General features: G+C 67.1%; 58 protein-coding genes (2 of these 58 cut by a window edge). 24 read left to right on the forward strand and 34 right to left on the reverse strand.

What is annotated here, in order from left to right; translation table 11 throughout:
• Nucleotides 1–233, reverse strand: partial view of a hypothetical protein gene (locus FZ983_RS20840; RefSeq protein ID WP_149225440.1) — the 5' portion only. Its footprint begins 280 nt before the window's first position; only the first 233 of its 513 coding nucleotides appear in the window; the start codon lies at nucleotides 231–233; the stop codon falls past the left edge of the window.
• A 322-nt stretch (nucleotides 234–555) separates the two neighbouring features.
• Here FZ983_RS20840 and FZ983_RS20845 point away from each other — a divergent pair, with 322 nt between their 5' ends.
• The 6 genes from FZ983_RS20845 (at nucleotide 556) to FZ983_RS20870 (ending at nucleotide 5,707) form a co-directional block, all read left to right on the forward strand.
• Nucleotides 556–951, forward strand: coding sequence for an iron-sulfur cluster assembly accessory protein (locus FZ983_RS20845; RefSeq protein ID WP_149225441.1), 396 nt, complete (start codon nucleotides 556–558; stop codon nucleotides 949–951).
• A 57-nt stretch (nucleotides 952–1,008) separates the two neighbouring features.
• Nucleotides 1,009–1,932: a Fe-S cluster assembly protein NifU gene (nifU, locus tag FZ983_RS20850; RefSeq protein WP_149225442.1), complete on the forward strand. Its 924-nt coding sequence runs from the start codon at nucleotides 1,009–1,011 to the stop codon at nucleotides 1,930–1,932.
• 15 nt (nucleotides 1,933–1,947) lie between these two features.
• Nucleotides 1,948–3,153 (forward strand): cysteine desulfurase NifS, encoded by a 1,206-nt coding sequence (nifS, locus tag FZ983_RS20855; protein ID WP_149225443.1) that lies wholly within the window; start codon nucleotides 1,948–1,950, stop codon nucleotides 3,151–3,153.
• A gap of 250 nt (nucleotides 3,154–3,403) precedes the next feature.
• Complete coding sequence (gene nifV, locus FZ983_RS20860) at nucleotides 3,404–4,525, forward strand: homocitrate synthase (protein ID WP_149225444.1); 1,122 nt, start codon at nucleotides 3,404–3,406, stop codon at nucleotides 4,523–4,525.
• 23 nt (nucleotides 4,526–4,548) lie between these two features.
• A complete protein-coding gene (gene cysE / locus FZ983_RS20865; protein WP_348771067.1) occupies nucleotides 4,549–5,358 on the forward strand; it encodes a serine O-acetyltransferase in 810 nt (269 codons plus the stop codon).
• Nucleotides 5,359–5,371: 13 nt separating this feature from the next.
• Nucleotides 5,372–5,707 carry a nitrogenase-stabilizing/protective protein NifW gene (locus FZ983_RS20870; RefSeq protein WP_149225446.1) on the forward strand — a complete coding sequence of 112 codons (336 nt, stop codon included), beginning with the start codon at nucleotides 5,372–5,374 and terminating at the stop codon, nucleotides 5,705–5,707.
• 132 nt (nucleotides 5,708–5,839) lie between these two features.
• Here FZ983_RS20870 and FZ983_RS20875 read toward each other — a convergent pair whose 3' ends face one another.
• A complete protein-coding gene (locus FZ983_RS20875; RefSeq protein ID WP_149225447.1) occupies nucleotides 5,840–6,142 on the reverse strand; it encodes a hypothetical protein in 303 nt (100 codons plus the stop codon).
• Between the two features lie 295 nt (nucleotides 6,143–6,437).
• Here FZ983_RS20875 and FZ983_RS20880 point away from each other — a divergent pair, with 295 nt between their 5' ends.
• Entirely contained in the window at nucleotides 6,438–6,842 is a 405-nt protein-coding gene (locus FZ983_RS20880; RefSeq protein ID WP_149225448.1) for a response regulator, read from the forward strand.
• Between the two features lie 83 nt (nucleotides 6,843–6,925).
• Here FZ983_RS20880 and FZ983_RS20885 read toward each other — a convergent pair whose 3' ends face one another.
• The 5 genes from FZ983_RS20885 to FZ983_RS20905 form a co-directional block, all read right to left on the reverse strand.
• Nucleotides 6,926–7,219 carry a ferredoxin family protein gene (locus FZ983_RS20885; protein ID WP_149225449.1) on the reverse strand — a complete coding sequence of 98 codons (294 nt, stop codon included), beginning with the start codon at nucleotides 7,217–7,219 and terminating at the stop codon, nucleotides 6,926–6,928.
• Nucleotides 7,216–8,517: an FAD-dependent monooxygenase gene (locus FZ983_RS20890; protein WP_149225450.1), complete on the reverse strand. Its 1,302-nt coding sequence runs from the start codon at nucleotides 8,515–8,517 to the stop codon at nucleotides 7,216–7,218. Before FZ983_RS20890 ends, FZ983_RS20885 begins: the two co-directional genes overlap by 4 nt.
• A 28-nt stretch (nucleotides 8,518–8,545) precedes the next feature.
• A complete protein-coding gene (locus tag FZ983_RS20895) occupies nucleotides 8,546–9,625 on the reverse strand; it encodes an electron transfer flavoprotein subunit alpha/FixB family protein (protein ID WP_149225451.1) in 1,080 nt (359 codons plus the stop codon).
• A 25-nt stretch (nucleotides 9,626–9,650) separates the two neighbouring features.
• Nucleotides 9,651–10,502 (reverse strand): electron transfer flavoprotein subunit beta/FixA family protein, encoded by an 852-nt coding sequence (locus FZ983_RS20900; RefSeq protein WP_149225452.1) that lies wholly within the window; start codon nucleotides 10,500–10,502, stop codon nucleotides 9,651–9,653.
• A gap of 226 nt (nucleotides 10,503–10,728) precedes the next feature.
• Complete coding sequence (locus tag FZ983_RS20905) at nucleotides 10,729–13,827, reverse strand: DUF3369 domain-containing protein (RefSeq protein ID WP_149225453.1); 3,099 nt, start codon at nucleotides 13,825–13,827, stop codon at nucleotides 10,729–10,731.
• A 191-nt stretch (nucleotides 13,828–14,018) separates the two neighbouring features.
• On the opposite strand from FZ983_RS20905, the gene FZ983_RS20910 reads away from it, so the two are divergent.
• Nucleotides 14,019–14,864 (forward strand): BglII/BstYI family type II restriction endonuclease, encoded by an 846-nt coding sequence (locus tag FZ983_RS20910; protein ID WP_149225454.1) that lies wholly within the window; start codon nucleotides 14,019–14,021, stop codon nucleotides 14,862–14,864.
• Between the two features lie 31 nt (nucleotides 14,865–14,895).
• On the opposite strand, the gene FZ983_RS20915 is transcribed toward FZ983_RS20910, so the two are convergent.
• The 7 genes from FZ983_RS20915 to FZ983_RS20945 all read right to left on the reverse strand — a co-directional run bounded on the left by FZ983_RS20915 (nucleotide 14,896) and on the right by FZ983_RS20945 (nucleotide 20,943).
• Complete coding sequence (locus FZ983_RS20915) at nucleotides 14,896–15,558, reverse strand: LysE family translocator (protein WP_149225455.1); 663 nt, start codon at nucleotides 15,556–15,558, stop codon at nucleotides 14,896–14,898.
• A 30-nt stretch (nucleotides 15,559–15,588) separates the two neighbouring features.
• Nucleotides 15,589–16,485, reverse strand: a complete 897-nt coding sequence (locus FZ983_RS20920) for a lauroyl acyltransferase (protein WP_149225456.1) — start codon at nucleotides 16,483–16,485, stop codon at nucleotides 15,589–15,591.
• Nucleotides 16,469–17,467, reverse strand: coding sequence for a tetraacyldisaccharide 4'-kinase (gene lpxK / locus FZ983_RS20925; protein ID WP_149225457.1), 999 nt, complete (start codon nucleotides 17,465–17,467; stop codon nucleotides 16,469–16,471). Before lpxK ends, FZ983_RS20920 begins: the two co-directional genes overlap by 17 nt.
• Nucleotides 17,468–17,495: 28 nt before the next feature.
• Nucleotides 17,496–18,782, reverse strand: a complete 1,287-nt coding sequence (locus tag FZ983_RS20930; RefSeq protein WP_149225588.1) for a 3-deoxy-D-manno-octulosonic acid transferase — start codon at nucleotides 18,780–18,782, stop codon at nucleotides 17,496–17,498.
• Nucleotides 18,783–18,947: 165 nt separating this feature from the next.
• A complete protein-coding gene (locus tag FZ983_RS20935; RefSeq protein ID WP_149225458.1) occupies nucleotides 18,948–19,151 on the reverse strand; it encodes a hypothetical protein in 204 nt (67 codons plus the stop codon).
• Nucleotides 19,152–19,201: 50 nt separating this feature from the next.
• The gene (locus tag FZ983_RS20940) at nucleotides 19,202–19,951 is read right to left on the reverse strand and encodes a hypothetical protein (RefSeq protein ID WP_149225459.1); all 750 of its coding nucleotides are present in this window, start codon (nucleotides 19,949–19,951) and stop codon (nucleotides 19,202–19,204) included.
• Between the two features lie 380 nt (nucleotides 19,952–20,331).
• On the reverse strand, nucleotides 20,332–20,943 hold the full coding sequence (locus tag FZ983_RS20945; protein ID WP_149225460.1) for a LysE family translocator: 612 nt from the start codon (nucleotides 20,941–20,943) through the stop codon (nucleotides 20,332–20,334).
• A gap of 162 nt (nucleotides 20,944–21,105) precedes the next feature.
• Here FZ983_RS20945 and FZ983_RS20950 point away from each other — a divergent pair, with 162 nt between their 5' ends.
• Nucleotides 21,106–21,924: a YoaK family protein gene (locus FZ983_RS20950; protein ID WP_149225461.1), complete on the forward strand. Its 819-nt coding sequence runs from the start codon at nucleotides 21,106–21,108 to the stop codon at nucleotides 21,922–21,924.
• Nucleotides 21,925–21,929: 5 nt separating this feature from the next.
• Here the strand turns inward: FZ983_RS20950 and FZ983_RS20955 are convergent, their stop codons facing one another.
• Both FZ983_RS20955 and FZ983_RS20960 read right to left on the reverse strand, forming a co-directional pair.
• Entirely contained in the window at nucleotides 21,930–22,928 is a 999-nt protein-coding gene (locus FZ983_RS20955) for a glycosyltransferase family 1 protein (RefSeq protein WP_149225462.1), read from the reverse strand.
• Nucleotides 22,925–23,746, reverse strand: coding sequence for a UDP-2,3-diacylglucosamine diphosphatase (locus FZ983_RS20960; protein ID WP_149225463.1), 822 nt, complete (start codon nucleotides 23,744–23,746; stop codon nucleotides 22,925–22,927). The genes FZ983_RS20955 and FZ983_RS20960 overlap by 4 nt, the downstream gene beginning before the upstream one ends.
• A 169-nt stretch (nucleotides 23,747–23,915) precedes the next feature.
• Here FZ983_RS20960 and FZ983_RS20965 point away from each other — a divergent pair, with 169 nt between their 5' ends.
• A complete protein-coding gene (locus FZ983_RS20965) occupies nucleotides 23,916–24,947 on the forward strand; it encodes a diacylglycerol kinase family protein (protein WP_247883892.1) in 1,032 nt (343 codons plus the stop codon).
• A gap of 149 nt (nucleotides 24,948–25,096) precedes the next feature.
• Here the strand turns inward: FZ983_RS20965 and FZ983_RS20970 are convergent, their stop codons facing one another.
• The 4 genes from FZ983_RS20970 to FZ983_RS20985 form a co-directional block, all read right to left on the reverse strand.
• Nucleotides 25,097–25,723, reverse strand: a complete 627-nt coding sequence (locus tag FZ983_RS20970) for a DNA-3-methyladenine glycosylase (RefSeq protein WP_149225464.1) — start codon at nucleotides 25,721–25,723, stop codon at nucleotides 25,097–25,099.
• Between the two features lie 44 nt (nucleotides 25,724–25,767).
• A complete protein-coding gene (purS, locus tag FZ983_RS20975) occupies nucleotides 25,768–26,010 on the reverse strand; it encodes a phosphoribosylformylglycinamidine synthase subunit PurS (RefSeq protein WP_014246942.1) in 243 nt (80 codons plus the stop codon).
• A 46-nt stretch (nucleotides 26,011–26,056) separates the two neighbouring features.
• Nucleotides 26,057–26,821, reverse strand: a complete 765-nt coding sequence (purC, locus tag FZ983_RS20980) for a phosphoribosylaminoimidazolesuccinocarboxamide synthase (protein ID WP_042697247.1) — start codon at nucleotides 26,819–26,821, stop codon at nucleotides 26,057–26,059.
• 344 nt (nucleotides 26,822–27,165) lie between these two features.
• A complete protein-coding gene (locus FZ983_RS20985) occupies nucleotides 27,166–27,939 on the reverse strand; it encodes an NRDE family protein (RefSeq protein WP_149225465.1) in 774 nt (257 codons plus the stop codon).
• Between the two features lie 176 nt (nucleotides 27,940–28,115).
• On the opposite strand from FZ983_RS20985, the gene FZ983_RS20990 reads away from it, so the two are divergent.
• Nucleotides 28,116–28,436: a DUF1476 domain-containing protein gene (locus FZ983_RS20990; RefSeq protein ID WP_149225466.1), complete on the forward strand. Its 321-nt coding sequence runs from the start codon at nucleotides 28,116–28,118 to the stop codon at nucleotides 28,434–28,436.
• A gap of 59 nt (nucleotides 28,437–28,495) precedes the next feature.
• Here the strand turns inward: FZ983_RS20990 and FZ983_RS20995 are convergent, their stop codons facing one another.
• A complete protein-coding gene (locus FZ983_RS20995) occupies nucleotides 28,496–29,362 on the reverse strand; it encodes an N-formylglutamate amidohydrolase (RefSeq protein WP_149225467.1) in 867 nt (288 codons plus the stop codon).
• Nucleotides 29,363–29,639: 277 nt separating this feature from the next.
• On the opposite strand from FZ983_RS20995, the gene FZ983_RS21000 reads away from it, so the two are divergent.
• Complete coding sequence (locus tag FZ983_RS21000) at nucleotides 29,640–30,608, forward strand: succinylglutamate desuccinylase/aspartoacylase family protein (RefSeq protein ID WP_149225468.1); 969 nt, start codon at nucleotides 29,640–29,642, stop codon at nucleotides 30,606–30,608.
• A 222-nt stretch (nucleotides 30,609–30,830) separates the two neighbouring features.
• On the opposite strand, the gene FZ983_RS21005 is transcribed toward FZ983_RS21000, so the two are convergent.
• Complete coding sequence (locus FZ983_RS21005; protein WP_014246935.1) at nucleotides 30,831–31,355, reverse strand: CreA family protein; 525 nt, start codon at nucleotides 31,353–31,355, stop codon at nucleotides 30,831–30,833.
• A 208-nt stretch (nucleotides 31,356–31,563) separates the two neighbouring features.
• On the opposite strand from FZ983_RS21005, the gene FZ983_RS21010 reads away from it, so the two are divergent.
• Nucleotides 31,564–32,640, forward strand: a complete 1,077-nt coding sequence (locus FZ983_RS21010) for an AI-2E family transporter (protein WP_247883893.1) — start codon at nucleotides 31,564–31,566, stop codon at nucleotides 32,638–32,640.
• 160 nt (nucleotides 32,641–32,800) lie between these two features.
• On the opposite strand, the gene FZ983_RS21015 is transcribed toward FZ983_RS21010, so the two are convergent.
• Together FZ983_RS21015 and FZ983_RS21020 are read right to left on the reverse strand one after the other, a co-directional pair.
• Nucleotides 32,801–33,814, reverse strand: a complete 1,014-nt coding sequence (locus FZ983_RS21015) for a DUF6352 family protein (RefSeq protein WP_149225470.1) — start codon at nucleotides 33,812–33,814, stop codon at nucleotides 32,801–32,803.
• A gap of 30 nt (nucleotides 33,815–33,844) precedes the next feature.
• Nucleotides 33,845–34,879, reverse strand: a complete 1,035-nt coding sequence (locus tag FZ983_RS21020) for an alpha/beta hydrolase (protein WP_149225471.1) — start codon at nucleotides 34,877–34,879, stop codon at nucleotides 33,845–33,847.
• A 169-nt stretch (nucleotides 34,880–35,048) separates the two neighbouring features.
• Here FZ983_RS21020 and FZ983_RS21025 point away from each other — a divergent pair, with 169 nt between their 5' ends.
• From FZ983_RS21025 to FZ983_RS21040, 5 genes are all read left to right on the forward strand, one after another.
• Nucleotides 35,049–35,624: a septal ring lytic transglycosylase RlpA family protein gene (locus tag FZ983_RS21025; RefSeq protein ID WP_149225472.1), complete on the forward strand. Its 576-nt coding sequence runs from the start codon at nucleotides 35,049–35,051 to the stop codon at nucleotides 35,622–35,624.
• A 466-nt stretch (nucleotides 35,625–36,090) separates the two neighbouring features.
• Nucleotides 36,091–36,540 carry a MaoC family dehydratase gene (locus tag FZ983_RS21030; RefSeq protein ID WP_012973248.1) on the forward strand — a complete coding sequence of 150 codons (450 nt, stop codon included), beginning with the start codon at nucleotides 36,091–36,093 and terminating at the stop codon, nucleotides 36,538–36,540.
• Between the two features lie 131 nt (nucleotides 36,541–36,671).
• Entirely contained in the window at nucleotides 36,672–37,613 is a 942-nt protein-coding gene (locus FZ983_RS21035; protein ID WP_149225473.1) for a bifunctional riboflavin kinase/FAD synthetase, read from the forward strand.
• A gap of 15 nt (nucleotides 37,614–37,628) precedes the next feature.
• Nucleotides 37,629–37,805 (forward strand): hypothetical protein, encoded by a 177-nt coding sequence (locus FZ983_RS34235; RefSeq protein WP_188092439.1) that lies wholly within the window; start codon nucleotides 37,629–37,631, stop codon nucleotides 37,803–37,805.
• A 102-nt stretch (nucleotides 37,806–37,907) separates the two neighbouring features.
• Nucleotides 37,908–39,110 (forward strand): multidrug effflux MFS transporter, encoded by a 1,203-nt coding sequence (locus FZ983_RS21040; protein WP_149225474.1) that lies wholly within the window; start codon nucleotides 37,908–37,910, stop codon nucleotides 39,108–39,110.
• On the opposite strand, the gene FZ983_RS21045 is transcribed toward FZ983_RS21040, so the two are convergent.
• A complete protein-coding gene (locus FZ983_RS21045; protein ID WP_149225475.1) occupies nucleotides 39,076–39,645 on the reverse strand; it encodes an MgtC/SapB family protein in 570 nt (189 codons plus the stop codon). The two genes, FZ983_RS21040 and FZ983_RS21045, sit on opposite strands and share 35 nt — an antisense overlap.
• 438 nt (nucleotides 39,646–40,083) lie before the next feature.
• Between FZ983_RS21045 and FZ983_RS21050 the strand changes: the two genes are divergently transcribed.
• Both FZ983_RS21050 and FZ983_RS21060 read left to right on the forward strand, forming a co-directional pair.
• Complete coding sequence (locus FZ983_RS21050) at nucleotides 40,084–41,220, forward strand: type III PLP-dependent enzyme (protein WP_149225476.1); 1,137 nt, start codon at nucleotides 40,084–40,086, stop codon at nucleotides 41,218–41,220.
• 1,045 nt (nucleotides 41,221–42,265) lie between these two features.
• The gene (locus tag FZ983_RS21060; RefSeq protein ID WP_149225477.1) at nucleotides 42,266–43,069 is read left to right on the forward strand and encodes a response regulator; all 804 of its coding nucleotides are present in this window, start codon (nucleotides 42,266–42,268) and stop codon (nucleotides 43,067–43,069) included.
• A 26-nt stretch (nucleotides 43,070–43,095) separates the two neighbouring features.
• On the opposite strand, the gene purU is transcribed toward FZ983_RS21060, so the two are convergent.
• Entirely contained in the window at nucleotides 43,096–43,962 is an 867-nt protein-coding gene (purU, locus tag FZ983_RS21065) for a formyltetrahydrofolate deformylase (protein WP_149225478.1), read from the reverse strand.
• Nucleotides 43,963–44,199: 237 nt separating this feature from the next.
• Between purU and FZ983_RS21070 the strand changes: the two genes are divergently transcribed.
• On the forward strand, nucleotides 44,200–44,586 hold the full coding sequence (locus tag FZ983_RS21070) for a hypothetical protein (protein WP_149225479.1): 387 nt from the start codon (nucleotides 44,200–44,202) through the stop codon (nucleotides 44,584–44,586).
• 331 nt (nucleotides 44,587–44,917) lie between these two features.
• On the opposite strand, the gene FZ983_RS21075 is transcribed toward FZ983_RS21070, so the two are convergent.
• Nucleotides 44,918–45,130 (reverse strand): DUF1127 domain-containing protein, encoded by a 213-nt coding sequence (locus tag FZ983_RS21075; RefSeq protein WP_149225480.1) that lies wholly within the window; start codon nucleotides 45,128–45,130, stop codon nucleotides 44,918–44,920.
• Between the two features lie 313 nt (nucleotides 45,131–45,443).
• Here FZ983_RS21075 and FZ983_RS21080 point away from each other — a divergent pair, with 313 nt between their 5' ends.
• On the forward strand, nucleotides 45,444–46,166 hold the full coding sequence (locus FZ983_RS21080; protein WP_149225481.1) for an HAD family hydrolase: 723 nt from the start codon (nucleotides 45,444–45,446) through the stop codon (nucleotides 46,164–46,166).
• Nucleotides 46,167–46,178: 12 nt separating this feature from the next.
• Nucleotides 46,179–46,529: a cupin domain-containing protein gene (locus FZ983_RS21085; RefSeq protein ID WP_149225482.1), complete on the forward strand. Its 351-nt coding sequence runs from the start codon at nucleotides 46,179–46,181 to the stop codon at nucleotides 46,527–46,529.
• Nucleotides 46,530–46,550: 21 nt separating this feature from the next.
• Here the strand turns inward: FZ983_RS21085 and FZ983_RS21090 are convergent, their stop codons facing one another.
• From FZ983_RS21090 to FZ983_RS21100, 3 genes are all read right to left on the reverse strand, one after another.
• Entirely contained in the window at nucleotides 46,551–46,784 is a 234-nt protein-coding gene (locus FZ983_RS21090) for a hypothetical protein (protein WP_149225483.1), read from the reverse strand.
• Nucleotides 46,785–46,903: 119 nt separating this feature from the next.
• Entirely contained in the window at nucleotides 46,904–48,406 is a 1,503-nt protein-coding gene (locus FZ983_RS21095; protein ID WP_149225484.1) for a tripartite tricarboxylate transporter permease, read from the reverse strand.
• Complete coding sequence (locus FZ983_RS21100) at nucleotides 48,403–48,879, reverse strand: tripartite tricarboxylate transporter TctB family protein (protein WP_149225485.1); 477 nt, start codon at nucleotides 48,877–48,879, stop codon at nucleotides 48,403–48,405. The genes FZ983_RS21095 and FZ983_RS21100 overlap by 4 nt, the downstream gene beginning before the upstream one ends.
• Before the next feature lie 353 nt (nucleotides 48,880–49,232).
• Between FZ983_RS21100 and FZ983_RS21105 the strand changes: the two genes are divergently transcribed.
• Complete coding sequence (locus FZ983_RS21105) at nucleotides 49,233–50,237, forward strand: tripartite tricarboxylate transporter substrate binding protein (RefSeq protein ID WP_247883894.1); 1,005 nt, start codon at nucleotides 49,233–49,235, stop codon at nucleotides 50,235–50,237.
• Nucleotides 50,238–50,278: 41 nt separating this feature from the next.
• Here FZ983_RS21105 and queC read toward each other — a convergent pair whose 3' ends face one another.
• The 4 genes from queC to FZ983_RS21125 all read right to left on the reverse strand — a co-directional run.
• Nucleotides 50,279–51,019, reverse strand: a complete 741-nt coding sequence (gene queC / locus FZ983_RS21110; RefSeq protein WP_149225486.1) for a 7-cyano-7-deazaguanine synthase QueC — start codon at nucleotides 51,017–51,019, stop codon at nucleotides 50,279–50,281.
• A gap of 100 nt (nucleotides 51,020–51,119) precedes the next feature.
• Nucleotides 51,120–52,952: a PAS domain S-box protein gene (locus FZ983_RS21115; RefSeq protein ID WP_247883895.1), complete on the reverse strand. Its 1,833-nt coding sequence runs from the start codon at nucleotides 52,950–52,952 to the stop codon at nucleotides 51,120–51,122.
• A 230-nt stretch (nucleotides 52,953–53,182) separates the two neighbouring features.
• Nucleotides 53,183–54,010, reverse strand: coding sequence for an alpha/beta hydrolase (locus tag FZ983_RS21120; RefSeq protein ID WP_149225488.1), 828 nt, complete (start codon nucleotides 54,008–54,010; stop codon nucleotides 53,183–53,185).
• A 10-nt stretch (nucleotides 54,011–54,020) separates the two neighbouring features.
• Nucleotides 54,021–54,590: the final stretch of an O-acetylhomoserine aminocarboxypropyltransferase gene (locus tag FZ983_RS21125; RefSeq protein WP_149225489.1), read on the reverse strand. 768 nt of this gene lie beyond the right edge of the window; only the last 570 of its 1,338 coding nucleotides appear in the window; the start codon falls outside the window, past its right edge; the stop codon is at nucleotides 54,021–54,023.

The following is a 54,590-nucleotide window of genomic DNA, read 5'->3' on the forward strand; positions in this document are numbered from 1 at the left end:
ACCCGCTCCGCTTCCGCCAGCTTCTTGCGGTTGAAGTAGAATTTGTAGAGCGCATAGAAGACCGGCAGCACCCGCGGCCCCTTGCGATGCGCCTCCCACAGCAGTGACTCGCAGACCTCCGGCACGTCGCGGGCCTTCACCGCCTCCTGCAAAAGTTCGTCGATCTGTTCGGGCACGTCGCCGAAGGCCATGCGGCCGTTCGACATCCTGAGTTCGATCGGTTCGTCGCTCATCGCTTCCCTCGCCTTTCCGCTGCCTGGATTTTCTGTTGAGAAAATCAACCATCCGGCGCACCGACGACGCCACATGGTAGGCGCGCGGGCAAAGGGAAAGACCACAATATTTTTGTGCGGCGAAGTGTCGCGGCTGTCGCAAAGCCGACACGCGCCAAACCCGACAAAAACGTTGGAAGGCGAAACATTGTCGGACTATCGCCACGCCCCTCCGATCTGACAATCATTGCAAATCAATGCTTTGCCTGTTTGGCACACCGCTTGCTCTATTCCCCGTAAGATCGGCCGGCACCCCCGGCTACGCGGCTTGAGGAGGCGGGACATGGTGACTCTGACGGATGCGGCGGTTTCCACCCTGGAACAGGTCCTGGCGAAGTCGGGCGGTGCGGCGGCCGGCTTGCGGATCGCCGTGACCGACGGCGGCTGCGCCGGCCTGAAATACCAGATGGGTCTGGAGGCGGCGGCCGGCGATGACGACGCGGTGCTCAGCTTCGGCCCGGTCACCATCTTCGTCGACGCCAACAGCCAGCCCCTCCTGTCCGGCGTGGTGGTCGATTTCGTCGAGGGCATCGAAGGCTCCGGCTTCAAGTTCGACAACCCGAACGCGACAAGCAGCTGCGGCTGCGGCAAGTCCTTCTCGGCCGGTGAAGGCGGGGGCGGCTCCTGCTCCACCTCCCCGTCCAGCTGCGGATCGTCGGCCCCTTACTCCACTCACTGATCCCGCTTCCGGACACTCTTCCCCTAGGCGCGCACCCCACGGAAAGGCAGCAGCGACATGTGGAACTACACCGACAAGGTCAAGGAACACTTCTTCAACCCGAAGAACTCCGGTGTCCTGGACAGCGCCAACGCGGTCGGCGAGGTCGGCTCCATCACCTGCGGCGACGCGCTGCGTCTGATGCTGAAGGTCGATTCCGACACCCAGATCATCCTCGATGCGAAGTTCCAAACCTTCGGTTGCGGCTCGGCCATCGCCTCCTCCTCGGCGCTGACCGAGATGATCATCGGCAAGACGGTGGACGAGGCGCTGACGCTGACCAACCGCGACATCGCCGAATATCTGGGCGGCCTGCCGCCGGAGAAGATGCACTGCTCCGTCATGGGCGCCGAGGCGCTGCGCGCCGCCATCGCCAACTACAAGGGCGAGGCGTGGGAAGACGATCATGAGGAAGGCGAGCTGGTCTGCAAATGCTTCGGCATCGACGCCGCCATGATCGAGCGCGCGGTGAGCGTCAACGGCCTGACCACGCTGGAGGAGGTCACCCACTACACCAAGGCCGGCGGCTCCTGCCAGACCTGCCACGAGAAGATCGAGGAGGTGCTGGAAGAGGTGCTGGCGAAGACCGGCGCCCTGACGCCCGCCAAGAAGCACACCCCCGGCACGGTCGGCCTCGACGCCATCAAGCCGCTGGAACCGAAGGCCGAACCGGCCGCGGCGCCCAAGTTGACGAACGTCCAGCGCATGCAGGCCATCATGTCCGCCATCGAGGAGATGCGTCCGCAGATCCAGCGTGACGGCGGCGACGTGGAACTGGTCGACATCGACGGCAAGGACATCTACGTCCGGCTCTCCGGCGCCTGCTCCGGCTGTTCGCAGTCGGCCGGCACGATGATGGGCGTGCAGATGAAGCTGGTCGAGAAGCTCGGCGAGTTCGTGCGGGTCAAGCCCGCGTCCCTCATGCCGGCCCACGCGGGCTAAGGGGAGCGCCAAGCCATGAGCCAGGGCATCTATCTCGACAACAACGCCACCACCCGCGTCGATCCGGAAGTTCTGCAGGAAATGCTGCCGCTCTTCACCGAGCATTTCGGCAACGCCTCCTCCATGCACGGCTTCGGCGCCGCGGTTGGCGGCAAGATCGAATGGGCGCGCAAGCAGGTCCAGGCCCTGCTGGGCGCCGCCCATGACAGCGAAATCGTCTTCACCTCCGGCGGGACGGAGAGCGACAACACCGCCATCCTGTCGGCGCTGGAGGCCTATCCGAAGAAGCGCGAGATCGTCACCAGCGTGGTCGAACACCCCGGCGTGCTGGCGCTCTGCGAGTATCTGGAGAAGAAGCGCAGCTACAAGGTCCATCGCATCCCGGTGGACGGCAAGGGCAACCTCGACATGGAGGCCTACCGCGCGGCGCTGTCCGACCAGGTCGCCATCGTCTCCATCATGTGGGCCAACAACGAGACCGGGACGATCTTCCCGGTGGAGGAACTGGCGCGCATGGCGAAGGAGGTCGGCGCCCTCTTCCACACCGACGCGGTGCAGTCGGTCGGCAAGATCCCGGTGAAGCTCGCCGACAGCGCCATCGACATGCTGTCGCTGTCCGGCCACAAGCTGCACGCCCCCAAGGGCATCGGCGCGCTCTACGTCAAGCGCGGCCTGCGCTACCGCCCGATGCTGCGCGGCGGCCATCAGGAACGCTCGCGCCGCGCCGGCACCGAGAATGCGCCGGGCATCGTCGGGCTGGGCGCCGCCGCCCAACTGGCGCTGGTCCATATGGGCGACGAGAACACGCGGGTGAAGGCGCTGCGCGATAAGCTGGAACAGGCGATCCTGGCGGCGGTGCCGAGCTGCTTCGTCACCGGCAACCCGGACAACCGCCTGCCCAACACCTGCAACATCGCCTTCGAGTATATCGAGGGCGAGGCGATCCTCCTGCTGCTGAACGAGGCCGGCATCGCCGCGTCCTCCGGCTCCGCCTGCACGTCGGGGTCGCTGGAGCCCAGCCACGTCATGCGCGCCATGGGCGTGCCCTACACCGCAGCCCATGGCGCCACCCGCTTCTCGCTGTCGCGCGAAACGACGGAGGAGGAGATCGACCGGGTGATCGCCGTGGTGCCGGGCATCATCGCCAAGCTGCGCAGCCTGTCGCCCTACTGGCAGCAGGAAGCCGGCAAGCCCAAAGAGTTCGCACCCGTTTATTCGTAACACCGGAATCGCAGGCCGGGTCGATGGCCCGTCCCGGCACCCCGCCCGACGACACCCCGTCGGGGCGGGTCCCCGGCCCGGCCTGCGACACTGACTTGGGGGCAGTGATTGCCCCCACCCTAACCCTCCCCCGCTGGGCGGGGGAGGGGACTGCCGCCGCTCTCCTGAAGATGCGCTCAATCCCCCTCCCCCGCCCAGCGGGGGAGGGTCGGGGTGGGGGCAATCGGCGACGACGATGCGAGGTGCCCCCATGCCCACCACCTTCGCCACCATCAACGACACCACGCTGCGCGATGGCGAGCAGACCGCCGGCGTCGCCTTCACGCTGGACGAGAAGATCGCCATCGCCCGCGCGCTCGACGCCGCTGGCGTGCCGGAGCAGGAGATCGGCATCCCCGCCATGGGCGAAGAGGAGCGCGAGGGCATCCGCGCCGTGGCCGCGCTGGGGCTGAAGGGCCGACTGATGGTGTGGTGCCGCATGCACGACGCCGATTTGAAGGCGGCGCTGTCCTGCAACGTCGGCTTCGTCAACCTCTCCATGCCGGTGTCCGACATCCACATCACCCGTAAGCTGAAGCGCAGCCGCGCCTGGGCGCTGGCGGAGATCGAGCGCCGGGTGAAACAGGCGCGCGACCATGGGCTGGAGGTCAGCGTCGGCGGCGAGGATTCGTCGCGCGCCGACATGGATTTCCTGATCGCCGCCGCCACCGTGGCGCAAGAGGCCGGCGCGCGCCGCTTCCGCTTCGCCGACACGCTGGGCGTGCTCGACCCCTTCCAGACGCGCGCCTGCATCGAACGGCTGCGCCGGGCCACCGACCTGGAGATCGAGATCCACGCCCATGACGATCTGGGCCTCGCCAACGCCAACTCGCTGGCCGCGGTGCTAGGCGGGGCCACCCATGTCAACACCACGGTGAACGGCCTGGGCGAGCGCGCCGGCAACGCGCCGCTGGAGGAGGTGGTGGTGTCGCTGAAACACCTCTACCACATCGACACCGGCGTCGAGACGCGCTCGCTCGGCATCATCAGCGATCTGGTGGAGCGGGCGTCCAACCGGCCGGTCGCCGTCAACAAGTCCATCGTGGGCGCCGCCGTCTTCACCCATGAGGCCGGCATCCATGTCGACGGGCTGCTGCGCGACCGCGCCACCTACCAGAATTTCGACCCGGCCGAGGTCGGGCGCGAACACCGCATCGTGCTGGGCAAGCATTCCGGCACCGCGGCGGTGAAGCTGGCCTATGAGCGGCTCGGCATCGCCTGCGACGACGCCACGGCGCAGGCAGTGCTGCCGCGCGTCCGCGCGCTGGCCACCCGCGCCAAGCGGCCGCCCACGCCCGAGGAACTGCACGCCTTCCTGGAGGCGGCGACATGACCAAGCCCAAAAGCTCTCCGGGCATTCTGGCCCTGCTGCGCGAGGACGTCGCCTGCGTGTTCGACCGCGATCCGGCTGCGCGCAACGTCTTCGACGTGCTGACCTGCTATCCCGGCATCCATGCGCTGGTGTTCCACCGCTTCGCCAACGCGGCCTGGCGGCGGGGTCTGCGCTGGCCGGCGCGCTTCCTGTCCTATGTGGCGCGCGCGGTGACCAACATCGACATCCATCCCGGCGCCGGCATCGGCCGCCGTTTCTTCATCGATCATGGCGCCGGCGTGGTGATCGGCGAGACGGCGGAGATCGGCGACGACGTGACGCTCTATCATGGGGTGACGCTGGGCGGCACCTCCTGGACCAAGGGCAAGCGACACCCGACGCTGATGGACGGCGTGCTGGTCGGGGCCGGTGCCAAGATCCTGGGGCCGATCACCGTCGGCGCCAACGCGCGGGTCGGCGCCAATTCGGTGGTGACCAAGCCGGTGCCGCCGGGCATGACCGTGGTCGGCATCCCCGGCCGGGTGGTGCGGCCGGAGACTCAACGCCGGCTATCGGATCACAACATCGACCTGGAACATCATTTGATGCCGGACCCGGTCGGCAAGGCCATCGCCTGCCTGATCGACCACATCAACCGCATCGAAGCCCGGCTGGAAGCCCACACTGCAACCGAAACGTCACAGTTTCCTGCTAAGAACATCCGCCTGTCGGAATTTCGCCTGAACGATATGCACAGCGATATACGTTTGGACGGTGTGGCCTGCAGCTCTTGTGGCAACATCTGCGACCAGGAGGGGTGCGGCCCCTCCCCTTCCACCCAGCAGCACGCGTGAGGAGCCTTCGACGATGAGCGATTTCACCGACGACCTCGACGATCTGGAAACCGCGGAAGATTTCCTGCGCTTCTTCCACGTCACCTATGACCAGCGCGTGGTCAACGTGAACCGCCTGCACATCCTGCAGCGCTTCCACGACTATTTGTCGGCGGACCATGGGATGGAGGGGCTGGACGACGAAGGCATGTCGGCGCGCTACCGCTTCCATCTGGAACGCGCCTACCAGGATTTCATGGTGTCCAACGCCATCGCGGAGAAGACCTTCAAGGTCCACAAGGAAGAGGCGCGCAAGATGGCCGACCGCTTCGTCCCGCTGGACAGCCTGCTGAGGTCGCCGGTCGGCTAGAGTGTGATCGGTTCAAGCGGAAACGCTTCAGCCGTGAATCACACGGAAACACCAAACTCCAAGCCGCCCGCACCGGTGAACCGGACCTGAGCAACGGAAGAAAGGGGGCGCCGGTCGCGCCCCCTTTTGCCGTCAGTGGATCTTGCTCTCGTTGGTGCCGTCGTCACGACGATAGACGTGGACGTGGTAGGCGGCCATCGGATTCTCGTCGATGTAACGCAGCAGTTCCTGCTCCGTCCGCACCGTGGCGTCGCGGATCAGAACCTGCCAGGCGGGCTCCATCGTCGCACGCATGGTCTCGTCGTGGGGCAGCATGATGAATCCGGCCCATTCGGGGTCGAAGTCCGCCAGATAGCTCTTGGCGTAGTGTTTCATCATCGCCGCGTCGTTGACGTTGACGTTCTCCATATTTTCGAAACAGACACGCAGGTCCATCGCCGTCCTCCTCATGGAATAGGGCGCGGCCCCGCCAATGGTCCGCAAGGGACGCGCGCAGGTCCGCGTTGTTCGGTCCTGAAAACAGCCATGCGATAGAGATGGTACGCCGACGGGGTGAAAAACAAGGGTGCGCGATCTCTCCTCGCACACCTGCGCCGACCTGCGGTCATGCCTGTCCGGCCATGCCATGCATCAGGCGCAGACCGCACCATTGGTCATAATCCTGCGCTTTTTGGGTTCGCCTACTGCGCGGCTCCTGTAGAATTCTTGTGACAGCACCTGCGCGAGTACGATGACAGACCTAACGCCTGCCTCCGACCATCCCCTGCGCATCCTCATCGTCGAGGACGAAAGTCTCGCCGCCATGGCTTTGGAAGAGGTCCTGGGCATGCTGGGCTTTGCCGTCATCGGCATCGAGGACAATGCCGACGCCGCGATCGGGGCGGCCGAGCGGCTGCGCCCCGACATCGTGATGATGGACATCCGACTGCTCGGCCCCCGCGACGGGATCGATGCCGCCGCGGCCATTCGCGCCCGTACCGGCATCCGCTGCATCTTCACCTCCGCCTTCGCCGATGCGGAGACCCGGCACCGCGCCGCCGACTGCGAGCCCTTCGGCTTCGTCCGCAAGCCCTATTTCCCGGCGGAACTGCAGCGGGCGCTGGACCATGCGGCGGGGGTGTTGAAGGGTAGCTGATTGCCCCTTATTCAAGACAAATCAGCCCCCGCGCGTCGCCGCGCGGAGGCCATCCATTTCCGGGGAAGACTCCAAAAGACCGATCAGCCGAACTTGTAGCTGATGCCGTAACCGCCGCGCGGATAGTCCCAGGCGATATTGGCCTTGTCCTGGCAGACGACGCGGCAGGTGCCGCATTCCAGGCAGCCGTCGGTCACCAACGTCACGCCGCCGGTCTCGTTCTTGCTGTAGCAGGCGGCCGGGCAGCAGAAGGTGCAGGCCTGCTTGTCGCAGCTCTTGCAGGCCTCCTCGCTCTTGATCTGGATGTGGGGCCGGCTCTCGTCGACGATGTAGCGGTTTTGATAGAGCTTCTCTTCGACCTTGACCATCATGTTCATCGCACGGCCCTCACCAGCTTGATTGCGTCACCGACCAGTCCCATCACCGAGCGGCGCTTGATGAAGGACTTCATGATCTGCTTTTCCTTGGTCTTCTTGTCGACGCTGTCCACGGTGAACCAGTTGTGGACCGCGGAGGTGATCTCGTCGGGGTAGGCGCCGAAGAACTGCTTGTTGCCGTGCATGATGCCGGGCAGCTCGCGATACTTCTTCAGGTCCTTCATGATGAAGCTGTCGTCCAGCTTCTTCTTGTAGGCCGCCAAGTTTGCCGCGGTATAGCCCTTGCCGGCGGCCTTCAGCTCGATCACCGTCTCCGCCGCCATGCGGCCCGACGCCATGGCGAGGTTGGAGCCCTCGCGGTGGGCGGCGTTGTTGAAGTGGGCGGCGTCGCCGACCACCAGCCAGCCGTCGCCGTAGAGCTGCGGAACCGCCTTGTAGCCGCCCTCCGGGATCATGTGGGCGGCGTATTCCTTCATCTCCGCCCCTTCGATCAGCGGCTTGATGACGGGATGGTTCTTCAGATCCTCCAGCATCTTGTAGGGCGGGCAATCGCCGTTCTTGAAGTCGGAGATCAGGCAGCCGATGCCGATCGTCAGCGATTCCTTGTTGGTGTAGAGGAAGGCGGTGCCGACCATCCCCTTGGTCACCTTGCCCATGATCTCGATGACGACGCCCTCGTCCTCCTTGATGCCGAAGCGCTGCTGGATCAGTTCCGGATCGATGAAGAGGATTTCCTTCACCGCCAGCGCCACATTCTCCGGCGCCGCTTCGGTCTGAAGGCCCGCGCGCTTGGCCAGCAGGGCATTCACGCCGTCGGCCATGATGACGACGTCGGCATGGATTTCCCCGCCCTCGCGGTCGGTGCGCACGCCGATCACCTTGCCGGACGGGTCGCGGATCAGCTCCGTCACCGTGGTCTCGCAGATCTGCAGGCCGCCGACCTTGCGGATCTGCTCGCCCCACCATTTGTCGATGTTGGCGCGGATGATGGTGTAGCGGTTCGGCTTGTCGCTGTTGAAGGATTCCGAGCGGTAGTTGGTGCCGACATAGCTGTCGTCGCCCAGCAGCCAGACGCGCTGCTCGATGATGTGGCGTTCCGTCGGGCAATCATCCCGGAAGTCCGGAATGATCTTCTCCAGCTCGTGGGCGTACATGATGCCGCCCTGGACGTTCTTGGCGCCGGGATATTCGCCGCGCTCAAGCTGGAGCACCTTCAGCCCCTGCTTGGCCAGCGTGTAGGTCGCGGCGTTGCCGGACGGGCCGGCACCGATGACGATGGCGTCGAACTTTTCGACCATGTCGACAGGCTCCTTTCTCGTCCGGCGGTCAGCCGGCCATGCGGTTGACGGACAGGCGGCGGCCGAAGGCATCGGTCAGCGCCGGCAGGATCTTCAGCGCGTCGCCGACCAGCCCCAGATGGGCGAAGTCGAAGATCGTCGCGTTGGGATCGGTGTTGATCGCCAGGATCAGGTCCGACTTCTCCATGCCGACCCGATGCTGGATGGCGCCGGAGATGCCGGCGGCGATGTAGAGCTTCGGCCGCACCGTCTTGCCGGTCTGCCCGACCTGACGGTCGTTGGTGGCCCAACCGGCCTGGACCAGCGGGCGGGTCACCCCGACCTCGGCGCCCAGCACCCGGGCGAGGTCGAAGACCAGCTTCATGTTCTCGACCTTGCCCAGCCCCTTGCCGGCCGACACGATGATGTCGGCGAAGGCCAGCTGCGCCTCGTTCTGTTCGCGGTCGGCGATGAAGTTCAGGACCTTGGTGACGATGTCCTCTTCGCGCAGGTCCGGCTGGATTTCGATGACGCGACCGGTGCGGGCATCGTCGCGCTCCGGCATCGCCATGACGCGCGGGCGCACCGTCGCCATCTGCGGCCGGTAGGCCAGCGTCTGGATGGTGCAGAGCAGCGTGCCGCCGAAGGTCGGCCGGGTGGCGGCCAGCGATCGGTTGTCGGCGTAGATGTCCAGCTCGGTGCAGTCGGCGGTCAGGCCGGTCGCCAGCGTGGTGGCAATGGCGCCCGCCAGATCGCGGCCCAGCGTGGTGGCGCCCAGCAGCACGATCTCCGGCTTGTGGGTGTTCACCACCTCGGTCATCACACGGCAATACGGATCGGTGCGATAGTCGGCCAGCGCCGGGTCCGTCACCTTGTAGACGATGTCGGCGCCATAGCTGATGGCGTCGCCGCAGATGCGGTTCAGGTCGGGGCTTTCGGCGCCCAGAACCACGGCACCCACCTCCACCCCCAGCTTGTCGGCCAGCTTCCGGGCTTCGCCCAGCAGTTCCAGCGACACGGAATGGACGATGCCGCGCTCCTGCTCCACGATCACCCAGACGTTCTTGTAAACCTTCAGGTGTTCGGGAAGCTGGAACTTGCGGCCCTGGGGCTTGCTCGGTTCGCTCATCGTCGGGTCTCCCGCGGGTGTATCGTCAAAGCCCGGCCGCGGCGCGGGCGAGCAGGTCGTCTGCCAGCTTGGGCTGGGCGGCGAAGATGGCGTCGATGGCGGCGGCGGCCATCGCGTCGGGCGTATCGGATGCGGCCTCGATCATCTTGGCCTTCTCGGCGCGCGGCTTAGGCACGAAGACCTTCGACACCACGGTCGGCGAGCCCTTCAGGCCGACGCGGCCCTCTTCGGCCCCGGTGAAGTCCCGGCTCCAGGTCTTCAGCTCGTAGCGGGCGGCGCGGAACAGGTCGTCCATCTTGCCGAAGCGGATGGTGTTGGTGCCTTCCAGCATGGTGATCATGCAGGGAAGCTTCGTCTTCAGCACTTGCACGCCGCCTTCGGAGCGGCGCTGCACCACAATCTCCTTGGACGCGATGTTCAGGTCTTCGATCCTGGTGATGTAGGTCAGCTGCTCGAAGCCGAGGCGGGTGGCGATGCCGGGGCCGACCTGCGCGGTATCGCCATCGACCGTCTGCTTGCCGCAGAAGACGATGTCGACCGGCTCCTCCTCGGCCAGCTTCTGGATGGCGGAGGTCAGGGCGTAGGAGGTCGCCAGCGTGTCGGAGCCCGCGAACTTGCGGTCGGTCAGCAAAACCGCGTCGTCGGCCCCCAGCGACAGCGCCTTGCGCAGCGAGGTCTCCGCCATCGGCGGCCCCATGGTCAGCACGGTGACGCGGGCGCCCACCTTATCCTTCAGCCGCAGCGCCTCTTCCAGCGAGAACAGGTCGAACGGGTTGATGATGGCGGGCACGCCCTGCCGCATGATGGTGTTGGTGACGGGATGGATGCGGATCTGGGCGCTGTCGGGCACCTGTTTGATACAGACGACGATGTGCATCCCGTTCTCCTTGGCTTCCGCTCTCGCTGTGACGCGCATGTGGGTTTGGGGCCGGCACCGGGCCGGGATACACCCAGGACAGCAAGCGGCGTGCCAGCGGGCGGAGACCAGCCAAGCTACGGGAAATGTTCAGAGTTTTCCGAAGATGCGACGCAACATGACCTTGTCGCAAAGGCGACAAGGGGGCTGCCATGTCGGGTTCGTTACAGCCGGCGAGGGTAGGAGATCAGACCGCTTCGATATGGCCGACAACGCGGTCCAGCTCGATGCCGACGCGGGCGACCATGGCGGCGATGCCGTCCAGCCGGCGGTCGATCACCGCCATCTCCACCGCGTCGGCGGCGGCGGCGAGATCGCGGGCGCCGACGGTGCGCGAGGATCCCGCCAGCTTGTGGGCGGCCTGCCGCACCTCGTCCCAGATTTCGCCCGCCAACGCATCGATGAGCCAACGGTGGGAGCTGCGGTTGGAGGTGACGAACTCGCCCAGCAGATGGCGGACGAAGTCGGCGTCGCCATCGAACAGCGCGGTCAGCGCATCCATGTCGAGCGGCGGCAGGTCCGCCGCCTGCGGCGCCGGCGGTGGAGCCCCGACGGCCTCCGGCGAAGCATTGGCGGCCTCCTGTGGCAAGGTGGCCTGCTCGTCGGGCTCCTCCGCCGCCCAGCCTTCCGCGTAACCGTCCGGCGGCAGGAAGCGGTCGAGCACGCGGCGCAGGTCGGCAAGGCTGACCGGTTTGGACAGCGTGTCGTCCATGCCCGCGAGCAGGCAAAGCTGGGCCTCGTTCTCCGTCGCGTTGGCGGTGATGGCGACGATGGGCAGGCGGGGAGTTCCCCCGGCCGCTTCCGCCGCCCGGATGCTGCGGGCCAACTCGATACCGTCCAACTCCGGCATCTGGCAGTCGGTCAGCAGCAGGCCATGGCCGCCGGCCCGCCACAGGGCGAGCGCCTGGGCGCCGTCCTCCGCCGTTTCCATGACATGGCCCAGCAAGGCGAGCTGGCGCTGGATCACCTGCCGGTTGGTCGGATGATCCTCCGCCACCAGGATCAGGCGACCCTGCGCTCGCTCCTCCTCCACCGAAGGCAGCCGGCGCCGGCCGGCGGCGGGAGCGGCCGGCTCCGGTTCCGGCTGCAGATCGGCCCGTCCGCCCTCCCCTGCCGGCATGCGTCCGGCGGCGGCCAGAACGGCACGGATCAGGCTGGTCCGCCGCACCGGCCGGCCGAGGACGACGGTCCCGGCCCCTGCCCCGGATGAGCCCAGCGTGGCCGCATCGCCGGCGTTCAGCGCGTCGCCGCCGATCAGCACCCGGCCGCGCACCCGGCCACGCGGGTCGCTGTCCAGTGCAGCACTGTCGGTGCCCAAGGTCGAAACCAGCACGTCGCAGGCGGCGGTAGGCAGCAGGGTGCGCAACGCCGCGTCGGCGTCCGCCGCCTCCACCACCTGGGCGCCGTCGGCGTTCAGGTAGCGGGCGAGGAATCCGCGCTCCTCCGCATCCGCCGCCAGCAGCAGCACGGTCACGCCCTGCAACGGAGCCCGCTGAAGACAGGCGTCATCCTCCTGCGGGACCAGATCGGCGGCGAAGGTAAACCAGAAGGTGGAGCCGACATTCAGTTCGCTGGTGACGCCGATGTCGCCGCCCATCAGTTCGGTCAGACGCCGGCAGATCGACAGACCGAGCCCGGTGCCGCCGAACCGGCGGGTGGTCGACACCTCCGCCTGGGTGAAGGGGCGGAACAGGCGGATTTGGTTTTCCAGCGAGATGCCGATGCCGGTGTCGGTCACCGCCACCCGGATGATGACGCGGTCGCCGTCGAAATGCGCCAGCTCCACCCGCACCGTCACCGAACCGGACTGGGTGAACTTCACCGCATTGCCGGCGATGTTGAACAGCACCTGCCGGATGCGCACCGGATCGCCCAGCACCGCGGCCGGCAGGTCCGGATCGACATAGGTGACCAGCGACAAGCCCTTTGCCCGCGCGCCGGGGGCCAGCGTGTCGGCCACCCCCTCCACCACGCCGGCCAGTGCGACGGGCACCCGTTCCAGGTCCAGCCGGCCGGCCTCGATCTTCGAGAAATCCAGGATGTCGTTGATGATGGTCAGCAGCGCGCCGGCCGATTCCCGCACGACGCTGACCAGTTCGCGCTGGTCGCCGGTCAGGCTGGTGTGCTCCAGCAGTTCCAGCATACCCTGGATGCCGTTCATCGGCGTGCGGATCTCATGGCTCATGGTGGCCAGGAACAGCGACTTCGCCTGGTTGGCCGCCTCCGCCTCCGACCGCGCCGCCTCCGCCGCCTCGCGCGCCGCCACGAGGTCGCGCGTGCGCTCCGCCACCTGGCCTTCCAGGCTGCGGTTCAGTTCGGTCAGCTCTTCATAGAGGTGGACGTTGTCGAAGCCGATGGCGACCTTGGCGCAGAACACCTCCAGAAGCCGCCGTTCATCCACCGTCAGGGCGCGGCCATGGCCGAGATAGACCGCGGTGTCGTGCCGCCGGGTGGCGGAGCGGAAGACCAGGACGCTGTGCCCGCGCTCGAACCGGTTGCGGCCGTCGGCCAGGGCCGCCGTCACCGCCTGCACCGCCTCGTCCGGCAGGGCCAGGAACAGCGGCGTCCCTTCCATCCCGGCATGGCGGCCGGCACCACCCAGCACCAGCGGCTCCGCCGGCCCCGGACCATCGGACAGGCGGTTGACCAGTGCCACCCCGCCCACAGTCATTCCATTGGCGGGCGGACAGACGCCGACGATCTGCGCCACGGCATGGCGCACGAATTCCGCCATCGTCCGCTTGCCCAGCAGCGTGGATGACGCGTCGAGGATGCGCTCCAGCCCCTCGCGGTGATCCTCGATCGCGGTGATGTCCTGATAGCCGCGGAGCGCGGCGACGACGGAGGTGAACAGCTTCTGTGCCGTCAACTCCGTCTTCGATTTGTAGTCGTTGATGTCGTAGCTGAGGATGACGTCGCGTTCCGGCGCCTGCCCCGGCTGGCCGGTGCGCAGGATGATGCGGACCCGGCGGTTGCTCAACTCGTTGCGGATGTAGCGGACCAGCCGCAGGCCGGCATCGTCCGATTCCATCACGACGTCCAGCAGGATCACCGCGATGGCCGGGTTGTCGCGCAGCACCCCGCGGGCTTCCGCCGCGGTGGCGGCCGACAGGAACTGTGCCGGGCGCCCTTCGAAAGTGAAGCCGCGCAGCACCATCTTGGTGGTGGCATGGATGGCGGGGTCGTCGTCGACGATCAGGATCAGCCAGGGTTCGACCGGTTCGGCAGCCTCGGCCGCCACCTCGGCGGCGGGTTCCTCCTCCGCGAACAGGAATTCGTCGCTCATCACGGTCCCCCGGCGAACTTGCCGCGCTTTTTCCACCCCGGCGCGCGGGCGACCTTAGCATAGGTGCGGGAAAGGCCGCCAGTTCGGCCCCCGATCGGCACCATGAGGCGGCAACCATCAGGCGGAAAGGGTGGATTTGGCCGGCCGCAGCCGCCATGGTGGCGCCGCTCTTCCATCGCGCATGTGCCGTCATGAACCTGCTTGCCTGCATCCACGACAAGGCCCCGCTGATCGAGGCAAGGGATCCCGACCTGGGCGACCTGTTCCCGCCGGGCTTCCTCGACCTGTACGAGGTGCACAGCTACCGCAACGCCGCCCGCATCCTGGCCTATGCCTGCACGCCCGAGTTCCGCGAGATCACCGAACGGCTGATGGAGTTCCGCATCCGCACCGAGGACATCGTGGCATCCGGCGGCAACAAATCGCAGATCGCCAAGACGATGGAGCGGATGCTGAACCCCCTGGGCTGGAACGAGACGCGCATCCGCGGCGACCTGTTCATCACCAAGATGATCGTGACGCACGAGGAAAAGCGCCGCGTCGCCGGCAAGAACCGCGGCCAGACCGTGACCGAACAGCGCCAGCGCGAGGAGCTGTACAAGGTCAACGGCTTCATCGACGGGCACAAGATCGACTTCGTGAAGGGACGCGTGTCCTTCGACCTGGAATGGAACAGCAAGGACCAGACCTTCGACCGCGACCTCTACGCCGCCCGCACCTTCTACGAATGCGGCATCATCAACGCCGGCGTCCTGCTGACCCGCAGCGCCGAGTTGATCCCGCTGTTCACCGAGGTGGCGCGGCGGGTGGAGATGAAGAACTTCCAGAACAAGTACGGCGCAAGCACCACCTGGATGAAGAAGCTGCTCTACCGGCTGGATGCCGGCCGCGGCGGCGGCTGCCCGGTGCTGGCGTTGGGCATCCGCCCGGCGGTGGTGTCGGATTTCGAGGAATGGAAAGACAGCCACCCTGTCGTCCGGCAGACGGCGACCTTCGACGTCGATACGGGGGCGGAGGACGAGGACGATCTTTGGTGAGGGGGTGCTGCGCTCGCCCCCTCCCCATCCCTCACGCAAACTTCCGGTCCGTCAGCAGCAGACGCACCGCGAAGCCCAGGAACAGCACCCCGGCGATGCCGTCCAGCGCCGTGCGCACCCGCGGGCTGGACAGCACGCGCCGGGCGGCGCCGGCGCTGAGTGCGGCGACGCCGGCCAGATAGATGCCGCCCAGCACCGAGATGATGCTGCCGAGGATGAAGGTCTGCAACGCGACATGGCCCAGGGCGGGGGCGATGAACTGCGGGACGAAGGCCAGTTGGAACAGAATGACCTTCGGGTTGAGCAGGTTCGTCAGCAGCGCCTGGACGAACACACGGCCGGCGCGGGCGGAGGGCGGCGCTTCGACGGCCGGCGCGGGTTCGGCACCCCGGCTCGCCCAGACGTTCCACAGCGACCGCAGGCCGATCCACGCCAGATAGGCGCCGCCGGCATAGCGCAGCAGGTCGAACAGCGTGGTCGAGGCCGCGATCAGGGCGGAGATGCCGGCGGCGGCCAGCAGGGCATGCACCATGTTGCCGACGCAGATGCCCAGCGTCGCCACCACCCCGGCCTGCCGACCGTCGGCGATGCTGCGGGTCAGCACCAGCAGCGAATCCGGCCCCGGCGCCAGGACCAGGACACAGACGGCGATCATGTAGAGTTGCAGCAGATGGGGGTCGAGCGGCAGGGTCATGGCGGCGGGCCTTCGGGCGGTGGGGAGCGGTCAATCCGGCCAGCGGCGGTGGATCCACAGCCATTGCGCCGGCTTGTCGCGGATCCAATCCTCCAACAGACGGTTCAGCCGTTCCATCAGAATTCGCGCATCCGCGTTGCGGTCGCCGCTGGTCGGGTATTCCTCCGGAGGCAGGACGGTGACGCGGAACCGCGCGCCCTCCAGCCGTTCGGTCCGCGCGGGGCACAGCGGCAGCTGCATCTTCATGCCGAGGACGGCTGCGGCCGGTGCCGTCATGGCGTCGCGGCCGAAGAAGGGGACCGGGATGCCGTCGTTCATCTTCTGGTCGATCAGCATGCCGACATGGCCGCCCTTGGTCAGGTGGCGCAGCAGGATCCGCGCGCCGTCCGGCCCCTTGGGGATCTGGGTGCCGGTCGCCGCTCCGCGCAGCTTCACCAGCAACTCGCCGACGATCGGGTTGTTGGGCGCGCGATAGACCAGCCCCAACTCCAGCCCGTGCATGCGGGAGGCGACGGACTGCACCTCCCAGTTCGCCAGATGGCCGGAGACCAGGATGCCCGCCTTGCCGTCCTCCCGCAGCATGTCGACATGCTCGATGCCGACCAGTTCGATCCGTTCGCGGCCGATCTGCTCCAGATGTGGATACTCGGCGATGGTGCGGCCCAGATTGTCCCACATCCCCCTCAGGATCTCGTCGATCTCCGCCTTGCTCTTTTCGGGGAAGGCGCGGGTCAGGTTGCGGCGGGCACGGGCGCTGTTGGGCAGCAACGGCCCGACCGTCCGTCCGATCCAGCCGCCGAGCGCCGACGCGCGGTCGAGCGGCAGCGCCCGGAACAGTGCGCAGACGCCATGGACGAGCACCGCCTCCAGCTTGTAGCCGACATTGCGCGTCAGCCATTGCTGCAGCGGGCTACGCGGCTTGGCCATCGGGGCTTCCTTTCAACAGCATAGGGGACAGCAGCGTGGAGAGCGCCCCCCCATCCTCCCAGCGCACCGAGACGGGCAGCACGTCCACCCTGCCCCGAAGCTCCGGCGGCAGGCGTACGGCGTCCTTGGCGGTGGTGACGGGCAAGGCGCCCGTCGCCGCGGCGCGGTCGATCAGGGCCGCGACCTCGTCCGGGCGGTAGGGATGGTGGTCGGCGAAGGGCGCACGCTCCACCACGCGGGCGCCGAGGGCCTCCAGCGTGGCGAAGAACTTCTCCGGGCGGCCGATGCCGGCGAAGGCCAGGACGTCGCGGCCGGCGAGCCGGGCGGCGGCATCGGGATCGGGCTCCAGCCATGCCTTCAGCACGGGACGCCCGCCCGCCAGCGTCGCGAGGCCATGACGGTCCTCCCCCAGGATCACCAGCGCATCGGCACGGGCGAGGCCGTCGGTCACCCGTTCGCGCAGCGGCCCCGCCGGCACCAGCCGCCCGTTGCCGAAGCCGACCGCGCCATCGGCGACGATCAGCGCCAAATCCTTGTAAAGGGCCGGGTTCTGGAACCCGTCGTCCATGACGATGGCCCCCGCCCCGGCGGCGACCGCACGCTGCGCCCCCGCCACCCGGTCGCGCGCCACCCAGCAGGGAGCGGCACCGGCCAGCAGCAGAGCCTCGTCGCCGACATCGGCCGCAGTATGGCGGGCCGGATTGACCTGCAGAGGCCCGGCCTCCCGTCCGCCATGGCCGCGGGTCAGTGCATGGGCGGAAATGCCGTGGCCGCGCAATACGGCGATCAGCGCCAGCCCGACCGGCGTCTTCCCGGCACCGCCCGCCACCAGATTGCCGACGCAGACCACCGGCGCCGCGACCCGTTGCGGAACGGTCCCGGCAATGCGCCGCCGTCCGGCCAGCCCATAGAGTGCGCCCAGCGGCGCCAGCAGGGAGGATGCCACACCGGGCGGCCTGTACCAGAAGGCGGGGGTCTTCACGGGCCAGTCATCCCCTCACGCTCATCCCTCAGGCGGCGGTCGGAATGCCGGCGGTGCCCAGCACGGGGGACAGCGCCGCCAGCGCGCGGTCGATGATCCGCCGGTTGTCCGCCGTCACCCGCGCGGCACCCGCGACGATGCGGTCGCGCGCGTGGTCATCGGTCAGCAGCCGCCGGATCTCGCGGGTCAGCGCCTCGCCGTCCGCGACCGGCAGGGCGCCGCCGGCGGCCTCCAGCATGTGGGTGATCTCGCCGAAATTGAACATGTGCGGGCCATAGAGCACCGCGCATCCCAGCTGCGCCGGCTCCACCGGATTCTGTCCGCCATGGGGGATGAAGGAGCCGCCCATGCACACGACCGGGGCCGCGCGGTAGAACAGTCCCAGCTCGCCCATCGTGTCGGCGACATAGACGGCATGCTCCGGCCCCGGCAGCAGATGGCGGTCCGTCCGCCGCAGCACCGGCAGTCCGCGCGACCGCATCAGTTCGGCGACGGCCTCGCCGCGATGGGCATGGCGGGGGACGATGATCGTCAGCAGGCCGGGCAGAGCCGGAGCCAGCGACGCGTGGACCGCTGCCGCGATCTCCTCCTCCCCCGGATGGGAGCTGGCGAGCAGCCAGACCGGCCGGCCGTCCAGCGCTGCGCGCAACGGCTCCATCGCATCGGCGGCGGCGGGCGGCGGCTCGGCGGAGAATTTCAGATTGCCGACGCTGGCGACGCCCGCGGCACCCAGCCGGCGCAGCCGCTCCGCATCGCCTTCGGTCTGGGCCAGCGTGATCTGGAAGGTGGACAACAGGCCGCCGACGAAGCCCGGCGCGTTGCGCCAGCGGGCGAAGCTGCGCTCCGACATGCGGGCATTGACCAGGGCGGCGGGGATGGCGCGAGCGCGGATGCCGGCCAGCAGGTTCGGCCAGATCTCCGATTCCGTCCACAGCACCGCGTCGGGGCGCCAATGGTCGAGAAAACGGTCGACGGCATCCGGCAGATCGACCGGCACATATTGGTGGATCGCCCGCTCCGGCAGCCGCCGTCCCATCAGTTCGGCCGAGGTGACGGTGCCGGTGGTCATCAGCACGGACAGGTCGGGCGCGTCCTCCAGAAGCCGGCCGATCAGGACCAGGACCGAATTCGCCTCGCCCACGCTGGCCGCATGGATCCACACCAGCGGTCCGGCCGGCCGCGGGCGCGAGGGCGTGCCGAACCGCTCCGCCTGACGCACGGGGTCTTCCTTGCCCGCGGCGCGGCGGCGGTCGAGATAGAGGCGCACCGCCGGCCCGGCGACGGTCGTCAGGCCACGGTATAGGGATTGCAGCATCAAGGCCCGGAACAGGAGACGGACGACAACGGGCGCGTTGCCGGTCCCCCTGATACGGAACACCGGCAGCGCGCCCGGCGGCACCTTAGCACGCGGCACGCGTTCCGTAACAGGGGCCGGTGCGACGGGCAGCCGCGCGCCATCGGCCCGGCCCAAGCCGGACGGTCAGGCCCCCGGCAGCCCGTCGGCGTCCTGCTCCGTAACGTTGTCGGCAACGACAACGTCGGTTTGCCCGTCGATCCTGTAGACCACCGTCCAAAGCCCGTTCTTCTGCTTCGTCTTCGCCGTCACGGCGTCGGGATATTCGAGCTTGGTCGTTTCAATGATCTGATCGGCCTGCTCTTCGGTCAGGTCGGAATTCACCACCATGTCGGTCCCTCCAGCCGGTATTGAATCAATGGCTTTTCGTGCGTGACGCCTCAGCCCTTCCATCCGAAGCCGCGGGCTACCGCAGCGGTCTGGCTGGCGAGCGCCGGGTTACGGATCAGGCTGATGGCGGCGATGCCGCGGGTATCGACGCCCTGGGCCTTGTACTGGGCGGCGATGCGGTTCAGCCGGTCGCGCTTCTCCGCATCCGACAGCCCATCGGCGACGGCATAGCCGTAGAGGAAATTGGCGGCGTCGGTGGAGGCGAAGCCGGTAATATTGACCAGTTGCTGTTCGGCCTCATGCGCGGCGGTGGCAGCGCGTTCGGTTATGCCGATCAGGGCGCTCAATACCGTTCCGCTCGCGTAATAATCCTCGAGGTCGGTTAGAGCAACCCCTGGCGGATAGTCCTTCAGCGGCTTGGACAGGCCGGTCAGGATGCGGGCGCGCACATGGGCGCGGTTGGCGCGCATCGATGAGTGAATGGCCGGCAGCGTCTTGTCGCCAAGAACCTCCTTCTCGAAGGCAGCGCGGCTGCCGGTAATGCCGGCGCCGATGGCCGACAACACGCTCGCCGCCGCCCCACCGCTTGCTGCGCCGGCCGAGGTGACCCCGAGTGTCAGCACGTCGGTGGAGAAGCCCGCCTCGCGCATCTGCTGGAACAGCTTCTCCTCGAACTGCGAGAAGTTGACGTCGATGCCATACATCCGCGCCGCCACCTTCGTATTGCGGCAGGTCTCGTCGACACAGTTGAGGATCGCGACTGCACTCCCCTGCTCCACCAAGGCAGGCTCGGGAGGCAAGCGCTCCGGATAGCCTTTGAAAGAGGCGCAGCCGGTGACTGCAACGACCAACGGAAGCGAGGCAAGGAGACCGCGCCAAGCAAAAAGCCGCGGCGGAGCGTAATCCATAAGGGCGGAAACATCGAACGGACGAGAGCGCATGGCATATCCTCCCGGCTGCAATAGAGGACGCTGTTTCTCGCATCCATCTCTAGCATGATGGGTTGAGGATCGCAACGACGCATCAACTCTCTGCGTTTTATTCCGGAATTAGCACACCATCGAAGGGCATTAAGATAATAATAGTAATCATAGAGCGCAGAGTTCCACTGTATGACATCCTAATGGTTGCCATTCGCACGCTCGCTATGAAGGCACTTTGTTGGACCGCCAAAATCTCCTCACCGCTCCGCCAGCGCCAGCTTGGCGCCCAGCGCGGCGAAGGCGGCGGCGAAGCTGCGGCGCATCCAGGCCATCACCCGCGGGCGGGAGACCACCTGATCGCGCACCGCCGCGGCGAACAGGCCGTAGACGACGAAGACGGCGAAGGTCAGCGCCATGAACACGCCGCTGAGTTCCAGCATGCGGGCGAGCGGCTGCGGATCGGCATCGGTGACGAACTGCGGCAGGAAGGCCAGGAAGAAGATCGACAGCTTCGGGTTCAGCACATTGACCAGAACCGCCCGCAGGATCATCCGCCCGGCCGGAAGCCGCGCCGTCTCCGCCCGGACGCTCAGCGCCCCCTGCTCCTTCAGCGTCGCCCAGGCCATGTAGAGCAGATAGAGCACGCCAAGAATCTTCAGCCCCTGGAACGCCACGGCGCTGGTGTGCAGCAGCGCCGCCAGCCCCAGCACGGCCGCCGCCATGTGCGGCACGATCCCCAGCGTGCAGCCGAACGCCGTCACCACGCTGGCCCGCGCCCCCTGCGACAACCCCGCCGCCAGGGTGAGCAGCACCCCGGTGCCGGGCGAGGCGACGACGATCAGGGAGGTGATGAGGAATTCGGGGCTCATGGGCGGACACCTCGCGCCAATGTGGGAGAGCCGAATGGAACCATGCCGCGGGACCGTCGCCAAGGGGATGGTTTCAAAAGGCGGAAAGGCCCATCCCGTCGCATTGTCCCCTGCCCCATCCCTCCGCTATCCTGCACCAAATCCCCCGCTTCGCGGTGATGCATGCCGGTCTCATATCTGCGCACGCTTTCGGAGAGCAAGCGAACCAGGCGGGCCAACGTCCATCTCGGTGTGTCGCTGGCCTTCGTCGCCGGGGCGATCAATGCGGGCGGGCTGCTGGCGGTGCTGCAATACACCTCGCACATGACCGGCATCGTCTCGTCCATTGCCGACAATCTGGTGCTGGGAAACCTCGTGGCGGTGGCGGCGGGGATGGCGTCGGTGGCGGCCTTCGTGTCCGGGGCGGCCTATTCGACCATTCTCGTCAATTGGGGGCGGCACAACCGGATGCACAGCGCCTATGCCTACCCGCTGTTCTGGGAGGCACTGATGCTGCTGGGATTCGGACTGCTGGGCAACAGCCTGGACGAGCATCGGGCGCTGTTCGTGCCGGTGACGGTTCTGCTGCTGTGCTTCATCATGGGACTGCAGAACGCCATCGTCACCAAGATCTCCAATGCGGAGATCCGCACCACCCACATGACCGGCATCGTCACCGACATCGGCATCGAGCTGGGCAAGCTGGTCTACATCAATCTCGGCACCGAGTCGGCACGCTACCAGCCGGTGCGCACCAACTGGCCGCGGCTGGGTCTGCTGGTGGCGCTGCTCGCCGCCTTCTGCCTGGGCGGGGTGATCGGGGCCGCCGGGTTCAAATATGTGGGCTATGTCACGACGGTGCCGCTGGCCGCGTTCCTGGTGCTACTGGCGATCGTGCCCATGGTGGACGACGCGCGGACGCGGACGCGTCTGCTGCTGCGCCAGCGGCTCAGGACAAACGGCGGGGGACGGCACCGGGAAGCGCCGCCCCCGCTGACCTGACGCCGTTACGTGAACGGCCGCAGGTTGGACAGGAACTGTTCGGCCGAGCGGCGCCAGGAATAGCCCAGTGCATAGTCCCGGCAGGTCTGCGCCGGAATCGCCAGCGCAACTTCCACCGCCCGCTTCAGATCGACGTCCAGGCAGCCGGCGCCGGAGCCGTCGACCACGTCCAGCGGTCCCGGAACCGGATAAGCCGCCACTGGCACGCCCGACGCCAGCGCCTCCAGCAGGACCAGCCCGAAGGTGTCGGTGCGCGACGGAAAGACGAAGACGTCGGCGGCGGCGTAATGCTTCGCCAATTCCTCGCCATGCTTGGCGCCGACCCAATGGACGCCGGGGTATTTGCGCTGCAGCTCCTCCCGTGCCGGGCCGTCGCCGACCACCACCTTGGTGCCGGGCAGGTCGAGGCGCAGGAAGTCCTCGAGGTTCTTTTCCACCGCGACGCGGCCGACATACATCGACACCGGGCGCGGCAGATCGAGGAAGCCCTTGTCGCGCGGTCGGAACAGCTCGGTGTCGACCCCGCGGGTCCAGCGTCGGATGTTGGTGAAGCCGCGGCCCTTCAGCGCATCCTCGATGGTCTGGGTCGCCACCATCACCGCCGAGGACGGCTTGTGGAAGCGGCGGACCACCGCATAGGACAGCGCCAGCGGGATCGGTGCGCGGTCGCGGACGTATTCGGGAAAGCGCGTGTGGTAGGCGGTGGTGAAAGGCTTGCCATGCTTCAGGCAATAAGCCCTCGCCGCGAAGCCCAGCGGCCCTTCGGTGGCGATGTGGATGCAGTCGGGCCGCATGCCGTCGATCATCGCCCACAGCCGGCGCTTCGCCCCCAGCGCCAGCCGGATTTCCGGGTAAGTCGGCATCGGCAGGGTGCGGAAGCGGTCGGGTCCGATCACCTCGACGCTGTGGCCCATCGCCTCCAGCTCGGCGCGCACGGTGCCGATGGTGCGCACGACGCCGTTCACCTGCGGGTGCCAGGCGTCGCTGACGATCAGGATGTTCACGCGGCTTCCCGTTCCTTCGCCGGGATCTTGCCCGCACTGGGACCGGGGGCGGGAAGCCGCCGCGCCATGACCTCCGCCCAATGGATGATCTCCAGCGCGCCGCTGTCGTGCTCGACCAAGGCGGTACAGGACTCGACCCAATCGCCGTCGTTGCAATAGAGGATTCCTTCGATATCGCGCATCTCGGCGGTGTGGATGTGGCCGCAGACGACGCCGTCGACCTTGCGGCGGCGGGCTTCGTCGCCCAGCGCCTGTTCGTACTTGCCGATGAATTCGACCGCGGTCTTGGCCTTGTGCTTCAGGTAGGCCGACAGCGACCAGTAATTGAAGCCCAGCTTGCGGCGCACCCAGTTGAACAGGGTGTTGACGTGCAGCAGCGTGACGTAGGCGTGATCGCCCAGCAGGGCCAGCCACTTGGCATAGCGCACCACCGCGTCGAACTTGTCGCCATGGGTGATCAGCAGGCGCTTTCCGTCGGCGGTGGTGTGGACCCATTCGTCGACCACATGCACGCCGCCGAACTGCAGGCCGACATAGTCGCGCGCCGCCTCGTCATGGTTGCCGGGAATGTAATAGACCTGCACCCCCTTGCGGGCGCGGCGCATGATCTTCTGCACAACGTCATTGTGCGCCTGGGGCCAGTACCAGCTTTTCTTCAGCCGCCAGCCGTCGACGATGTCGCCGACCAGGAACAGGTGATCCGATTCGGTATGCTTCAGGAAATCGAGAAGCAGCTCCGCCTGACAGCCGCGCGTTCCCAGATGAACGTCGGATATCCAAATGCTGCGGTAGCGCTTGACCGCTGGGACAGCGTCCATCATCCGCTCCGTCTTTGCCATGGCCGGCGGCCATCAAGACAACTGCCGTATAAATCAAAGCAGATCACCTTGACAACGATTTGGAACACCCGCACCTATTCGTCACAGTGATTTGGGCTTTCGTCACGGCTCTGCAGTTTTACTGCAACGGAACCGCCGCCTGCCCTTCATGGTTCTGCAACAGAAGGCGCCCGGCGCGCCGGTCAGGGAGAGCGAATCGGTGCGCGACACGGTGCTGATGGACGAGAGCCCGGCGGTTGGCCCGGGCGGCGGCGATGCGGCGATCGAGGTGCGGCGGCTGCTGGTGATCCACAACCCGACGGCAGGCGGACGGCGGGCGCGGCGGCTGCGCGCGGTGGTGACCCGGCTGGAGGCGCGCGGCCTGTCGGTCACCGTCAGGCCGACGGGCAAGCGCGGCGATGCCGAGGCCTTCGCCCGCGAGGCCGATCCCAATGATGTGGATGCGGTGGTGGCGGCCGGGGGCGACGGCACCATCAACGAAGTCATCAACGGTCTGGCGATCCACGCCGCGGCCCATGCCGCGGGAGGCCGGCCGCTGCCGCTCGGCATCGTGCCGATGGGCACCGCCAACGTGCTGGCCGCCGAGCTGGGCCTGGGCATGGATGCCGAGCGGATCGCCGCGGTGATCGCCGGCGGGCGGCGGACGATGATCTGGCCGGCGCTGGCGAATGGGCGGGTGTTCTCGCTGATGGCCGGGGTCGGGCTGGACGCGCGGGTGGTGGAGCGGGTCGATCCGCGGGTGAAGCGGCTGATCGGCAAGGGTGCCTATGTGGCGGAAACGCTGGTGCAGCTGGCGACCCGGCCGGATCACCGCTATCGCGTGACGCTGGATGACGGGGAGGCTCAGGAGGTGGCGTCGGTCATCGTCGCCAAAGGGCATTTCTACGGCGGCCGCTTCATCTGCGCGCCCGATGCCCGGCTGACCGAGCCGGAGCTGCATGTCTGCCTGTTCCCGCGCGGCGGGCGGCTGAACGCGCTGCGCTATGTCTGGGGCGTCACCGCCGGGCGCCTGGCGCGCTTCCCGGAGTATCGCGTGGTGACGGCAAAGCGCGTGCGCATCGAAGGGCCGGCGGGCGACGGGCTGTTCGCCGACGCGGTGCAGGGGGATGGCGACGTGCTGGCGCGGCTGCCGGTGGAGATCGCGCTGGCGGGATGGCGGTTGCCGGTGTTGGCGGGGTGAGGCTGAGGAGGTGTTGGCTGACGATGCCCCCACCTAGCCTCCCCCGCTGGGCGGGGGAGGGACTACCGCCACTGCTCGAATAAGTACCTTTCCGAACAAGCGCTTAGCTCCCTCCCCCGCCCAGCGGGGGAGGGTTGGGGTGGGGGTATTCAGGGCCGAATTTTGCGGTCCGCCCTCGCCTGCTCCTGCAGCGCCACGTAATGGTGCCAGACCAGCCGGGCCGCCAGCGAGCGGTAGGGCCGCCAGGGCTCGGCCACCTCGATCAGCTGCTTCGCCGTCGGCTTGTCCGCCCAGCCCTTCAGCCGCTGGACGCCCAACTGGATCGCCAGATCGCCGATCGGCCAGATGTCCGGCCGGTCGAGCGTGGTCATCAGATAGACTTCCGCACTCCAGCGGCCGATGCCCTTCAGCGCGACGAGTCGGGCAATCGCCTCCTCGTCCGGCAGGTCATGAATGATGTCGAAATCGAGCCGGCCGCTTGCCACCGCCTCGGCAAGGCCGCGAGCGTAGCCGATCTTCTGGCGAGAGAAACCGCAGGCGCGCAGGGTTTCGTCGTCCAGCGCGAGAATCGCCTCGGGGGTGACGGCGCCGCCCAGCCGGTCCTGCAGCTTGGCCCACAGCGCCAGCGCCACCTTGGTGGAAAGCTGCTGCTCCATCACCATGCGCAACAGCCCGACGAAGCCGGTCGGCCGGGTGAAATCACGGATCACCGGGCCGCCGACGCGCAGGCATTCGGCGAAAATCGGGTCGAGCGCGGCCAGATGCTCAGCGTTCATGCTCGACGCTCATCGGCCGCGCTCCACATCCCGCAAGCCGTGGCTCAGGCCACCAGCTCGATGGCGTAGTCCTCGATCACGGTGTTGGCGAGCAGCTTGCTGCACATTGCCTCGACCTCCTTGCGGGCGGTCGCCTCGTCGGTGCTCTTGAGCTGCAGCTCGATCACCTTGCCGGCGCGGACGTCCTCGACGCCGTCGAAGCCCAGCGTGTGCAGCGCGTGTGCAATGGCCTTGCCCTGGGGGTCGAGAACGCCGCGCTTGAGGGTGACGTGAACCTTGGCCTTCATCGGATGTCCGCTCGCTTTACGGTGTTGGTGGAGGGGTGGTTGCTGACTACTGGATGGTCTTGGGGCCTTTGACGTCGCTCGGCCCGCCTTCCGGCAGGATGCCGAGGCGTCGCGCGACCTCCTGATAGGCTTCCTCGACACGGCCCAGATCCTGGCGGAACCGGTCCTTGTCCAGCTTCTCGTTGGTCTTGACGTCCCACAGGCGGCAATTGTCGGGGCTGATTTCGTCCGCCAGGACGATCCGCATCTCCTCGTTCTCCCACAGCCGGCCGAACTCCAGCTTGAAGTCCACCAGCTTGAGCCCGATGCCGAGGAAGAGGCCGGACAGATAGTCGTTCACGCGCAAGGACAGCGCGACCATGTCGTCGAGATCCTGCGGAGCCGCCCAGCCGAAGGCAGTGATGTGCTCCTCGGAGACCATCGGGTCGTTCAGCTCGTCCGACTTGTAGTAATACTCGATGATCGAGCGCGGCAGCGGCGTGCCTTCGGGAATACCGAAGCGGCGCGACAGGCTGCCGGCGGCGACGTTGCGCACGACGACCTCGATCGGGATGATCTCCACCTCGCGCACCAGCTGCTCGCGCATGTTCAGGCGGCGCATGAAGTGCGTGGGCACGCCGATCTCGGACAGCCGGCTCATCAGATATTCGGAGATGCGGTTGTTCAGCACCCCCTTGCCGGTGATGACGCCCTTCTTCTGGTTGTTGAAGGCGGTGGCGTCGTCCTTGAAGTACTGCACCAGGGTGCCCGGCTCCGGCCCTTCGAAGAGTACCTTGGCCTTGCCTTCGTAGATGCGCCGGCGTCGTGTCATCGCGTGTTCGTCCAAATACGTAAGGACCGGTCAAGCGAGCTTGCCGGCCCAGGAATGTGCCCCAGTGATATAGCAAGCCGGGTGCACGAACACAACGACGGGGGCGGGAGAGCAGGACTGTGTGGTCGCGGATCCCCTGGGGCGCGGCGTCGGAGGCAGGATCTCCACGGATTACACGGATTTGAACACGGATTCCACGGATGTGGCGTCCCGAATTCATGGCTTTCGGGAAAGGCCGGACTCGCGGCAAGCCTAGAAAAATCCGTGTAATTCGTGTCTAAATCCGTGACATCCGTGGAGATCTTGCCTGCCGTTACGCAACTGACCCGGCAATCGACATTCCCTCACATCTCCACCGGCGCATAGGCTACCGCGTGCGGACGGCCGGGGGCGAAGTGCCAGATGGGGTTCAGGTCCGGCCGCTCCACCCTCGGCACCGCCAGCAGCGAGCTGGACGAGGTGCCGAAGCCGCTGGGCAGCAGGAAGTCCATGGCGCCGCGCTCGTCCGGCGTGCCCTCCCAGATGCGGCTGCCCATCAGCTCCGGCCAGCCGCCCCAGGTGAAGGACTCCGCATCGGGGGCGTCGGTGGCCGGCGGCGTGGCATGCTCGAACAGCGGGCGATAGAAGGCGGTGCGCGGATCCTGCGGATCGTCCAGTTCGAAGGCGGTCAGCATATGGACGCCCGCGGGGATCGACGACACCTCCGGCCGGTGGCGCGGGTTGGCACCGCGATGGACGACCAGAAAGGCGTCGCGATTGTCGGCGATCACCAGATTGAACGGGCGGTAGGCGCGGATGTCGAGATGGGCGAAGCTGCGCGCCGCATCGGCGGCGTCGGCATGGTCGAGCGCGTCCAGCACCAGTTCTCCGCGCGACCGCTTGCCGGCCTCCGGCCCCAGGGTGCCGAAGCGGTTCAGGATGACCGCCACCACGCCTTCGTCGTTCAGCCCCATCCAGGAGCCGCCGGCCAGTTCGTCCAGCCCGGCGACCACGTTGGGCCGGTCGGGCCAATGGCGGGCCGGAGGCAGCCAGGGCCGCCCCGCCATCTCGTCACGGTTCCCGGCGACGACCAACGGCCAGGTTGCGTCGGGTCGCCGCAGGAGAATCACGCTGCACATGCCTTGCCCTGTCTGTTGTTGCGTCTTGTCGTGGACGTCCGGGGGTATCCCGCCGCCTGCAGGAAACTCTGCAGAATATCCGGGGCTGCGACGCGGCGGAACGGTGACGGCGACCGTTTCCCGGCTATATAATCCTCGTAAATGGGAGTGAAACCAATAAAGGAGCGCAGGTCATCATGACGACCTTCGACGATCGCGAAAAGGCCTTCGAGACCAAGTTCCAGCACGACGAGGACCTGCTCTTCCGCATCCGCGCACGGCGCGACCGGCTGGCCGGCGAATGGGCCGCCGACCTGATGGGGCTGACCGGGGCGGAGGCGGAGGCCTACGCCCGCGAGATCGTGGATACCGACATCGCCACGCTCGGGCCGCACGACATCCGGGACAAGCTGTGCGCCGACCTGCACGCCCGCGGGGTCGACATCTCCGACCACCGCGTGGAAAAGCAGATGGCCCAGTTCCTGGACGTCGCACGCCAGCAGGTGACGCAAGCCTGATCGGTGAGGCCGTCCCGTCCTGCGGACCCGCCGCCCGACCGGGGACGGCGGCGGACGGCCTATTCCGCTGCGCGGCGCAGAATGCGCTGGCCGGCATAGTCGGCGATGCGGCCGATCAGCAGGTCTATGTCGCCCTTCAGCCGGGCGAAGCCGTCATGGCGCTCCAGCGTCTCCTCGTTCATGTAGAGGCGCCGGTTGATCTCCAGCTGGATCGAATGGCGGCCGCGCGATGGATCGCCGTAACGTGCCAGCAGTTCCACCCCCTTGTACGGATCGTTGATCGCCACGCGATAGCCGAAGCCGCGCAGGGTCTGCGCCACCAGATGGACGAATCCCGCCTCGCTGGTGGTGCCGTCGCGGTCGCCGATCACGAAATCCGCCGCCAGCGGGTCGCGCCCGTCCGGACGCAGCGACGACGGCATGGAATGACAGTTGACGTGCCAGACCGCGCCGAACCGCTCCGCCAGCCCGTCGAGCGCCAGCCGCATCTGGGCATGGTAGGGGCGGTAATAGCGGTCGATGCGGTCGGCCACCGCCGCGGCCGGCAGTTTCCCGTCATAGAGCGGCACCCCCGGCCGCAGCATGCTGCGGATCAGCCCCATCCCCAGCGTGCTGCGCTGGGTCGGGCGCAGCGGCACCGGCCAGTCGCCGTCGATCAGCGCCGGGTCGATGTCGTCCACCGCACGGTTCACGTCGATGCAGGTGCGGGGGAACAGCGCACACAGCAGCGTGGCGCCATGGTCGGGGGCCGTGGCGAACAGCTCCTCCACATGGGTGTCCTCGCCCTGGCGCAGCAAGGGATGCGGGCAGACCACCCGGAAATCGGCGGGATAGACGCTGCCGCTGTGCGGCGAATCGAACAGGACCGGCAGGCGATGGCCCACCGGGTCGTTGCGGACAAGAACGTCATCGATCACGAAGCTCATCGACCCGCCCCGACCAGACGCCAGCACAGTGATAACCGCAAGCTCGACCGCCGATTTCATTGATCCGGAGAATCCGATGAAACGGATCCGGCGGATCCTATAACCCAAGCGTCAAGCCACAGTCGACGGCAATCTGTCACGATCCTGCCATGCCGCCGCAACATCGCGCCACCCGCATCAGCCGAAAAAACCGCGCCGTCGGCCCGCCCCGGACTGGCGCGGAGTCGCATGGTCCGCCATACTGAGCGGAGCGCCCCACCGCTGGCGAGCCTGCCGCTTGACCGATCCCCTCTTCGCTCCCGTCGAACTCTCGCCGCCGGACATCGCGCCCTACCGGCGCGGCAACACCGGCATCGACCACGTCACCAGCCTGTCGGCGGAGGAGCCCGGGCCGCATGTGGTGCTGAACGCGCTCGTCCACGGCAACGAGCTGGGCGGCGCCATCGCGCTGGATGCGCTGCTGCGGATGGGCCTGCGGCCACGGCGCGGGCGGCTGAGCTTCGTTTTCGCAAATACCGCGGCCTACGCCACCTTCGACCGCCAGAACCCCTATGCCTCGCGCTATCTGGACGAGGATTTCAACCGGCTGTGGTCGCCCGACCATCTCGACGGCCGGCGCGACAGCGTGGAACTGCGGCGCGCCCGCGCGCTTCGCCCGGTCTACGAGTCGGCGGACCTGCTGCTCGACCTCCATTCCATGACCGCGGACACGGCGCCGCTGACCCTGTGCGGCCGGACCACGCGCGGGCGCGATCTGGCGCTCGGCCTCGGCTATCCGGCCTGGGTGGTGGCTGACGGCGGGCATGCCGGGGGGAAGCGGCTGATCGACTACGGCAGCTTCGCCGAGGCGGAGGGGTCGCGCACCGCGATCCTGGTCGAATGCGGCCAGCATTGGCGGACGGAGACCGCGACGGTCGCGCTGGAAAGTTGCCTGCGCCTGCTGCTCGGCCTTGAGATGATCGATCCCGACATGATCGGCCGGGCGGCAAACGGCCCGCGCCTGCGCCCGCGCACCGATCCGCAGCGGGTGGTCGAGGTCACCGACGCCGTCACCGCCGCCAGCGAGCGCTTCCGCTTCACCGCCCCCTTCGTCGGCATGGAGGTGATCGGCCGCGCCGGCACCGTCATCGGCTGGGACGACGGCCGCGCCATCCTGACCCCCTATGACGACTGCGTCCTGATCATGCCGGCCCGCCGGGTGAAATCCGGCCAGACGGCTGTGCGTCTGGGCCGGATCGTGGGGTGAGGCGACCCGATCCTTGCCACGCACCGCACATGCGGGCAAGGTCGACACGGATGTCACGGATTGAAGCACGGATTTCACGGATGTGGCGTTGCCCGGGCGCTTGCTTTCCATGGAAGCCCGAGCCTTGCCAGGATCAGAAAAATCCGTGCAATCCGTATCTAAATCCGTGACATCCGTGTAAATCTTGCCCCCGGATCAGCACCCCGCAGGCAGCCCGCACCCTCACTTCGCCGGCGGCTTGCCCTTCGTCCAGGTGGCGTTGGCGCTGAACAGGGGCACGGTCGAGATCGACATCTTGGCGGATGCGTCCTTCACCTGCCGGCTGTACACCACATAAACCAGCGTGTCGTTCGGCCGGTCGTAGATGCGACGGATGGCGATCGACTTGAAGATCAGGCTTTTCCGTTCGGAGAAGACCTCCTCCCCCTTCTGCGACAGCTCGATGTCGCCGACGGTGACCGGCCCGGTCTGGCGGCAGGCGATGGAGGCGTTGGACGGGTCCTCGAACCAGTTGCCCTTGCTCAGCCGGTCGATCAGACTGCGGTCGAAATCGACCAGATGGCAGGTGACGCCCTTCACGCCGGGATCCTCGATCGCCTGCACCTGCAGCCCATTGCCGGTCCAGTCGTTGGAAAAGCGGCCGACCACCTCATCCGCCGCCGCGGAACGGAGCGTGAGCCCGGCTGTCAGCAGGCCCAGAACCAAAAGGCCGGCGGAAACGTTCATCAGGGGAAACGGGCTGCGCATCGCGACTGGGTCTCCGGCAAGGACGGGCGGGACCGCAGGACGCGCGGCCCGGAAAAACACTCCCCTAGATCGGAGGGTCCGGCGCCACCGTCAAGCGCCATCCTTCGGAGGTCCGGCCACCGCGATGACAGACCGCAGCCCGCTCGCCTCGGCTTCCCCCGCATTTCCCCCCGCGCCCGAGGCCCCGCTTCCCGGAACGCCGGAACCGGTGACCGAGCCCCTGCCCCCACCCGGCCACCGCCGCGACCCGCTGACCATCGCCGCCGTCGGCCTGTTCGTGATCGCCGTGCTGTTCGCCCTGTATTTCGGACGCGAAGTTCTGCTGCCGATCATGCTGGCGCTGATCCTCAGCTTCCTGCTGCGGCCGCTGGTCCGCGCGCTCTACCGGATCGGCATTCCGGAAGGAATCGGCGCCGCCATCATGGTGATCACGCTGTTCGGCAGCGTGCTGCTGGCGATCTACACCCTGTCGGCTCCGGCGGCGGAATGGGTGAACCGCATGCCGCGCGTCCTGCACGAGCTGGAGTTCAAGCTGGGCGACATCCGCGCCGGCATCGAACGGGCCCGCGAGGCCTCGCGCCAGATCGAGGAGATCGCCAAGGAGTCCGGCAACGACGGCGGCCCGGTGCGCGAGGTGGTGCTGCGCGGTCCGTCGCTGATGGAACAAGCGATCAGCCAGGTCGAAGCGGTGATCGTCAATGTCGTGATCCTGCAGGTCCTGCTGTATTTCTTCCTGGCGAGAGGCCGCCATTCGCTGGAGGCGCTGATCGGCACCATGCGCAATGTCGACGACCGCGTGCATTACGCCATGGTGGCGGCGACGCTGCAGCAGAACATCGCCGCCTATCTGCTGACCATCACCCTGATCAACGTGGTGCTGGGCATCGCCACCGGTCTGGTCATGTGGATGTGGGGGCTGCCCAACCCGGCGCTGTGGGGGGTGCTGGTGGCGGTGGCCAACTACATCCCCTTCATCGGCCCGGCGGTGATGACCGGCGTCCTGTTCCTGGTGTCGGTCCTGACCTTCGACGGGCTCGGCACCATCCTGCTGCCGCCCTTGTCCTTCGTGGCGCTGACCACGATCGAGGGCAACTTCCTGACGCCGATGATCGTCGGCCGGCGGCTGTCGCTGAACCCCATCGCGGTGTTCGTGTCGATCCTGTTCTGGGGCTGGCTGTGGGGCATACCCGGTGCGCTGCTGGCCGTGCCGATCCTGGCGATCCTGAAGATCCTGTTCGACGCGCACGAGCCGCTGAAGCCGGTGGGGGCGTTGCTGGGGGGGTGAGTGCGATGTTGGGGGGAATGCGATTGCCCCCTCCTTCCCGCTTCGCGGGTCCCTCCCTCCCCCGCTTCGCGGGAGAGGGTGGATTCGCATAGCGGCGGCAGTCCCCTCTCCCGCGGAACGCGGGGGGAGGGTTAGGGAGGGGGCACCCGCAGCGATACCCTCAAGCCACCGACGCCAGCGGCAGGTTCACCAGCAGATTCTGCGGCTTCAGCTTCAGCCGCCGCCCTTCCGTCATCGCCAGCCCGAGATAGACCGGCCGCCCGGCGAGGTCAGGGCGCATGGCGGCGGGGTCGGCGAAGTCCAGGCGGAACAGGGCGAGGATGCGGGCCAGACGGTCCTCTCCCACCTCCACCCCGTTATAGAGGTCGTTGAGGATCGCGGTGGCGGAACTGTCGAGCCCGACATGCCAGACCCAGCGATCGTCGCGGATGTTCTGCACCGGCTGGATGCTGACCGTCACGCCCAGGAAATGCCCCACCCAGGCCTCCAGCACGCGGGCCAGCGCGTCGAGACCGGCAGCGGCGAAGGTGATGTCCAGCACCGTGTCGTGCCGGGCGTCGCGGCCCCAGTAGAGCGGGTGGTTGGTCTCGTCCAGGATGTCGAGATCGACACTGCGGGGGGCGGTTCCGGCCTCCACCACCAGACGGCCCAGCGAACCGAAGCCGCCGGACGCCGCCATGGTCTCCACCGTTTCGGCATCGGCGACGCGGACTCGGCCGTCGTCGACCGAAACCGTCTGCTCGCGGAAGAACAGCTCCCCTGCCCGCGCGCGCAGCCCCGACGGGGTTCCATCCAGGATGCCGCGCAGGATGGCATGAACCAGCTGGTCGATGAACAGGCCGGGCACGCCGCGGGCGCCCTCGCGGAACAGGCGGATGTAGCAGCCCTCCAGCGTCCCGGCGGCCAGCAGCCGGTCGCGGAAGGCCAGCCAGACCTGAAAATTCTCCCGCGCATCCGGATCGGCGATGGCGTCCAGCAGCGGGGCCGGCACAATCCGCGCCGGATCGTCCAGCAATGCCGCGTGCAGCGTGCGCTCGGCGTCGCAGGCCTCTTCCGGCGGGCGCATCTCGGGCCGGAGCAGATAGGCGCGCAGGAAATCGGGCGTCACTGCCAGATGGTTGTCGGCGTCGCGGGTCAACAGGTGGAAACCGGACGCCGTCCAGAAATCGGTCATGCTGAGGGGCACCTCTGGTCCTGAAGGCGCCTATCCGACGACAGAGCTGCCGGACGACGCAAGTGTCTTGTAGCCGGCCGCGTCATCGAGCGTCCTGTCGAGGAAGTCGTCGATGTCCGCCCACACCCGGTCGCGGATGGCGTCGCATTCCATCAGCAGTTCGTGCTTCGCCCCGGGATACTCGACAAGATGGGCGTTGCCGAGCCGGGCGGCCACCTCGCGGTGAAGCTCCGCCCGGACCACCCGGTCGTCGGGCGCGCTCAACAGCAGGACCGGCGTCCGCACCCGTTCCAGCGGCAGTCCGCCATGGCGCAGCGCATCCTCCGCATCCAGCGCCGCCGCCACCCAGGCGAAGCTGACGCCGCCGACACGCAACTCCGGCCGCTCGGCATAGGGCGTGTGGAAGGCGGCGTAGCGCCGGGGATCGGTGGTGATCTTGTTGTCCGGCCGGAAGATGCCCTCCGCCGGGTCGTAGTCGCCCTGCCACAGCGCATAGCGGCTCCCCCATCCGCAGGCGAGCCCCAGGGTGGCCAGCGCCCGCGCCAGCCGGCGCGGCAGCGGTCCGGTGTGGATGGCGTACATCGGCGCCGCCAGCAGAACGGCGGCATAGCGGCCGGGATCGTCCGCGGAATGGCGGGCCAGCGCCAGCGTCGCCACGAGGCCGCCCATGGAATGCGCCAGAAGGATCAGCGGCCCGCCGGTCTCCGCGGCGACGGGCGCCGCCACCTGCCGGTAGACGCCATCGAGGTCGTCGACCAGCAGCGCGAAATCCGTCAGGTGATGGATTTGCCGGTTAGCCAAGGGCCGGTCCGACAGGCCCTGGTTGCGCCAGTCGACCGCCACCACGCGGAAGCCGCGGGCCGTCAATGCGTTCGCGGTCTCCGCATATTTCTCGATGAACTCGGCGCGGCCGGTCAGCACCAGCGCCGTGCCGCGCACCCGCTCCGGCATGGGCCAGACGGCGACCCGCAGCCGCGTCCCGTCGGTCATCGCGACAGACCGCATCTCCACATGGCTCAGGTCCGGCATTCCTCCGGGTACAGTCCAAGCGGAATCGTCGGCCATGCTTTCTCCCCTGAGCGTTGTGATGATTATCGGAAGAGCGCCCATGCGGACCACCCACCCCGAATTCGTCAAGATATTCGAAACCGGAAATAGTAGCGATGTCTTGCATACGGTTGGTGAGGGAACTCTTTTCCTTGCAGGGCGTTGGTGCGCCGTTGGAGGTGTACCGATGAAGACAATGCGAAACATCGTCCTGGCGCTTGCCGCCACGACCCTGAGCGGGACCGCGGTCCCGGTTCTGGCGAACGAGAAGGCCAAGGTTCCGCCCGTGCATGTCGAGCATGAGGATGGCGAGGAAGTCCTCGTCCACAAGGGGGAAGCATCCTTCTACAGCCACAAGTTCCACGGCCGCACCACTGCCAGCGGCGAGCCGATGAACCAGAACAAGTCGACCGCGGCGTCGCGCGCGCTGCCGCTCGGCTCCAAGGCCACGGTCACGAACGAGGAGAACGGCAAGAGCGTCGACGTCATCGTCAACGACCGCGGCCCCTATGTCGATGGCCGGGTGATCGACCTGTCACGCTCCGCCGCCAAGAAGCTGGACATGATCGAGGACGGCACCGCCCCGGTAACGGTGGAGGTCAAGCCGTCCGAGCAGCCGACCGACACCGCCCGCGACAAGGTGGAGGAGAAGGTCGACCAGCTCACTCCCGACCGTCAGGTGGCCGAACGCGAAACCCGCCGAAACGGAAAGAGTGGCGGAACCGGCAGCGACACGGTGTCGCACTCCGGATCGGGCAAGTAATGCTGCGGCGCGGCGAAAAGGGGCCCCGATTCGCCGCGCCCGCGCCCCCTTCTTTTATTGCGATGCCGAACCAACAGTCATCGAACAGTCATTGGGTTGAAAGGAAACGGACTTTACCACTGTGGCGCGGGGTGGTTCCCAAAAGTCGCGCCAACGTTCGCGGTTAAGCGCCATAGGCGGTGGAATTTTTTGTTAAGCTGTTGATTGAACACCGCTTCTGCTGCTCTACCTCCGTTGTGAAGTAATCCGGTTGCACAAGGCGCCCTTCCATTACCGGGGAGCCTGCCGCGGAGAGCAGTCGCTTCGTCCGCAGTCTTGTGCGGAACGTTAGAGATTTTTTTGCATTTTTGGAGGAGACGTGGTGCCATTCCCATCGCTGCGGCGCACATGACGCATTGCAGCGAACGGCGCGGCGCCAGTGCGTCAGACGCCGGAACAGGCACCGAGAGAAAGAGGAATTGCTGCGATGGACGACGTGCGTCAGGTCCGCAAGGATACCGAAGGCTACTGCATCGAAGACCTGTCCGTCGGCATGACGGCAAGCTTCGCCAAGACGGTGACGGAAGCCGACATCGTCCTGTTCGCAGGCATTTCCGGCGACACCAACCCGGTCCACATCAACCAGGAATACGCCGCCACCACCATGTTCCAGGGCCGCATCGCCCACGGCATGCTGACGGTCGGCTTCATCTCGGCCGTGCTGGGCACCAAGCTGCCGGGGCCGGGCTGCATTTACATGAGCCAGACGCTGAAGTTCAAGGCGCCGGTCCGCGCCGGCGACACCGTCACCGCCCGCGCCACCATCACCGAGCTGATCCCGGAAAAGCGCCGCTGCGTCATCAAGACGGTCTGCACCGTCGGCGAGACCGTGGTCGTTGAGGGCGAAGCGCTGCTGATGGTCCCGTCCCGCGGCTGATTTTTAGACGCCTGAGCGCTGCCTTCGGGCGCCAGGACAGCGCCGGCGCGTTTACCCCGCGCCGGCGTCGGTCTATATAGACGCCCGAGCAAGCGGACCCGCCGGGGTCCGCCCACAGCACCGGGGCGCGCATGCGACTGTACAGACACACCGCCGACCTGCCGGCCGAAGAGCGGGGCGCCGTCGTGGCGCTCGGCAATTTCGACGGCGTTCACCGCGGACATCAGACGGTCATCGGCACCGCCCAGCGCCTTGCGGCGGAGATGGGCGCACCATCGGCCGTGGTCACATTCGAACCGCACCCGCGCAGCGTCTTCCGTCCCGACGACCCGCCCTTCCGCCTGACGCCCTTCCGCGTCAAGACCCGGCACATCGAGGCGCTGGGAGTCGACCAGCTGATCGTCTGCCATTTCGACGATGGCTTCCGCCACAAGACCGCGCAGGCCTTCGTCGACGAAATCCTGATCGGCGGGCTGGGCGTTCGGCATGTCGTCTGCGGCTATGATTTCCTGTTCGGGCACAAACGGTCGGGCGATCCGGCCTTCCTGCTGCGCGCCGGCCGCGCCCAGGGCTTCGGCGTGACCGAGGTCGGTCCGGTGTCCGACACGGAGGGCGGGGTCTATTCCTCCACCCGCGTGCGCGACGCGCTGGTCGCCGGCCGGCCGCGCGAGGCCACCCATGTGCTGGGCCATCCCTGGGAGATCGAGGGGCGCGTCGTCCATGGCGACCAGCGCGGCCGCACCATCGGCTTCCCCACCGCCAACATCGAACTGGGCGAGTATCTGCGCCCGGCCTTCGGCGTCTATGCGGTGCGCGCCGGCATCGATCGCGGCGGCGAGACCGTCTGGCTGCCCGGCGTCGCCAATCTCGGCGCCCGCCCCACCGTGGACGGCACTGTGGCCCGGCTGGAGGCCCACCTGTTCGATGTCGACCTCGACCTGTACGACCTGCATCTGCGGGTGCAGATGGTCGATTTCCTGCGGCCGGAGATGAAGTTCCCCAGCTTCGATGCGCTGAAGGACCAGATCGTTCAGGATGCCGCCGCCGCCCGCGCGGTTCTGGCCGCCGGGTGACGGGAGGTGCAAGCCATGGAACGGGTTCTGATGCTGCTGTTCATCCTGAACCAGGGCGGCCCGACCACGCTGGAATTCGCCAGCATGGAGCAATGCAAGGCGGCCGAGCCGATCGTCATCCAGAACTACCGCGAGATGACCGGCAACACGGTGCTGTCGCGCTGCATCCGCATGGTGCTGCCGGCGAAGTGAGGGAGCAGATCTGCAGGGCTGCGATCGGCGCTGGCGGAGATGGTTTCGTCTGATACAGTGCGGCCCCGCCCTCGCTTCCCCGCCCCGGTGCCCTCCCCTGCCATGCCCCGCCCCGATTCCCTGTCGATCCGTGTCCTGCTGACCGCCCTGGTCGCCTTCGGTCCCCTGTCCACCGACCTCTACCTGCCATCGCTGCCGACGCTGGTCCGGGTGTTCGACACCGATGTCGTCACGGTGCAGATGACGCTGTCGATCTTCCTGATCGGCTTCGCCGTGTCGCAGCTGGTCTATGGCCCGATGTCCGACCGGTTCGGCCGGCGCCCCACCCTGCTGGTCGGGGTGGCGATCTATCTGGCGGCCAGCGCCGTCTGTGCCATGACCACCAGCATCGAGGGGCTGATCGCCGCCCGCTTCTTCCAGGCACTGGGAGCCTGCTGCGGGCCGGTGGTGGCAAGGGCGGTGGTGCGCGACGTCTTCGGCCGCGACCGGGCGGCGACGGTGCTGGCCTACATGTCGATGGCGATGGCACTCGCGCCGGCGGTGGGGCCGATGCTGGGCGGCGTGCTGACGGAGTGGTTCGGCTGGCGCGCCAATTTCGTCCTGCTGACCGTCTTCGCCTGCGGCATCCTGGCGGCGGTGTGGTCGATGCTGGGCGAGACCAACGCCCACCGCGACGAGGAGGCGCTGCGGCCCAGCCGTCTGGCCGCCAATTACCTGCTTCTGCTGCGCAACCGCGGCTTCGTCGGCTATGTGCTGGTGGTCGCCTTTTCCTACAGCGGCATCTTCTCCTTCATCTCCGGCTCGTCCTTCGTGCTGATCGACCGGCTGCACCTGACCCCGGCGCAGTATGGCGCCAGCTTCGGCGCGGTGGTGCTGGGCTATATGCTTGGCACCTTCCTGGCCGGCCGGCTGACGCCACGACTGGGCGGCGCCCGCATGATCCGCATCGGCACGTTGCTGTCGCTCGGCGGCGGAGTCGTGGGCGGTCTGCTGGCGCTGGCCGGGGTTCTGCACCTGCTGGCCATCGTCGTGCCGGTCTTCCTGTTCATCCTGGGCACCGGGCTGACCCTGCCCAACGCCACCGCGAACGCGGTCGGCCCCTACGCCACCATGGCCGGATTGGCCTCCTCCCTGCTGGGCTTCGCGCAGATGACCATCGCCGCCGCCATCGGCATCGGCATCGGCCATATGAACGACGGCAGCGCCCTGCCGATGATGGGAGCGATCGCGCTGGTTGGTCTGGGCGCGCTGCTGGCGCACCGGCTGCTGGTCATCCCCGCGACGCAGGGCGGGCGATCCGCCTGACCCGACCCGGCGGCCGGGCGGCTCGGCGCCGCTCCCGCGCCTTGCGGTCGTCAACCCTGCCGCCGTCTTCGTCCTCCTTGCCGAACTGCGGGAAGCGGTCCATCAGGACGGTGAACAGGATCGTCACCATCAGGCACAGCCCCAGTGCCATCCCCGCCAGCAGGTAGTAACCGGCACCGCAGGCGATGCCCAGCCCGCCCGCCACCCAGATCACCGCCGCGGTGGTCGCCCCACGCACGCTGTCGCCGGAGCGGAACATGACCCCGGCACTGATGAAGCCGACCGCCTGGGCCACGCCCTGGATGACGCGCACCGGGTCGCTCGGCCGCTCGTCGCCGCTGGCATGCAGCCCGACATAGAACTCCAGCGCCACCAGAGTCGTGAGGGCGCAGCTGATGGATATCAGCGTATGCGTGCGCAAACCCGCCGCCTTGCCGCGCATTTCCCGGTCAAGTCCAAGCAGCGCCCCGCAAAAGGCAGCAGCCAGCAGCCGCAACCCGATCTCCTCCACCGTCAGAACCGTACTCAAGCCCATGAAATCGCTCCGGTTTTTTGGCCCCTCAAACGGTCTGCCACTTTTTTGAGGCACGCGGCATTTTTCACTTTGCAATCGATCGCGTTGGATCTATGTAACGCGAACTCGCAAGCGCACGTGCCGCTGGCCCGCCCCTCGGCGTCTCCGAGATGTGGTTATGCAACGACGTAACGCGTGATCCCCGACCGTCCCTTAAACAAGGCGGCGACTTGGAGGTTACGATGGTTGATGTTGTTGTGGGTGGGCGCGTGCTCACCCGTCTCCGAAATCTGCCGCTCCTGGACCATACGGACAGAACAGGGTTCTGTACGGGGCAATCCAGTATTGGCGGCCTGAGCGCCTGATCAGCTTTTTGAGTTGCTGATCGGCCCGCCCGGCCGCTCCCTCCCCCCGACCTCACCCTTTCCGTTCCATCATCTTGCGTCCCAGGAGACTGAGATGACCCAGAAGATTGCGCGCTTTTTCGAAGAGCAGCGCCCGCAGACCCCTTGCCTCGTCATCGATCTGGACGTGGTCGAGCAGAACTACAACGATCTGCACGACGCCCTGCCCGATGCCCGCATCTTCTATGCGGTGAAGGCGAACCCGGCCGCGGAAATCCTCAGCCTGCTGGCCCGTCTCGGCTCGGCCTTCGACTGCGCCTCGGTCCCGGAAATCCAGATGGCGCTGGCCGCCGGCGCCACCCCGGACCGCATCTCCTTCGGCAACACCATCAAGAAGGAAGGCGACATCCGCCGCGCCTATGAGCTGGGCGTGCGCCTGTTCGCCTTCGACAGCGAGCCGGAACTGGAGAAGATCGAGCGCGCCGCCCCCGGCGCCCGCGTCTTCTGCCGCATCCTGACCTCGGGCGAAGGCGCCGAATGGCCGCTGTCGCGCAAGTTCGGCTGCGACCTGACGATGGCGCGCGAACTGCTGCTGAAGGCCCGCGACATGGACGTGCAGCCCTATGGCGTGTCCTTCCATGTGGGTTCGCAGCAGAAGGACCTGATGCAGTGGGACCACGCCATCTTCCAGGTGGCGCAGCTGTTCCGCGAGCTTGAGGTGCTGGGCGTCGACCTCGGCATGATCAACCTCGGCGGCGGCTTCCCCACCCGCTACCGCACCGACGTGCCGGAATGCACCGCCTACGGTCAGGCGATCTTCGACTCGCTGCGCAACCACTTCGGCAACCACCTGCCGGAAACCATCGTGGAGCCCGGCCGCGGCATGGTCGGCAGCGCCGGCATTATCGAGAGCGAAGTGGTCCTGGTGTCGCGCAAGTCGGCCGAGGATCCCAAGCGCTGGGTCTATCTCGACATCGGCAAGTTCGGCGGTCTGGCCGAGACGATGGACGAGGCGATCCAGTACCCGATCGAGGTGCTGGGCGACGACTCCGACGCCGACCGCGAGGCGGTGATCCTGGCCGGTCCGACCTGCGACAGCGCCGACGTGCTGTATGAGCGTGCCGACTACAAGATGCCGATGGGACTGAAGTCGGGCGACCGCGTGCGCATCCACGCCACCGGCGCCTACACCACAACCTACTCGGCCGTCTGCTTCAACGGCTTCGAGCCGCTCAAGCACTACTGCATCTGAGGAGACGGCGGGGCGGCGCCCTGCCCTTCCCTGAGTTGGTCCAAGAAGAAAGCCCGCCTGCCGGATCGATCCGGTGGCGGGCTTTTCTTTTTATATCAGCTATTTTTTGGGCAGACCGAAGCGCGGACAATCGCCATAGTGGGCGCCCTGGGAAGGTCACCCCCTGCCACACCAGCCGGCATACGGATCCGCACCGGGCGGTTCGGGGGATTGAGGTCATGCGAGCCTGGGCAGTCCGAGTTGGTCTGCCCATCCGATCGTGAGAACGGCATTGAGGAGTTTGCCGCTGTTGCGCCCCCAGCGCCGGCTGTTTGCCGCGACCTGTTGGGCGGCATCGGGCTTGGCCCCTCTGGCCGTCAGGTCCCGGAAGATGGTCTTCCCCCGCGCCAGGACCACCTCATATCCGGTTCTTGTCCATCGGCCCGCAGCTGCGATACACGCTTCCTCCCCACGCTCGGTCACCCTTCCGCAGTTGCGCTTCACTTCGTTCGCTGTGACCAGCTTACGGAGGGACTTCCACCCTCAAGAACGCGCCCATGCTCGGCGCACAAACAAAAAGCGCCGGCCTGGGGGAAGGCCGGCGCTTTGGAGGATCGGGAACACTCGCCTCGCCCTCAAAAGCCACATCGCCTGAGGGCAATGTCAGAGTAGCCCGGTAAGTCTTTCAGAACGGTTAAGGCTCCTACTCCGCCACCCCTTATGCGGGAGTGGTCATAGGCCGCCTTTCCACTCCGTCGGAACATCCCCCGCCGGTTTTCATACTATGCATAGAGAGTAATCCCTTAACGGTATCTCGAATAATTCTTTCGGGTTCACTCCCGTTAGGCCGTGGACTGCGCCATATGAATTTGACCGTTGCAGGCCGGGATGCGTCAGTCTGTGGTTCGAAGCAGCGTCTACGGCATTGGGGCCTTCAGCGGCACCGCCCGCCGCAGTCGCCGTCGGACACGCAACCCGGGTAAGGACGGCCGCAACCGGGCAACCGGGCGCGGTACGACGGTCAGGTCGCCAGGAACACGCGCCGCAGAAAGGCACGGGGAGAGAGATGGAGCAGTACACCGGTCACTTCATGCAGCATTTGCCCTACCTGCGCCGTTATGCCCGCGCGCTGACCGGGACGAACGGGCGGGGGGACGCCTTGGTGACCCGCACCCTGGAATGGTACCTGGAGGCGGACGAGGATGAGACCGGCCGTGGCGAGGGTCTGTCGCGCGGCACGCTCTACCGCCATCTGAACAAGCTTCAGGATGAAGAAGGCGCAGCGCCCGCGGTTGCCCCCTACCATCCGGTCGAATCCGCTCTGATGACTCTGGACGAGACTGACCGGCGGCTTTACCTGCTGGTCAATCTGGAGGATCTGCCGGTGGGTGACGCCGCCGCTGTCCTGGAACTCGCTCCGGAAGCTGCGCTGGAACGGCTGACCCACGCCCGCGAGCGCGTCCGCGCCCGCCTGACCGCCACCATCCTGATCGTGGAGGATGATGCGATCATCGCCTACGACCTGGCGGAGACGGTGCGCGGCATGGGCCACATCGTCTGCGGCAACGCGGCGACGATGGACGAGGCGCTTGCCCTGGCGGCGGAGCACCGGCCGACGCTGGCGCTGATGGATATCCGGCTGGCCGATGGCGACAACGGGCTGGAGGTGGCGCGCGAGTTGCGAGCCCGCCGTTTCCTGCCGGTGATCTTCGTCACCGCCTTCCCCGACGATCTGGCCAAGCACGGGCTGGAGCATTTGGGGCCGGTGATTCCGAAGCCCTTCACCCGCGACCAGATCGAGCAGGCCATCACCAGGGCGGTGTTCATGCCGCAGCCGGAGGATGCCCGCGAGACGGCGCAGCCCCACTGAGGGGCGCGCCGCACGACGGTGGTCGTTTAGCGGAAGACGACGGTCTTGTTGCCGTTCAGCAGCACGCGGTGCTCCACGTGGTAGCGCACGGCACGGGCCAGCACGATGTTCTCGATGTCGCGCCCGATGGCCACCAGGTCGTCGGGCGTCATCGTATGGTCGACGCGCTCGGCCTCCTGCTCGATGATCGGGCCTTCGTCGAGGTTCGACGTGACGTAGTGCGCGGTGGCGCCGATCAGCTTCACGCCGCGGGCATGCGCCTGATGGTAGGGCTTGGCGCCCTTGAAGCTGGGCAGGAAGCTGTGGTGGATGTTGATGACCCGACCGGCCATCCGCTCGCACAGCGCACCCGACAGCACCTGCATGTAGCGGGCGAGCACCACGAGGTCGACCTTCTCCTCGTCCACGATCTCCAGCAGGCGGGCTTCCTGCTGCGCCTTGTTGTCGGGGCCGACCGGCAAGTGGTGGAAGGGAATGTTGTGCCAAGCCGCCAGCTGGTAGAAGTCCCGGTGGTTGGAGACGATGGCCGGGATCTCGATCGGCAGGTAGCCGGTGCGGTAGCGGTACAGCAGGTCGTTCAGGCAGTGGCCGAACTTCGACACCATGATCAGCACACGCGGGCGGCGCCGGGCGTCGTGGATCTTCCAGGTCATGCCGAAGCGTTCGGCCACCTGGGCGGCGAAATCGGCCTCCAGCTGCTGCTTCGTCGGCCCGGCGGCGCTGCCGTTGAAGCTGACGCGCATGAAGAACAGGCCGGAGATGCGGTCGCCGAACTGTGCGCTGTCGATGATGTTGCAGCTCCGCTCCGCCAGGAAGCCGGACACCGCGAAGACGATGCCGACGGTGTCGGGGCAGGAAACGATGAGGATATAGTCGGAGCCGGTCTCAGACATCGCGCGTCCACCATGACGTACAGCATGAAAAGGGGGAGGCTTCCCTAGCACGAACGCCGCGATGTTGCACCCGCTTCATGAGTGATGCCGCACATGGCTGCACCGTCAAGCGGGATCGCCCCGGATATCCGGCCGGCCCACGCCGCTCTGGCGCCAGCCGCCCGGCGGTGCGACAATCGGCACAGTGCGCAACGGTCGGCAGAAAAACGGTCGGCAGAAACAGGGCGGAGTCACCCCATGGCATCCGGCGGCAAGATCATCGGCGAATACAGCAAGGGCAAGGTCGACAAGCTGCTGACGGCCGATGCCGCCGACAGCGGCCGAAGCCAACGCATCCGCCGCTTCCTGGAAAACATGGATGCCGCCATCCTGGAGGCCAACTGCGAGGTCATCGGGCGCGAGTTGCCAAACCTGAACCGGGACTCCTTCCTGCGGATGGCGGTGCGGGTCGCCGAACTGCGCGCCGACTATATCCGCGCCGGCCTGCATATGTCGGAAGCCCGCCATCCGGAACAATCCGCCGTCGCCGAACTCGCCCGCCTGCGTACCGCTTACGAGGAAATGCTGGCGGTGTACGAAGCGGCCGAGCGGGTGATCGAACGCGGCTACGCAAAACTGGGGTGATGTGCCCCCAGCGCCGGCTGTTTGCCGCGACCTGTTGGGCGACATCGGGCTTGGCCCCTTTGGCCGTCAGGTCCCGGAAGCATGGTCTTCCCCGGCGCCAGGACCGCCTCATATCCGGTTCTTGTCCATCGGCCCGCAGCTGCGATCCACGCTTCCTCCCCACGCTCGGTCACCCTTCCGCAGTTGCGCTTCACTTCGTTCGCTGTGACCAGCTTACGGAGGGACTTCCACCCTCAAGAACGCGCCCATGCTCGGCGCACAAACAAAAAGGCCGCCTCCGATCAACGGAAGCGGCCTTTTCCGGTGCGTTCGCCGGCCGGCGTGCAGGCGCTCATTCGCGCCAGAACGGCTTCGACATCTCGCGCTCGGCATCCAGGCGGCTGAAGCCGATGTCCTGGAGCATACGGTCGTCCAGATAGCCCAGCTCGCGGCGGGTCACGACGCGCTGGCGCCACAGGCCCAACAGGTTCGAGGCCATTTCGACGACATGGGAGAAGGTGGAGGTGCTGCGGCCGGTCTCGGCCGAATGCAGAAGGGTTGCCATGATGGAGATTCCTGAGATGTCTTGTTATGGAGGGTCCGCCGGTCGGCGATCACGTCCTCCTTGTGTGGAAATATAATTACGCTCCTTTGAGCCATGTTGCCACCCCCGGCGGCAACATGCCCGCTTTGCAGGCAGCGAAGAACTCGCCATGGAATGTCACCGATCTGTGGCAAAAGCGTCATTACGGATACTTACGGTTTGGCAGACGGACAATAGCGGGCACTAGCACCTTCCCGGCCTGGACAAGACTGACCGACTTGGGTCATGTATTGTTTTACTTACGGATCAATCGAGCGGACCTGCGGACAGGCATATGAGCGGCATCCACACCCCCGGCGGCCCCGGCAACCAGACCTTCGATACCATCGGGTTCGATGGCGACGACACGCTGTGGCACAACGAATCGCTCTTTTCGATGACGCAGGACCGTTTCCGCGCCCTGTTGGCCCATGCCGCCGACCCGACCGATCTCGACTGCCGCCTGCTGGAGGCGGAACGGGCCAATCTGCGGGTCTATGGTTACGGCATCAAGGGCTTCGTCCTATCGATGATCGAGACGGCGATCGCGATCACCGACGGCAAGGTCGCCGCCCGCGACCTGCAGAGCCTGATCGATTTCGGCAAGGCGATGCTGGACCACCCGGTGGAACTGCTGCCCGGCGTGGCGGAGGTGGTGGAGGCGCTGGCGTCCCGCTACCGGCTGGTCCTGATCACCAAGGGCGACCTGTTCGACCAGGAAAGCAAGATCGCCCGCTCCGGCCTGTCGGAGCTATTCCACGCGGTGGAGATCGTCAGCGAAAAGGACCCGGCGACCTACCGGCGGGTGATGGACCGCCACGGCATCGACCCGGCGCGCTTCCTGATGGTCGGCAACTCGGTGCGGTCGGACATCCTGCCGGTGCTGGCGGCCGGCGCCCATGCCGTCCACATCCCCTATGCCATCACCTGGGCCCATGAAGAGGCCGAGGTGCCCGACGACCATTACCGCCGCCTCGACTCGGTCAGCGACCTGCCGGCACTGCTGGCGGCCTGGTGAGGAGCCATATCGATGACCTTGCTTCCCTTGCCCGACCTGGACGGCATCACCCCCGAAACCGGCGGCCCGGCCGCAGACCGCGTGCTGTCCGGCGCACCCGTCTTCACGACTTGGAACGGTTACGAGTCGGCGGACGGCAAGCGGTTCGCCGGAAGCTGGCGGTCGACTCCGGGCTCCTGGCGCATCGTCTATGACGAGTGGGAATATTGCGAGATTCTGGAGGGCGAAAGCATCGTCGCCCATGACGATGGCCGGTCCTGGACACTGACGGCCGGAGACCGTTTCGTCATCGAACCCGGATTCCAAGGCAGCTGGACCGTGGTCGCGACCACGACCAAGCGCTATGTGGTGGTCCTACCCTGAACGGGCACTCAGCTGACCCGCTCAACCCGTCAGTTCGACCGAGTTCTGCGCGGCGCCGTGGCTGATGATGGTTACGGCCTTGCGCCCGATCTCCACCGCCAGCACGCCCAGCACGACGACGGAGGCGACCAGCATCAGGCGGGCGACGTCACGGGTCAGCGCGCGCTTGCGGGCGTTGGCCCGGCGATGCTCGCGGATCACCGCGCGCATGGCGCCACCGGTCAGTCGACGTCCGAACCAGACATTGGCGGCCATGATGCGCTCCCATCATCCCGAACAAGTACAAGCGCATTTATATAAAATTTTATCTTATTCGGCAAGAACCGAATCCCGCGGCGTGACGCCCCAGGACCCGGTTCCGGGTAAGGCCAGCCCTATTCCTTGAAGGCCACCTCGCGCTGGCGGCGGAAGGCCGGCAACAGGATGAGCGCCAACAGGCCGGCGGCCACGACCATCAGGCCGGCGCTGATCGGACGGGTGACGAAGACGGTCAGGTCGCCCTGGGACAGCAGCATGGCGCGGCTGAGATTCTCCTCCAGCAGGGGGCCGAGGACGAAGCCAAGCAGCAACGGCGCCGGCTCGCAATCCAGCTTCTTCAGCACATAGCCGAACACGCCGAATCCGGCCATCAGCAGCACATCGAAGACGTCGTTCTTCAGGCTGTAGGTGCCGATGCAGCAGAAGACCAGGATGGCCGGGAACAGATAGGCGTAGGGCACGCGCAGAAGCCGGACCCAAAGCCCGATCAGCGGCAGGTTCAACACGACCAGCATGACGTTCCCGACCAGCATGCTGGCGATCATGCCCCAGAACAGGTCCGGCTGCTTGGTCATGATCTGCGGTCCCGGCGTGATGCCGTGGATCATCATGGCGCCGACCATCAGCGCCATCACCGCATTCGACGGGATGCCGAGGCTCAGCATCGGGATGAAGCTGGCCTGGGCGCCGGCATTGTTCGCGGCCTCCGGACCGGCGACGCCCTGGATGGCCCCTTTGCCGAAGGCGGAGGGATCGCGGGCCACCTTCTTTTCCAGCGCGTAGGAGGAAAAGGCGCTGAGCGTCGCCCCGCCACCCGGCAGAATTCCCAGCAAGGCGCCCAACGCCGTGCCGCGCACCGCGGCCGGCCAGGCATCCTTGAAGTCCTGCAGCGATGGCCACAGCCGGTGAACCGGTGACGGGTCTATGCCGCGCCCTTCCGTCTCCTCCAGGTTGATGATGATGTCGGCAAGGCCGAACAACCCCATCGCCAGCGGCACGAAGTCCAGTCCGTCATAGAGCTGCGGAATGTCGAAGGTGAAGCGCATCTGGCCGGAATTGACGTCGGTCCCGACCATCGACAGCAGCAGCCCGACGAGGATCATCGCCACCGCCTTCACCACCGAACCATGGGCCAGGGTCACCGCGCCGATCAGGCCGACCAGCATCAGCGCCACATATTCCGACGGACCGAAGGCCAGCGCCATCCCGGCCAGCGGCGGACCGGCCAGCGCGATGACCAGCGTGGTGACGCAGCCCGCGAACAGCGACGACAGCGCCGCCGTGGCCAGCGCCACGCCGCCGCGACCCTGCCGCGCCATGGCGTTGCCGTCCAGACAGGTCATAACCGAGGAGGATTCGCCCGGCAGCTTCACCAGGATGGCCGTGGTCGATCCGCCATACTGGGCGCCATAGAAGATGCCGGCCAGCATGATCAACGCCCCCACCGGCGGGAGGTAGAAGGTGATCGGCAGCAGCAGGGCCACCGTCGCCGTCGGCCCCAGTCCGGGCAGCACGCCGATCAGCGTGCCGATCAAGGCGCCGAGGAAGCAATAGACCAGGTTCATCGGCTCGACCGACACACCCAGCCCGAGCCAGAGATTGGCGAGAACATCCATCATGGCCAGATCTGGAGCGGCAGGCCCAGTCCCCAGGAGAAGATGGCAATGCAGCTGGTGGCCAACGTGGCCCACAGAGCCGTGAAGGGGCCGGGGCGCAGCGGCCGCCCGGCCAATCCGCCGATGCCGATCAGCGCCAGGATGGCGAGCACCAGACCCAGCCTGTCGAGCAGAGCCGCGAAGACGATCACGGCGATGGTGATGGCGACCGACGGCCTCCACGCCCAGGCCAGCGTCGCCGGACCTTCCGCCGTCAATCCGCGCACAAGGGTCGCCAGCCCGGCAGCCAGCAGGAGATAGCAGACGAGCCGCGGGAAGAACCCGGCCTGCATCATGGCCAGCGATCCCGCCTCCCAGCCGCGCGCCAGCCAGAGCCCGCCGAGGGCGAGGGCGCTGAGCAGCAGCCCGGCCGCGAGATCCTGGGGCGATCTTAGCCGGGATGCGGCCGACCGGGGCGATCTCAGGGTGTGTGTCATTGGATGGATGTGTCCGCTCTCTCAGCCATGCGACGGCGGAAGGGCCGGGCGCCGCTTCCGCTTCATCGGGGAATGCGGCCCACGCTCCTGGGACAAGGCGAAAAGCCGCCGATCCGGCAGCGGGCGCCATCCCCGCCGGTTGCATTATCTCCAGACCACACCTCCACGTCGAGAGCGTTCTTGCCGGCCTCTGCGGTTATGGAGAGAATTTCCGGCAGAAACTCAAGGGATTTCTCATCGGATTTGCGGCATATTACCCGTTATGGTATGTACTGACTTTCTACATACACGCGCAATGAACGGGTGACTCCGGTTCGACCGGGAGCGGAGCCCGAAGGATCGGACGACGAACGATGAGAGCAGCGACTATCCCCCTGCGCATGGCCGGCGGCCGTGCCGCGTCTTTCCTGGTTGCGGCGTTCGCGACCCTGATGTGGCTTGCGGGCTCCCCCGCGGCGGTGCTGGCGGCCTATCCCGAGAAACCGATCACCATGATCGTCGCCTATGGCGCCGGCGGCTCCACCGACGTCACGGCGCGGATGCTGGCGCCCTATATCGAGCGCTATCTGGGCAGCGGGCGCATCGTCGTCCTGAACCGGCCGGGGGCCGGCGGCGAGATCGGCTTCGCCGCCATCGCCGATGCGGCGCCGGACGGTTACACGATCGGCTTCATCAACACGCCCAACCTGATCACCATCCCGATCGAACGGCAGGCGCGCTATGGGCTGGACCGGCTGGACCCGCTGGTGAACATCGTCGACGATCCAGGCGTGATGACCGTCCGCGCCGACAGCCCGTTCCGGTCGGTCGCCGACGTGGTGGAATTCGCGAAAGGGAATCCGGGCGCACTCACCGTCGGCTCCACCGGCATCGGCTCCGACGACCATCTCGCCATGCTGTTGCTGGAACGGCAGGCCGGGGTGAAGCTGACCCATGTACCGTTCGCCGGCAGCGCCGAGAACTATCGGGCGATGCTGGGATCCCACACCAGGATCTGCGACCAGAATCTGGGCGAGGGGCTGCGCGGGGTTGCCGGCGGCGATCCCGTACGCATGCTGGGAGTGATGAGCCGGGCGCGCTGGGACATGGCGCCGGACCTGCCGACCTTCCGCGAACAGGGCTATGCCATCGACATGGTGTCCATGCGCGGCATCGGCGCCCCAAAGGGTCTGCCGCCGGACATCCGCCGCACCCTGATCGAGGCGATCACCAAGGCGGCGATGGATCCGGAATTCCAGGCCAAGGCACGCGAGACCTTCCAGCCGCTCCGCATCGTCGGCGCGGACGCCTTCGCCGCCGAGCTGAAGCAGTTGGACGGCGAGTTCCGCACCCTTTGGACGGAGATGCCCTGGAAGTGATGCCTGAGAAATAACGGCCGCTTGCGAAACGACCTTATCCGTTACGGTGAGGTTCCGGTGACGTAACGGATTGGGTCGATCGTTCCGGCTTCCGAAAAGCCCTTCAACCGCAACAAGCAGCTGTCGCAGGCGCCGCAGGACAGTCCCTCCGGCGTCGGATCGTAGCAGGAATGGGTGAGGCTGTAGTCCACCCCAAGCTCCAACCCGCGGCGGACGATCGCAGCCTTGTCCAGCGCCATCAGCGGCGCGTGGATCTTGAATCGGCTCGCCCCCTCCACCCCGGCCTTGGTGGCCAGATTGGCCAGGGTTTCGAAGGCCGCGATGTATTCCGGGCGGCAGTCGGGATAGCCGGAATAATCAAGCGCGTTGACGCCGATGAACAGGTCGGACGCCCCCAGCGTTTCCGCCCAGGCCAGCGCGAAGGACAGGAAAACGGTGTTGCGCGCCGGCACATAGGTGACGGGAATGCCCTGCCCCAGATCGGCCTCCAGGTCTGCGGCGCTGCCGTGCTTGGGCACGTCGATGCTGTCGGTCAGCGCCGAGCCGCCGAAGGCGCGCAGATCGATGTCGGCGATCACATGCCGCTCCACCCCGATTGCCGCGACCACGCGCCGTGCCGCCTCCAGCTCCACCGAATGGCGCTGGCCGTAACGGAAGCTCAGGGCGTTGACGCGATAGCCTTCCGCCTTGGCGATGGCAAGCACCGTCGTCGAATCGAGACCGCCGCTGACCAGCACCACGGCGTCCTTCGGCACACCCACCGTCTTGTCCAGACCCGCCATCGCACACCCACCTCTGCAAAGCCGCCCGCCATCACGGGCAAGGATGGCGACAGCTTTTGGCACATCCCGGCGTATCGGGCCAGAACGGGTGTCACGGCGATCAGGTCATGATGGCCAACATTTCCTCGATGGTCATGACGCGCGAAGGCGGCAGGCGGATGGTTGCGGTGCAGCCCCGACCGGGTGCGCTGTTCAGCGTCAGGGTGCCGCCATGCGCCTCCACCAGACGAAGGGCGAGCGGCAGGCCAAGGCCGATTCCCTCGTACCGGCGGGTGGCGGTCTGGTCGATCTGGGCGAAGGGGGTCAGGGCGGTCGCGATGTCGTCCGCTTGCATTCCGATTCCGCGGTCACGCACCGCCAGTTCCACCCAGCCGTCTGTGGCAGGCGCCATGGTCAGCGTGACCACACCCTGCGGATGGCTGAACTTGATGGCGTTGGACAGCAGGTTTCCCAACGCCTGGCGCAGACGACGCCGATCGCCCCGCATCGGCGGCAGATCGCCCTCGGTGGCCACCTCCACCGTCACGGCCTGGCGGGCGGCCTGAAACTCCAGGTCGGCAACCAGCTGGGCGGCGAGCGCCGGCAGGTCGATCGGCTCCTCTGCCAGCGACAGCCCGCCCGCCTCGACCCGCGCCATGTCGAGGATATCGTCGATGATGGACAGCAGTTGCTCGCCGGCCTGCCTGATGGCGACGACGCAGTCGCGCTGTTGCGCCTGACCGCCCACCGACGGCACGTCCGCCCGCGCTTCCAGCAGTTGGGAGAAGCCGATCACCGCGTTCAGCGGGGTGCGCAGTTCATGGTTCATGGTGGCGATGAAGGTCGATTTGGCGCGGTCGGCCGCCTCGGCCGCCTCCTTGGCGGCCAGCAGTTCGGCTTCCGCCCGGCGCCGTTCGGTCACATCGCGCAGGATGGCGGTATAGATCCGGCGTCCCTCCACTTCGCTGGCGCTGACCGACAGTTCCACCGAAAACTGGGTTCCGTCGGCGCGTTCCGCCTCGGCGGCGCGGTCGCGGGCGACCAGGGCCGTTGTCTGGCCCGGCGCGAATTCCAGCCGGACGCCGCCCTCCTCCCGCAGATGGGCCAGCGGGATCAGGCGGTCGAGTTGCCGCCACAGCAGGTCCCCGGCCGGAACACCGAACATCGCCTCCGCCGCGCGGTTGAAGCCGAGCAGAATGCCGGCCTCATCCACGGTGAGGATGGCTTCGGCGACCGTGTCGAGGATCGCCTCGTTGCGCGCTTCGGACAGGCGCAGGGCGTTGGCGGTGTGCAGATATTCGCTGACATCGGTGATGGTGGCGATGGTCCCGCCATCCTCCATCAGGATGCGCTGACACAGCACCCGGCGGTCGGAGCCCTCCCCCTCCGGATCGTGGAAGCGGAAATCGGTCGGCTGCGGATCCCGGCCCGGCTCGCTCCGCCACTCCGCGGCAACCCGCGCCCGGTCGTCGGGATGGACTGCGCCGAGCCAGCCGTCGCCGAGCAGCCGATCGGTGTCTAGCCCGGTGATGGCGGAAAGGCGGGCATTGGCGAACAGAACCTGACCGGCCGCGTCGGCCTGAAGGATGCCGACCGGCGCCGCTTCCGCCAGTGTGCGATAACGCGCCTCGCTGGCGCGCAGCCGCTCCGACAGGGCGATGGTGTCGCTGACGTCGCGGATGGTCAGGACCAGCCCACCGATTTCCGGATCAGCCAGTTCGTTGCGAGCGGTCACCTCCAGCCAGTGCCAGCCACCATCGGCATGGCGGAAGCGGAAGATCGAGCAGCCGCTGCTGCCGGTCGGAGCGGCGGCCCGGATCCGAAGCCGCTGCTGCGCCTCCTGCAGATCCTCGGGATGGATGTGCCGGTCCAGCGTGGCGCCGGTGAGCGCCTGGAGAGGGTAACCCAGCACCTCCGCCGCCGCCTGACCGATCTGGAGAATGCGACCGTCCATGGACAGCACCGCGACCGCTCCGTTCGACATACGGCATGGGGCGCCGACCGACCGTTCGCCTGCCTGCAAAATGGCACCTCTGAACCGGCAATGACTGATTGAGCCGGATTGCCGCCCCTCACGATTCGGGGCGGCAATCCTATCCTGCCGGTCAGAGTAGGCAATCGACCATTAACGGGCGATGTCAGGAAAAATCGGGACTGACCCTGATGATTTCGTCGCTGATACCGTCACCCCCGCCGCAAGGACAGGAAAGAGGTCAATGCGTCCAGCACGGCGTCCGGCGCTTCGGTCATCACCATATGTCCGGTCTGGGGAAGGACGACGACCTGCGAAGACTTCACGCGCGCAGCCAATGCGCGCCCTGCTTTGGCCGGAGTCATCTTGTCCAGCGCACCCAGCAGGAACAGGGCGGGACAGGCGACCGACGCCGCGGCATCAGCCCCCTGCCCGTATTCATTGCAGGCGGCGAGGTCGACCCCCAGCACCCCCGGCCGGACCGATGCCATCAGCCGGCGCCCGCCGGGGATCAGCGCGAGCCCCGGCGTCGGGCAGCTGCCACCCTGGGCGCCGCCATGACCGCGCGGCCCATGGCCCCAGCCGATCACCATCTCGATGGCCGATTGCTCGCCGGCATGGGCGGCGGCCAGCAGGTCCGGATGCACCGGCATGCGTTCCGCCACGCCCAGCAGCGCCACCGCCTCCACCCGCGTGCCATGGCGGGCCGCAGCGTCCAGCGCCACCAGCGCGCCCATGGAATGGCCGATCAGCGCCGCCCGCTCCAACCCGGCGGCATCCAGCAGCGCGATCACCCAGTCGGCGATGGCGGCGATGCTGTCCAGCGGCTCTCCGCCGGAACGGCCGTGGCCCGGCAGATCGACCGCCAGCACCGAACGGCCATGATGGGCGAGATAGCGGCTTTGCAGGCTCCAAACGCTGTGGTCCATGCCGGCGCCGTGGATCAGCACGATTGCTGGACGGGCGGCGGGACGGGCGGAATCGATCTCCCGGCCGCCGGTGTGGACGAAGACGGGGGTTCCGTTGACGGTCAGCTGCATGGCGCGGCCCTCAGCCTTTGGTGGCGGCGCGCAGCGCCTGCTTCAGGTCGTCGATCAGGTCTTCGCAATCCTCCAGCCCGATGGACAGGCGGATCATGTCCTCCCCCACCCCGGCGGCGGCGAGCGCCTCCGCATCCAACTGGGCGTGGGTGGTGCTGGCGGGATGGATCACCAGCGACTTGGCGTCGCCGACATTGGCGAGGTGCGAGAACAGGGTCAGCGACTCGATGAAGCGGCGCCCGGCCCCGCGGCTGCCACCCTCCCCGCCGCCTTGCCCGCTGGCGCGGATGCCGAAGGAGATGATGGAGCCGGCGCCGTGCGGCAACAGCCGGGAGGCCAGCGCATGGTCGGGATGGTCCACCAGCTCCGGGTAGGAGACCCAGGCGACCGCACCCTTCTCGGCATTCAGCTCCCCTTCCAGGAAGCAGACGACCTTGCGAGCGTTGTGGATGTGGCACTTCATCCGCAACGGCAGCGTTTCCACCCCCTGCAGGATCTGGAAGGCGTTCATCGGGCTCATGCAGGCGCCGAAATCGCGCAGGCCTTCGGCACGGGCGCGGGCGATGAAGGCCGCCGGGCC

Source organism: Azospirillum sp. B21 (genome assembly GCF_008364825.1).
In the GTDB taxonomy this organism is placed as follows: domain Bacteria; phylum Pseudomonadota; class Alphaproteobacteria; order Azospirillales; family Azospirillaceae; genus Azospirillum.

Bases quoted from the DNA above. Each gene is read 5' to 3' on its own strand.
- FZ983_RS20910 (WP_149225454.1), top strand. From the start codon at position 14,019: ATGAACCTGCTTGCCTGCATCCACGACAAGGCCCCGCTGATCGAGGCA.
- FZ983_RS20905 (WP_149225453.1), bottom strand. From the start codon at position 13,827: ATGAGCGACGAATTCCTGTTCGCGGAGGAGGAACCCGCCGCCGAGGTG.
- FZ983_RS20890 (WP_149225450.1), bottom strand. From the start codon at position 8,517: ATGGTCGAAAAGTTCGACGCCATCGTCATCGGTGCCGGCCCGTCCGGC.
- purS (WP_014246942.1), bottom strand. From the start codon at position 26,010: ATGAAGGCCAAGGTTCACGTCACCCTCAAGCGCGGCGTTCTCGACCCC.
- FZ983_RS20845 (WP_149225441.1), top strand. From the start codon at position 556: ATGGTGACTCTGACGGATGCGGCGGTTTCCACCCTGGAACAGGTCCTG.
- FZ983_RS21085 (WP_149225482.1), top strand. From the start codon at position 46,179: ATGACCTTGCTTCCCTTGCCCGACCTGGACGGCATCACCCCCGAAACC.
- FZ983_RS20960 (WP_149225463.1), bottom strand. From the start codon at position 23,746: ATGGACGCTGTCCCAGCGGTCAAGCGCTACCGCAGCATTTGGATATCC.
- FZ983_RS20895 (WP_149225451.1), bottom strand. From the start codon at position 9,625: ATGAGCGAACCGAGCAAGCCCCAGGGCCGCAAGTTCCAGCTTCCCGAA.
- FZ983_RS20900 (WP_149225452.1), bottom strand. From the start codon at position 10,502: ATGCACATCGTCGTCTGTATCAAACAGGTGCCCGACAGCGCCCAGATC.
- FZ983_RS21100 (WP_149225485.1), bottom strand. From the start codon at position 48,879: ATGACACACACCCTGAGATCGCCCCGGTCGGCCGCATCCCGGCTAAGA.
- FZ983_RS21080 (WP_149225481.1), top strand. From the start codon at position 45,444: ATGAGCGGCATCCACACCCCCGGCGGCCCCGGCAACCAGACCTTCGAT.
- FZ983_RS21030 (WP_012973248.1), top strand. From the start codon at position 36,091: ATGGACGACGTGCGTCAGGTCCGCAAGGATACCGAAGGCTACTGCATC.
- FZ983_RS20880 (WP_149225448.1), top strand. From the start codon at position 6,438: ATGACAGACCTAACGCCTGCCTCCGACCATCCCCTGCGCATCCTCATC.
- FZ983_RS21035 (WP_149225473.1), top strand. From the start codon at position 36,672: ATGCGACTGTACAGACACACCGCCGACCTGCCGGCCGAAGAGCGGGGC.
- FZ983_RS20965 (WP_247883892.1), top strand. From the start codon at position 23,916: ATGGTTCTGCAACAGAAGGCGCCCGGCGCGCCGGTCAGGGAGAGCGAA.
- FZ983_RS34235 (WP_188092439.1), top strand. From the start codon at position 37,629: ATGGAACGGGTTCTGATGCTGCTGTTCATCCTGAACCAGGGCGGCCCG.
- FZ983_RS21105 (WP_247883894.1), top strand. From the start codon at position 49,233: ATGAGAGCAGCGACTATCCCCCTGCGCATGGCCGGCGGCCGTGCCGCG.
- FZ983_RS21025 (WP_149225472.1), top strand. From the start codon at position 35,049: ATGAAGACAATGCGAAACATCGTCCTGGCGCTTGCCGCCACGACCCTG.
- FZ983_RS21070 (WP_149225479.1), top strand. From the start codon at position 44,200: ATGGCATCCGGCGGCAAGATCATCGGCGAATACAGCAAGGGCAAGGTC.
- queC (WP_149225486.1), bottom strand. From the start codon at position 51,019: ATGGCGGGTCTGGACAAGACGGTGGGTGTGCCGAAGGACGCCGTGGTG.
- FZ983_RS21115 (WP_247883895.1), bottom strand. From the start codon at position 52,952: ATGGACGGTCGCATTCTCCAGATCGGTCAGGCGGCGGCGGAGGTGCTG.
- FZ983_RS20995 (WP_149225467.1), bottom strand. From the start codon at position 29,362: ATGAGCTTCGTGATCGATGACGTTCTTGTCCGCAACGACCCGGTGGGC.
- FZ983_RS21060 (WP_149225477.1), top strand. From the start codon at position 42,266: ATGGAGCAGTACACCGGTCACTTCATGCAGCATTTGCCCTACCTGCGC.
- FZ983_RS21050 (WP_149225476.1), top strand. From the start codon at position 40,084: ATGACCCAGAAGATTGCGCGCTTTTTCGAAGAGCAGCGCCCGCAGACC.
- nifV (WP_149225444.1), top strand. From the start codon at position 3,404: ATGCCCACCACCTTCGCCACCATCAACGACACCACGCTGCGCGATGGC.
- FZ983_RS21045 (WP_149225475.1), bottom strand. From the start codon at position 39,645: ATGGGCTTGAGTACGGTTCTGACGGTGGAGGAGATCGGGTTGCGGCTG.
- FZ983_RS20885 (WP_149225449.1), bottom strand. From the start codon at position 7,219: ATGAACATGATGGTCAAGGTCGAAGAGAAGCTCTATCAAAACCGCTAC.
- FZ983_RS20990 (WP_149225466.1), top strand. From the start codon at position 28,116: ATGACGACCTTCGACGATCGCGAAAAGGCCTTCGAGACCAAGTTCCAG.
- FZ983_RS21075 (WP_149225480.1), bottom strand. From the start codon at position 45,130: ATGGCAACCCTTCTGCATTCGGCCGAGACCGGCCGCAGCACCTCCACC.
- purC (WP_042697247.1), bottom strand. From the start codon at position 26,821: ATGACACGACGCCGGCGCATCTACGAAGGCAAGGCCAAGGTACTCTTC.
- nifU (WP_149225442.1), top strand. From the start codon at position 1,009: ATGTGGAACTACACCGACAAGGTCAAGGAACACTTCTTCAACCCGAAG.
- FZ983_RS21015 (WP_149225470.1), bottom strand. From the start codon at position 33,814: ATGACCGATTTCTGGACGGCGTCCGGTTTCCACCTGTTGACCCGCGAC.
- FZ983_RS21120 (WP_149225488.1), bottom strand. From the start codon at position 54,010: ATGCAGCTGACCGTCAACGGAACCCCCGTCTTCGTCCACACCGGCGGC.
- FZ983_RS20935 (WP_149225458.1), bottom strand. From the start codon at position 19,151: ATGGTGGTGAATTCCGACCTGACCGAAGAGCAGGCCGATCAGATCATT.
- nifS (WP_149225443.1), top strand. From the start codon at position 1,948: ATGAGCCAGGGCATCTATCTCGACAACAACGCCACCACCCGCGTCGAT.
- FZ983_RS20930 (WP_149225588.1), bottom strand. From the start codon at position 18,782: ATGCTGCAATCCCTATACCGTGGCCTGACGACCGTCGCCGGGCCGGCG.
- FZ983_RS20915 (WP_149225455.1), bottom strand. From the start codon at position 15,558: ATGACCCTGCCGCTCGACCCCCATCTGCTGCAACTCTACATGATCGCC.
- purU (WP_149225478.1), bottom strand. From the start codon at position 43,962: ATGTCTGAGACCGGCTCCGACTATATCCTCATCGTTTCCTGCCCCGAC.
- FZ983_RS21020 (WP_149225471.1), bottom strand. From the start codon at position 34,879: ATGGCCGACGATTCCGCTTGGACTGTACCCGGAGGAATGCCGGACCTG.
- FZ983_RS21040 (WP_149225474.1), top strand. From the start codon at position 37,908: ATGCCCCGCCCCGATTCCCTGTCGATCCGTGTCCTGCTGACCGCCCTG.
- FZ983_RS20985 (WP_149225465.1), bottom strand. From the start codon at position 27,939: ATGTGCAGCGTGATTCTCCTGCGGCGACCCGACGCAACCTGGCCGTTG.
- FZ983_RS20870 (WP_149225446.1), top strand. From the start codon at position 5,372: ATGAGCGATTTCACCGACGACCTCGACGATCTGGAAACCGCGGAAGAT.
- FZ983_RS21005 (WP_014246935.1), bottom strand. From the start codon at position 31,355: ATGCGCAGCCCGTTTCCCCTGATGAACGTTTCCGCCGGCCTTTTGGTT.
- FZ983_RS20950 (WP_149225461.1), top strand. From the start codon at position 21,106: ATGCCGGTCTCATATCTGCGCACGCTTTCGGAGAGCAAGCGAACCAGG.
- FZ983_RS20970 (WP_149225464.1), bottom strand. From the start codon at position 25,723: ATGAACGCTGAGCATCTGGCCGCGCTCGACCCGATTTTCGCCGAATGC.
- FZ983_RS20875 (WP_149225447.1), bottom strand. From the start codon at position 6,142: ATGGACCTGCGTGTCTGTTTCGAAAATATGGAGAACGTCAACGTCAAC.
- FZ983_RS20920 (WP_149225456.1), bottom strand. From the start codon at position 16,485: ATGGCCAAGCCGCGTAGCCCGCTGCAGCAATGGCTGACGCGCAATGTC.
- FZ983_RS20945 (WP_149225460.1), bottom strand. From the start codon at position 20,943: ATGAGCCCCGAATTCCTCATCACCTCCCTGATCGTCGTCGCCTCGCCC.
- FZ983_RS21090 (WP_149225483.1), bottom strand. From the start codon at position 46,784: ATGGCCGCCAATGTCTGGTTCGGACGTCGACTGACCGGTGGCGCCATG.
- FZ983_RS21095 (WP_149225484.1), bottom strand. From the start codon at position 48,406: ATGATGGATGTTCTCGCCAATCTCTGGCTCGGGCTGGGTGTGTCGGTC.